Source organism: Psychrobacter sp. UBA3480, from assembly GCF_002377945.1.
GTDB lineage: Bacteria > Pseudomonadota > Gammaproteobacteria > Pseudomonadales > Moraxellaceae > Psychrobacter.
The window spans coordinates 1-57,671 of sequence record NZ_DFQV01000011.1 but is presented as its reverse complement, the minus strand read 5'-3'; the positions used below and the strand labels follow the sequence as shown (position 1 = coordinate 57,671).

Annotated in this window: 42 protein-coding genes (1 of these 42 running past the window's edge); 22 read left to right on the top strand and 20 right to left on the bottom strand. The window is 43.9% G+C overall.

Annotated elements, in window-relative coordinates; genetic code table 11:
• The 3 genes in view from B2863_RS04105 to B2863_RS04095 are tightly spaced (at most 50 nt apart) and all read right to left on the bottom strand, a layout consistent with a single transcriptional unit that may run on beyond the window.
• On the bottom strand, positions 1-572 hold the 5' portion of the coding sequence (locus B2863_RS04105) for a HesA/MoeB/ThiF family protein (RefSeq protein WP_414706882.1). It extends 232 nt beyond the left edge of the window; 572 of the gene's 804 nt are visible here — the first part of the coding sequence; its start codon is at positions 570-572; its stop codon lies off the left edge, out of view.
• Positions 573-619: 47 nt separating this feature from the next.
• A complete protein-coding gene (gene prmC, locus B2863_RS04100; protein WP_296207704.1) occupies positions 620-1,492 on the bottom strand; it encodes a peptide chain release factor N(5)-glutamine methyltransferase in 873 nt (290 codons plus the stop codon).
• Between the two features lie 50 nt (positions 1,493-1,542).
• Positions 1,543-3,459 carry an AmpG family muropeptide MFS transporter gene (locus tag B2863_RS04095; RefSeq protein ID WP_296134151.1) on the bottom strand — a complete coding sequence of 639 codons (1,917 nt, stop codon included), beginning with the start codon at positions 3,457-3,459 and terminating at the stop codon, positions 1,543-1,545.
• A 783-nt stretch (positions 3,460-4,242) separates the two neighbouring features.
• Here B2863_RS04095 and katG point away from each other — a divergent pair.
• The 5 genes from katG (at position 4,243) to B2863_RS04070 (ending at position 12,027) form a co-directional block, all read left to right on the top strand.
• Positions 4,243-6,426, top strand: a complete 2,184-nt coding sequence (katG, locus tag B2863_RS04090; RefSeq protein WP_296207812.1) for a catalase/peroxidase HPI — start codon at positions 4,243-4,245, stop codon at positions 6,424-6,426.
• Positions 6,427-6,803: 377 nt separating this feature from the next.
• On the top strand, positions 6,804-7,733 hold the full coding sequence (locus B2863_RS04085) for a LysR substrate-binding domain-containing protein (RefSeq protein ID WP_057759664.1): 930 nt from the start codon (positions 6,804-6,806) through the stop codon (positions 7,731-7,733).
• 197 nt (positions 7,734-7,930) lie between these two features.
• Positions 7,931-10,465 (top strand): membrane-bound PQQ-dependent dehydrogenase, glucose/quinate/shikimate family, encoded by a 2,535-nt coding sequence (locus tag B2863_RS04080; RefSeq protein ID WP_296207702.1) that lies wholly within the window; start codon positions 7,931-7,933, stop codon positions 10,463-10,465.
• 347 nt (positions 10,466-10,812) lie between these two features.
• Complete coding sequence (locus B2863_RS04075; RefSeq protein ID WP_296207701.1) at positions 10,813-11,814, top strand: LLM class flavin-dependent oxidoreductase; 1,002 nt, start codon at positions 10,813-10,815, stop codon at positions 11,812-11,814.
• Between the two features lie 48 nt (positions 11,815-11,862).
• Positions 11,863-12,027 (top strand): hypothetical protein, encoded by a 165-nt coding sequence (locus B2863_RS04070; protein ID WP_160021934.1) that lies wholly within the window; start codon positions 11,863-11,865, stop codon positions 12,025-12,027.
• A 110-nt stretch (positions 12,028-12,137) separates the two neighbouring features.
• Here the strand turns inward: B2863_RS04070 and B2863_RS04065 are convergent, their stop codons facing one another.
• The 5 genes from B2863_RS04065 to ispF all read right to left on the bottom strand — a co-directional run bounded on the left by B2863_RS04065 (position 12,138) and on the right by ispF (position 17,447).
• Positions 12,138-13,097, bottom strand: a complete 960-nt coding sequence (locus B2863_RS04065; protein WP_296207697.1) for an AEC family transporter — start codon at positions 13,095-13,097, stop codon at positions 12,138-12,140.
• Positions 13,098-13,336: 239 nt separating this feature from the next.
• Entirely contained in the window at positions 13,337-15,232 is a 1,896-nt protein-coding gene (mnmG, locus tag B2863_RS04060; RefSeq protein ID WP_296207695.1) for a tRNA uridine-5-carboxymethylaminomethyl(34) synthesis enzyme MnmG, read from the bottom strand.
• Positions 15,233-15,648: 416 nt separating this feature from the next.
• Positions 15,649-16,209, bottom strand: coding sequence for a hypothetical protein (locus tag B2863_RS04055; RefSeq protein WP_296207693.1), 561 nt, complete (start codon positions 16,207-16,209; stop codon positions 15,649-15,651).
• A 267-nt stretch (positions 16,210-16,476) separates the two neighbouring features.
• Positions 16,477-16,827 carry a Grx4 family monothiol glutaredoxin gene (grxD, locus tag B2863_RS04050; protein ID WP_057759647.1) on the bottom strand — a complete coding sequence of 117 codons (351 nt, stop codon included), beginning with the start codon at positions 16,825-16,827 and terminating at the stop codon, positions 16,477-16,479.
• Positions 16,828-16,943: 116 nt separating this feature from the next.
• Complete coding sequence (ispF, locus tag B2863_RS04045) at positions 16,944-17,447, bottom strand: 2-C-methyl-D-erythritol 2,4-cyclodiphosphate synthase (RefSeq protein WP_179797303.1); 504 nt, start codon at positions 17,445-17,447, stop codon at positions 16,944-16,946.
• 260 nt (positions 17,448-17,707) lie between these two features.
• On the opposite strand from ispF, the gene mnmA reads away from it, so the two are divergent.
• Both mnmA and purB read left to right on the top strand, forming a co-directional pair.
• Entirely contained in the window at positions 17,708-18,934 is a 1,227-nt protein-coding gene (mnmA, locus tag B2863_RS04040) for a tRNA 2-thiouridine(34) synthase MnmA (protein ID WP_201566632.1), read from the top strand.
• A 212-nt stretch (positions 18,935-19,146) separates the two neighbouring features.
• Positions 19,147-20,538, top strand: a complete 1,392-nt coding sequence (gene purB / locus B2863_RS04035; protein WP_296207684.1) for an adenylosuccinate lyase — start codon at positions 19,147-19,149, stop codon at positions 20,536-20,538.
• A 213-nt stretch (positions 20,539-20,751) separates the two neighbouring features.
• On the opposite strand, the gene B2863_RS04030 is transcribed toward purB, so the two are convergent.
• Positions 20,752-20,937: an NF038104 family lipoprotein gene (locus B2863_RS04030; protein WP_057759633.1), complete on the bottom strand. Its 186-nt coding sequence runs from the start codon at positions 20,935-20,937 to the stop codon at positions 20,752-20,754.
• A gap of 190 nt (positions 20,938-21,127) precedes the next feature.
• On the opposite strand from B2863_RS04030, the gene B2863_RS04025 reads away from it, so the two are divergent.
• On the top strand, positions 21,128-22,300 hold the full coding sequence (locus B2863_RS04025) for a cupin domain-containing protein (RefSeq protein ID WP_296207682.1): 1,173 nt from the start codon (positions 21,128-21,130) through the stop codon (positions 22,298-22,300).
• A 191-nt stretch (positions 22,301-22,491) separates the two neighbouring features.
• Here the strand turns inward: B2863_RS04025 and B2863_RS04020 are convergent, their stop codons facing one another.
• The 3 genes from B2863_RS04020 to B2863_RS04010 form a co-directional block, all read right to left on the bottom strand.
• Entirely contained in the window at positions 22,492-23,184 is a 693-nt protein-coding gene (locus tag B2863_RS04020) for a 1-pyrroline-5-carboxylate dehydrogenase (protein ID WP_101204808.1), read from the bottom strand.
• A gap of 11 nt (positions 23,185-23,195) precedes the next feature.
• Complete coding sequence (gene putA, locus B2863_RS04015; RefSeq protein WP_296207680.1) at positions 23,196-26,459, bottom strand: bifunctional proline dehydrogenase/L-glutamate gamma-semialdehyde dehydrogenase PutA; 3,264 nt, start codon at positions 26,457-26,459, stop codon at positions 23,196-23,198.
• 738 nt (positions 26,460-27,197) lie between these two features.
• Positions 27,198-28,493: an NCS2 family permease gene (locus B2863_RS04010; protein ID WP_101204806.1), complete on the bottom strand. Its 1,296-nt coding sequence runs from the start codon at positions 28,491-28,493 to the stop codon at positions 27,198-27,200.
• A 628-nt stretch (positions 28,494-29,121) separates the two neighbouring features.
• Here B2863_RS04010 and tolQ point away from each other — a divergent pair.
• From tolQ to B2863_RS03985, 5 genes are all read left to right on the top strand, one after another.
• Entirely contained in the window at positions 29,122-29,844 is a 723-nt protein-coding gene (gene tolQ / locus B2863_RS04005) for a protein TolQ (protein WP_296207678.1), read from the top strand.
• Positions 29,841-30,299 carry a protein TolR gene (gene tolR, locus B2863_RS04000; protein ID WP_101204804.1) on the top strand — a complete coding sequence of 153 codons (459 nt, stop codon included), beginning with the start codon at positions 29,841-29,843 and terminating at the stop codon, positions 30,297-30,299. Before tolQ ends, tolR begins: the two co-directional genes overlap by 4 nt.
• Positions 30,300-30,372: 73 nt before the next feature.
• Positions 30,373-31,395, top strand: coding sequence for a cell envelope integrity protein TolA (locus tag B2863_RS03995; RefSeq protein ID WP_296207675.1), 1,023 nt, complete (start codon positions 30,373-30,375; stop codon positions 31,393-31,395).
• A gap of 136 nt (positions 31,396-31,531) precedes the next feature.
• The gene (locus tag B2863_RS03990) at positions 31,532-32,824 is read left to right on the top strand and encodes a translocation protein TolB (RefSeq protein WP_296207673.1); all 1,293 of its coding nucleotides are present in this window, start codon (positions 31,532-31,534) and stop codon (positions 32,822-32,824) included.
• Between the two features lie 506 nt (positions 32,825-33,330).
• A complete protein-coding gene (locus B2863_RS03985) occupies positions 33,331-34,737 on the top strand; it encodes a nucleobase:cation symporter-2 family protein (RefSeq protein ID WP_296207672.1) in 1,407 nt (468 codons plus the stop codon).
• 162 nt (positions 34,738-34,899) lie between these two features.
• Here the strand turns inward: B2863_RS03985 and B2863_RS03980 are convergent, their stop codons facing one another.
• Positions 34,900-35,565, bottom strand: coding sequence for a TetR family transcriptional regulator C-terminal domain-containing protein (locus B2863_RS03980; RefSeq protein ID WP_057759606.1), 666 nt, complete (start codon positions 35,563-35,565; stop codon positions 34,900-34,902).
• Positions 35,566-36,088: 523 nt separating this feature from the next.
• On the opposite strand from B2863_RS03980, the gene uraD reads away from it, so the two are divergent.
• The 7 genes from uraD to B2863_RS03945 all read left to right on the top strand — a co-directional run bounded on the left by uraD (position 36,089) and on the right by B2863_RS03945 (position 42,672).
• On the top strand, positions 36,089-36,622 hold the full coding sequence (uraD, locus tag B2863_RS03975; protein WP_296207671.1) for a 2-oxo-4-hydroxy-4-carboxy-5-ureidoimidazoline decarboxylase: 534 nt from the start codon (positions 36,089-36,091) through the stop codon (positions 36,620-36,622).
• A gap of 65 nt (positions 36,623-36,687) precedes the next feature.
• Positions 36,688-37,056 (top strand): hydroxyisourate hydrolase, encoded by a 369-nt coding sequence (uraH, locus tag B2863_RS03970; protein ID WP_296207670.1) that lies wholly within the window; start codon positions 36,688-36,690, stop codon positions 37,054-37,056.
• 111 nt (positions 37,057-37,167) lie between these two features.
• Positions 37,168-38,535 carry a urate hydroxylase PuuD gene (locus tag B2863_RS03965; RefSeq protein ID WP_296207668.1) on the top strand — a complete coding sequence of 456 codons (1,368 nt, stop codon included), beginning with the start codon at positions 37,168-37,170 and terminating at the stop codon, positions 38,533-38,535.
• An 81-nt stretch (positions 38,536-38,616) separates the two neighbouring features.
• A complete protein-coding gene (puuE, locus tag B2863_RS03960) occupies positions 38,617-39,597 on the top strand; it encodes an allantoinase PuuE (RefSeq protein WP_296207666.1) in 981 nt (326 codons plus the stop codon).
• 120 nt (positions 39,598-39,717) lie between these two features.
• Positions 39,718-40,848 (top strand): allantoicase, encoded by a 1,131-nt coding sequence (gene alc / locus B2863_RS03955; protein ID WP_414706880.1) that lies wholly within the window; start codon positions 39,718-39,720, stop codon positions 40,846-40,848.
• On the top strand, positions 40,848-41,378 hold the full coding sequence (locus B2863_RS03950) for an ureidoglycolate lyase (RefSeq protein ID WP_296207664.1): 531 nt from the start codon (positions 40,848-40,850) through the stop codon (positions 41,376-41,378). The genes alc and B2863_RS03950 overlap by 1 nt, the downstream gene beginning before the upstream one ends.
• A gap of 499 nt (positions 41,379-41,877) precedes the next feature.
• The gene (locus B2863_RS03945) at positions 41,878-42,672 is read left to right on the top strand and encodes a DUF5020 family protein (protein WP_296207662.1); all 795 of its coding nucleotides are present in this window, start codon (positions 41,878-41,880) and stop codon (positions 42,670-42,672) included.
• 125 nt (positions 42,673-42,797) lie between these two features.
• Here the strand turns inward: B2863_RS03945 and guaD are convergent, their stop codons facing one another.
• The 5 genes from guaD to B2863_RS03920 all read right to left on the bottom strand — a co-directional run bounded on the left by guaD (position 42,798) and on the right by B2863_RS03920 (position 51,215).
• Entirely contained in the window at positions 42,798-44,204 is a 1,407-nt protein-coding gene (guaD, locus tag B2863_RS03940) for a guanine deaminase (RefSeq protein ID WP_296207660.1), read from the bottom strand.
• 104 nt (positions 44,205-44,308) lie between these two features.
• Complete coding sequence (locus tag B2863_RS03935) at positions 44,309-45,280, bottom strand: XdhC family protein (protein ID WP_296207658.1); 972 nt, start codon at positions 45,278-45,280, stop codon at positions 44,309-44,311.
• On the bottom strand, positions 45,273-47,846 hold the full coding sequence (xdhB, locus tag B2863_RS03930; RefSeq protein ID WP_296207657.1) for a xanthine dehydrogenase molybdopterin binding subunit: 2,574 nt from the start codon (positions 47,844-47,846) through the stop codon (positions 45,273-45,275). Before xdhB ends, B2863_RS03935 begins: the two co-directional genes overlap by 8 nt.
• A 95-nt stretch (positions 47,847-47,941) precedes the next feature.
• A complete protein-coding gene (locus B2863_RS03925) occupies positions 47,942-49,654 on the bottom strand; it encodes a xanthine dehydrogenase small subunit (protein WP_296207655.1) in 1,713 nt (570 codons plus the stop codon).
• A 943-nt stretch (positions 49,655-50,597) separates the two neighbouring features.
• Positions 50,598-51,215 carry a flavodoxin family protein gene (locus tag B2863_RS03920; RefSeq protein WP_102092149.1) on the bottom strand — a complete coding sequence of 206 codons (618 nt, stop codon included), beginning with the start codon at positions 51,213-51,215 and terminating at the stop codon, positions 50,598-50,600.
• A 720-nt stretch (positions 51,216-51,935) separates the two neighbouring features.
• Between B2863_RS03920 and B2863_RS03915 the strand changes: the two genes are divergently transcribed.
• On the top strand, positions 51,936-53,189 hold the full coding sequence (locus B2863_RS03915) for a YeeE/YedE family protein (protein ID WP_296207653.1): 1,254 nt from the start codon (positions 51,936-51,938) through the stop codon (positions 53,187-53,189).
• Between the two features lie 234 nt (positions 53,190-53,423).
• On the opposite strand, the gene B2863_RS03910 is transcribed toward B2863_RS03915, so the two are convergent.
• Together B2863_RS03910 and B2863_RS03905 are read right to left on the bottom strand one after the other, a co-directional pair.
• The gene (locus B2863_RS03910; protein ID WP_296207651.1) at positions 53,424-54,302 is read right to left on the bottom strand and encodes a polyphenol oxidase family protein; all 879 of its coding nucleotides are present in this window, start codon (positions 54,300-54,302) and stop codon (positions 53,424-53,426) included.
• A gap of 40 nt (positions 54,303-54,342) precedes the next feature.
• The gene (locus B2863_RS03905) at positions 54,343-55,578 is read right to left on the bottom strand and encodes an RluA family pseudouridine synthase (RefSeq protein ID WP_296207648.1); all 1,236 of its coding nucleotides are present in this window, start codon (positions 55,576-55,578) and stop codon (positions 54,343-54,345) included.
• Between the two features lie 758 nt (positions 55,579-56,336).
• On the opposite strand from B2863_RS03905, the gene B2863_RS03900 reads away from it, so the two are divergent.
• Positions 56,337-57,518, top strand: coding sequence for an outer membrane protein assembly factor BamD (locus B2863_RS03900; RefSeq protein ID WP_057759574.1), 1,182 nt, complete (start codon positions 56,337-56,339; stop codon positions 57,516-57,518).
• Positions 57,519-57,671 lie beyond the last annotated feature (153 nt).

The window sequence follows — 57,671 nt, the reverse complement described above, 5'->3', positions numbered from 1 at the left end:
TCAGTTGCTACTGAGCCAAATACGCAATGATAACAACCAGTATCGAGCTGAGGTTCGAACAGTGCTAACTGCCCTTGCATCGCAATTGCTGAGGCAGATAACAGGGGAATCTGGTAGCGTACACTGATACGATTGATGATGTCGCGCGTGGCAAAATTATCCGTACAGTCTAAGAATAAGTCCGGCTTGCCTGCTGCCATATCGAGCAATTCATAAGCGTTGTCTTCATCTAATCGTGTGACAGTGCCGCGAGCCTTTATCAAAGGGTTGATGCGCGCTAACATGTGCGCTGCTATCAATGCTTTAGACTGACCGATATCTTCTGGCAAAAACAGCGTTTGCCGTTGTAAGTTGCTCGCCTCAATCTCATCATCATCAATCAGATGGACATAACCCACTCCAGCACGTACCAATGTCTCAGACGCAGGACAACCAAGGCCGCCTGCCCCTATTATGACCACGCGTGCTGTCTTTAATCGCAGCTGAGCGTCCATATCCCAACCGTCTAATAATACTTGCCGGGCATAACGGAGTAGCTCATCATCTGATAGCTGTACCAGCTCTTCTACCATATTCATCTACAACCTATAATCAAAGAAATCTACTATCAAAAAACCATCTACTGGACTTGCCCTAGCGTGACGCGATCATTACCACCGTAGTCTTTTACGGTATGTACTGACTCAAAATTACTATCCAAAAACAACTTGCGAACAGCATCACCTTGATCATATCCATGCTCGATAGCCAGTAGCCCACCTGTACAGAGATATGTCATTGCTTGTTGGACGATATGCTCGATATCAGCCAGACCTTGATTAGGTGCACTGAGCGCACTAATCGGTTCAGCTGTTAGACCTACCAAATGCTCGTCTGTCTCGTCAATATAAGGAGGGTTGGAGACGATGATATCAAACTGATGCTCATCATTAGTAGGTAGCGCTTGATACCAACTGCTTTGGACAAACTCAACATTGGCAACATTATTACTCACCGCATTGTGCTGAGCAATCTTAAGAGCCTCTGACGATAAATCAACCGCCACGACTTGCCAATTAGTTTTCTTAAGTTCATGGGCAAGACTGATAGCGATACAACCTGACCCTGTGCCCAAATCTAACAATCGCTTATTACTGAGTTGCGTTGGCTGAGCGTTTATCCAGTTCAATACCTGCTCGACCAGTACTTCGGTATCAGGCCTAGGAATCAGAGTATGCTCGTTCACTCTAAGGTTAAGCGACCAAAACTCCTGCTGTCCAGTCAAGTACGCAAGCGGTATGCCTTGCTGCATTTTTACCACACCGTCATTGAAACGTGCTACCTCACTATCAGTGAGCTGATAATCTTCATCAGTCATCAACGCTATCGCAGGCTTATTAATGACATGCAACAACCAGTCAGTTAGCCAAAACGACGGCAGCTGATTATCAGTATCACCATTCGTTAGCTGTTGAATCTGCTGCTTGATTTGACGAATGGTCGATACGGTCATAAATAGCTCTTAAAAAACAGTGAATGGATAAAGGTACAATACTGCTTAGCCTACTCTGATGCGTGTGGTGGCTCTTTAGTATCGGTCAGGTTAGGATTGGTTTTGCTTAGTTTGTCACCTATCTCATTACCACCGCTGCCATCATTATTGTCATCGCCATAAATATCATCGTTATCACCAATGACAATATGTCTATCGACAAAGTAAATCAGTGCCAGAATTGGAATACCGATAGCAAAGGTAAAGATAAAGAAAAACGGATAACCCATATTATCGACGATAGCACCAGAATAACCACCCATCACTTTGGGTATCAGCGTCATCAATGAGGAAAAAATCGCATACTGTACAGCAGTAAAACGAATCGATGTCAGTGCGGATAAGAAAGCGATAAATACAGCACTCGCAAGGCCCGCAGCCAAGTTATCAAATATCACTGCCATATACATGATTGGCAGGCTACCTGGGTTGTATGTCAATACCACAAACAACAGGTTGGTCGCACACGCTAAAATCGCGCCAATCATCATGGCGTGCATAATACGGAAGCGCTGAGCCAAAATCCCGCCCAAAAAACCACCTGCAATTGCCATAATCACACCCACCAGTTTTACGGCATTGGCGATATCGGTTTTGCTAAAGCCCATGTCTTGATAAAAGACGTTGGAGATCACGCCTGCGACGATATCCGAGATACGGTATAGGCCAATCAAGGCTAATAGCAGCAGGGCTTTTTTACCATAACGTCGGAAAAAATCTAAAACAGGCTCGATCCATGTTGCCATGGCCACTTCTTTTTTCACCAGTCCTACTTGTACCAATGCATAACCTGCTGCCATCGCCGCGCCTAGACTTACTAATAAGTGCAAGGTTTCTACAAAGAAGCTAGAAAAAGCGCCTTCGAACTCTGGTAAGACTTGCCCCATCAATATATAAGCAGCGATAAAGGCAATCACTGAAAATACAAACAACGCTACCAGTCTGACGTAGTCTTCACGAGTTTCAGCGACCAACGGGGCTTTGTTAATGATTTTTGGTTGATTGATAATAAAGTACAGTAATAATAATGGCGCGCACGCGACCAATGCTAAAAAGTAAAACTTAATCGCTGGCATTACCATTAGTGGTATCAAGGCCACTGTGCTATCAAATACTGTATTGATCAAAATATTAATTAGGTAAATAACACCAAACAGTAGGCCTGGGATAAGTAGTAACGCAGAATAAATTAGGAATACTTTTAAGTTACCCTTTTGCTTTTTACCTTGCAGGGTCTCAGCGGTTGGCTCATAACTGGCAAACGTCGTTAATACCCCTAAAGTCATGACTCCTGCCATGATGTAGTAAGTATTACGCCATGCTTCATAACTATAAAACGTCTCATTTGAGCCGAAATAATCAGCCAAATATAACGCGCCTGCCCCTGCGACAATCATACCGATACGGTAGCCTGACACATAAATAGAGGACAGAATAGACTGCATAGACGGCGGTGCAAGCTCAATACGGTACGCATCAATCACGATATCTTGCGTCGCAGAAGAGAACCCAAGCAGCACGGCCGCGCCTGCCATATAAACCAAGACATCTTCGCTAACAGGATTTACCCTTGCCATTAAAAAGATTGCCAGCACGATAAGCAGCTGTGATACCACCATCCAACTACGACGACGCCCTAGCCACTTGGTCAAAAACGGTACAGGGAGCGCATCAATCAATGGCGCCCAAATAAATTTGAACGAATAACCCAATGCTGCCCAGCTGAACATAGTGACGACACTACGATCAATGCCTGCTTCTCTCAGCCATAGCGATAGACTTGAGAAAATCAGCAGAATAGGTATACCCGCTGAGAACCCCAAAAACAGCATAATAATGACACGAGGATCGAGATAAGCTTTTGTAGCCTCGCCCCATGACTTTTTGGCAATTGGTTGATTGGGCGGTACAGATTTGACAGCAGACATAATAACTCACCAACAATTCAGACAAAGAACACAACCGCGCACAATTTTTATCAATCTTTAGAATCAGTTATACACAAAAGGATCGATAAAAATTGCTCTACGTTGCACTAATATTATCGTTACAACAAAATCCAGTTATGGTACTTGAGAACCTTTATCTTGACTAGATGTTTTTGCATTAACTTAGCGATTGCAGGCCATATGCAATCGCTTACATTTCTTAATCGTAACGCAAAAAACCGCAGTGTTTTACCAAGGTTATCTTAGCTCTCTTTTTTATTGCTCATTTCTGTTTTGAAAGATGTCTGACAACGCCATGATTTATAGGTAATATAAAGGTAGTAGTAAAAATGACGCAGGCTTGATTGGTTAGGTGCACTCTATTGGTTTACTCTTAACTGGCGGTGATAAGCATAGGCGTTAATAACGATTGAGATAAACAAAACATCAAGTCTTTTATGATTGGTAATTTAAAACTTATAATTCTTATATATTAGTTTTATAAATCTACTCAGCTTAGTTATGCTTTGTACATAAACAACGACTACCGAGATTCACGGTTTGTTCTTTCGATTATCATAGCCTAGGAGTTATACCATGTCCGACTCAACCAATAACACCACTGACAAAAACACTGTCCCAGATGCTGCTCGTTGTCCTGTAGATCACGAAAGCAACAATAATAATGCGCCTACTAACACAACCTATGATCAGGGTGATGGTCAAGGTCCAACGATCCATAGCGAAAACGTTGATAACTCGCACGAGCCTCAGCGTCCTAGCATGGGCGGCTGTCCTGTTATGCATCAAGCGCATACCACCACTGCATCTGCTGCGACAGATTGGTGGCCAAATGCTCTAAACTTAGACATATTGCATCAGCAAGACAAAAAGACTGACCCTATGGGTGAAGACTTTGACTATGCTGAAGCTTTTAAACAGCTAGATCTAGAAGCGGTCAAAACTGATCTAAAAAACCTAATGACTGAGTCGCAAGAATGGTGGCCAGCGGATTGGGGGCACTATGGCGGTTTGATGATTCGTATGGCTTGGCATTCAGCTGGTACGTATCGCGGTGCTGATGGTCGCGGCGGCTCTAATACTGGTAACCAACGCTTTGCACCATTGAACAGCTGGCCTGATAACGTCAACCTTGATAAAGCCCGTCGTCTATTATGGCCAATCAAGAAAAAATACGGCAATAAATTGTCATGGGCTGATTTGATGATTTTGGCAGGTAACATGGCTTATGAATCTATGGGCTTTAAAACTCTAGGATTTGCTGGTGGCCGTGCTGATATCTGGCATCCAGAAAAAGACATCTACTGGGGTTCTGAGCGCGAATGGTTAGCCGCTACCAAAAACCGTTATGACAGCGACGAAGACCGTGCATCATTAGAAAACCCACTAGCAGCGGTACAAATGGGCTTGATTTATGTCAACCCTGAAGGTGTCGATGGTAACCCTGACCCACTAAAGACTGCTCAAGATATGCGTACTACCTTTGCTCGTATGTCAATGAACGATGAAGAGACGGTCGCTCTAACCGCTGGTGGACATACCGTTGGTAAATGTCATGGTAATGGTGATGCGACGATACTAGAAGACGAGCCAGAAGCTGCTGACATTAAAGAGCAAGGTCTAGGCTGGCGCAATCCTAAAGGTCGTGGTAATGCAGGCGATACTGTTTCAAGTGGTATCGAAGGCGCATGGACCACCAATCCGACCCAGTGGGACCATGGTTATTTTGAACTACTATTGAACCATGAATGGGCACTAACCAAAAGTCCAGCGGGCGCATGGCAGTGGGAACCAACTGATATCAAAGAAGAAGATCGTCCGTTAGATGCTCATGATCCAAGTGTCCGTCGTAACCCAATCATGACTGATGCAGATATGGCATTAAGCAAAGATCCTATCTATCGTGAGATTTCAGAGAAGTTCCATAACAACCCAGAATACTTTGATGAAGTGTTTGCTAGAGCGTGGTTCAAACTGACTCACCGCGATTTGGGACCTAAATCTCGTTACTTAGGTGCCGATGTACCAAGCGAAGACTTTGTATGGCAAGACCCTATTCCTACAGGTAATGCGAACTTGACTGCTGATGATATTGCAACGCTAAAATCGCAAATATTAGACAGTGACCTTAGTCGTCGTGAATTAATCATTACAGCATGGGACAGCGCTCGTACCTTCCGCGCTTCGGACTATCGCGGCGGTGCAAATGGTGCACGCATCCGTTTAGCCCCACAAAAAGACTGGGCAGGCAACGAGCCAGAACAATTACAGCGTGTGCTTGAGACATTGACCAGTATTCAGTCTGGCTTTGATAAAGACGTTAGCTTAGCAGACCTTATTGTATTGGCTGGTAACACCGCTATTGAACAAGCAGCAAACGATGCAGGTATAGATATTACTGTACCGTTTAATCCAGGTCGCGGTGATGCTGACGCTGAAATGACTGACGCCGAATCTTTCGCTGATTTAGAACCACTACATGATGGCTATCGTAACTGGATTCAGGGCGACTATGCGGTATCACCGGAAGAGATGCTGCTTGATCGTACGCAGTTGATGGGATTGACAGCACCTGAGATGGTCGTATTGCTTGGTGGTATGCGAGTGCTTGATACCAACCACGGTCAGAGCCAACATGGCGTCTTTACTGAACGCGCTGGCGTACTTACCAACGACTTCTTTGTCAATTTAACAGACATGAACTACACATGGCACCCTGTAAAAGCAGCAGACAATACTGCTAATAGCTACGAAGTACGTGAACGTGGTACAGGAAACGTCAAATGGCAAGCAAGCCGTGTAGACTTGGTATTTGGCTCTAACTCTATATTACGTGCTTATGCTGAGCTATACGCGCAGGATGACAACTTAGAGAAATTCGTTCGTGACTTCGTCCGCGCTTGGAACAAGGTTATGAATGCAGATCGCTTTGATATTGCAAAATAAACCAAGTTTGAAGTTGGTCAGTATCAACTAACTAATAGTAGTAAATATTAATAGTAATAAATAACTTTATAATCAACGAACAGCTATCTTTTAGAAGGTAGCTGTTTTTTTATACTTAATTTTTTATGCTCAATAATGACCGTTCTTTATGAGTTGTTGAGTCAAATGGTTTCACTGACTAAGCAGCATTTACTGAACGAATAATTTTTTAGCATTGCAAAATACAAATTCTATATTCATAATTATCATAAATTGATAGCTATTTATTGTATACAAGAATAATAGCTTTGTTTTACACTACTTTATTACTGTATGTTCAGACATTTTTACTTTCATATACAGACGAGGTTTGTATATTTATACAATAGGATTAAGTTATGGCAATCGACGTAGTGGTCAACCAACGGCATTTGCAGATTCAGCTCAAACAGCTAGAAACAGTATGGCATACGGTGATTAACGGTTATAACTTAAGCCAAGCGGCGACCGTGCTACATACCAGTCAATCAAGCTTATCAAAGCATATTGCTGCGCTAGAAAATCAGTTAAAGACGGAAGTATTTGTGCGCCAAGGCAAACGCCTGACGGGGCTGACTACTATGGGCACAGCGCTTATGCCGCATATCGAGTCTATCTTTGCTGAAATCCGTACCATTGAAAACCTCAGTCTAGATTTCAATAATCCAAACATCGGTACGCTGACGATAGCCACCACTCACACACAAGCGCGTTATGTACTGCCGCAAGTGGTTAAAGAGTTCAAAGATCGTTTTCCTAAAGTGAATTTGATTTTGCAACAGGCAGATCCTGAGACCATCGCTCAGATGGTCATCCGTGGTCAAGCCGATATCGGTATCGCCACTGAGTCCTTATTACATAATAATTATCTTAGATGCTATCGTTACTATGACTGGACGCATCGCGTTATCGTACCGAGTGATCACGAACTGGCTAGTCAAGAGTCTATTGACCTGCCCACGCTTGCCAGCTATCCGATTGTGACTTATCACGGTGGATTTACAGGACGCGGCGCGATTGACAAGACGTTCGACGAAGCAGGACTAGAGCCAGATATCGTATTAGCGGCGCTCGATGCCGATGTGATCAGCACCTATGTCGGTCTGGGCCTAGGTATTGGTATCATCGCAGAAATGGCATTTGAGCCAAGCCATTATCAAAACCTGACTGCCATACCCGTCGATCATTTTGGTCGCTTTACCAGTTGGATGGCGGTACGCGATGATGCAGAAATCCGTCAATATGGTCGCGCTTTCATGGAGCTATGCCAAAAGCAATTTGCAAATTAATGAGCATTTGTTAAATAAAGTATCTCAGACTTGCTCACCCTTACTAGACTGAGCTGTGGATGATAAAATAGATTCTAGAACGTTATTCAATGTTTCTTTTATATATTATTCACACTTGTATTGATATTTGGTCGAATGAAGTTGACTAAATATCAATACATATTAACTTGCTCTTCTGTAAACAGGTGATACCGCTCATGGAAAAATTCGTAGCGATCATTATGGCAATTTTTGCCGCCCCCCTACTCATTGGCGGCGCTTATTTATTGTCCTTAGGCGGTAGTCCTTACTACCTCATTGCTGGCGTTATTATACTAACGACAGCTTTTTTATTGTTCAAAAAACACTGGAGTGCTTACGGGTTATATGCGCTATTTATCGTAGCAACCATGGCTTGGGCACTTTGGGAATCTGGGTTCTATTGGTGGGCGCTAGCACCTCGAGTTGGCTTCCCGCTCATCTTCGGTTTGCTCATGCTATTGCCATGGGTATCCAACAAAATGCGTGGGCCTAAAACTCAAGTAGCTTCAAATAGCACACCAACCACAAGCAATGTTAAGAAAAGCCCTCTGTATTATTGGGGTCTGCTCGTAAGCGTAATCGTAGGTGCACTACTCTCTTTTGGTAGTCTAGCCAATAATGCCACTGACAAACTCGGTGAGCTTGATTTGAATGCTGCAAATGATGACGAGCAAAACGTCAGCTCAGATGAGACCTCAGCTAACCTTGGTGACCCATTATCAAACGGTCAGCAAACGCCAGATGGCGAGTGGAGCGCGTATGGTCGTACTGATTATGGTCAGCGCTACTCGCCTCTAGATAAAATCAATACCGATAATGTCAAAGATTTAGAACTGGCATGGCAAATCCAAACAGGTGATGTCAAAGGGCCTAACGATGTCGGTGAGACCACTTATCAGGCAACGCCATTAAAAATCGGTAACGGTTTATACCTATGTACCCCTCACAACTGGGTACTAGCGCTAGATGCCGACTCTGGTGAGACGCTGTGGAAGTTTGATCCTCAAGTAGAGGAAAACTTACAACGTCAGCACCAAACCTGTCGCGGTGTGTCTTATTATGCTGGTCAAGCAACCAGTCCTGACCCTATCTCTACCGCTGCTAATAATTCAGCAGAGAATAGCAACAGTACAGCTAGCCCCGTGCAAGTACAGAAAATTGCTGGCAATACCTTTGAAAACGCATCTAAGCAATGCGATGCCAAGATATTTATCCCAACTTCTGATGCGAAACTATATGCACTCGATCCAAATACTGGGCAACGCTGCCAAGATTTTGGTGATGATGGTGCACTAGACTTGATGCATAACATGCCGTTCAATCAAGCAGGTTACTATTATTCTACGTCACCACCAGTTATCGCGGGTGATACCATTATCGTCGCTGGTGCTGTCAATGATAACTATGATGTTAACTCGCCATCTGGTGTGATCCGTGCGTATGATGTCAATACTGGTGAGCTTCTTTGGAACTGGGACTCAGGCGATCCTGATAATACAGCGCCTTTCGATGTCAATGATCCAACCCAAACTTATAAGACCAGTTCGCCAAATTCATGGTCAGTCGCTACTGCCGACGAAGAGCTTGGATTGGCATATTTCCCTATGGGTAACCGTACGCCGGATCAGCTAGGCAGTTATCGAAATGCCGCTGAAGAAAAATATGCAACGTCTGTTGTCGCTCTAGATATCGAAACTGGTGAAGCGCGCTGGGTTCAGCAGTTTGTCCATCATGACCTTTGGGACATGGACACGCCTGCTCAGCCAACCTTACTTGATCTAGATACTGCCGACGGCGTACAGCCTGCGCTGGTTGTACCAACCAAACAAGGCGATGTATACGTCTTGAACCGCGCAACGGGCGAGCCTATTGTACCGATTAAGGAGCGTCCTGCACCGCAAGGCTATCTCATAGCGGGAGAGCACGCAGCGCCAACTCAGCCTTATTCTGGCTTGAGCTTTGAGCCTGAACCACTGACTGAAAAAGACATGTGGGGTGCCAGTCTCGTTGATCAAATGATGTGCCGTATTGAGTTCAATAAGCTCAACTATGATGGTCGCTATACCCCACCATCAACCAATGGTAGCTTGGTCTATCCTGGTAACTTTGGTACCTTTAACTGGGGCGGTATTGCAGTCGATCCTGAGAATGGCGTGATGTTCGGTATGCCAACATATTTGGCGTTTACCTCAAAACTCATTCCTAGAGATACGTTGGGCGATGCAGAAACCAATAAAGGCGAGCAAGGCGTCAATGCCAATGAAGGTGCAGATTATGCAGTAGAATTGGGTCCCTTCTTGTCACCATTAGGCGTACCTTGTCAGCAGCCACCATGGGGCACAATCGCTGGTGCTGATCTAGCCACAGGTGATATCGCTTATCAACGCAAAAATGGTACGGTACAAGACTTGTCTCCTATTCCTATCAAACTGGAATTGGGCGTACCTGGTATCGGTGGACCTATCATCACTAAAGGCGGCGTCGCGTTCTTGTCAGCGGCGACAGAAAACAACTTCCGAGCTTATGACTTGAAAAATGGCGACGTACTATGGAATGTCCGTATTCCAGCAGGTGGTCAAGCCACGCCAATGACTTACTTAAACTCTAAAGGTGAGCAAATGGTCGTATTGGTCGCAGGTGGTCATGGTTCAGTTGGAACAACCATTGGTGATTATGTCTTAGCTTATAAGCTTGGTGACCAAGATAAATAATGTTGCACTTGGTGCTTAAGATAATGATAAATTAAATAACCATTATCTTATAATCGACTAATTAGACAAGCAGGTAACCTAGGTTGCCTGCTTTTTTTAATGCCATCTTTTTTTAATGCCATAGTGTAATGCTGCTAAATCCTTTTATGACCTCACTTATGGTTTATTTATCGCTTATTTTGACCAACGACAACCTTTATAAATACAGATTAATAATTGTTAAGCGAGCTTAAAAACAGAGTTAGCTGGCTTTGTTATGATTCATTAACAGTGACTAGCGGCACTTGAAACTACCACTGTCTATAAGCATATCAGTAGAAAATAATTTACACACTACTGGAACATTTATGAGTAACAAAATCCCTTTATCTTTTTTAGATCTTGCGCCTGTCCCTCAAGGCAAAACCATCGCTGAAGGCATCGCCCAAACGGTCGAAACCGCACAGCAAGCAGAAAAATCAGGCTTAAATCGCTACTGGATGGCAGAGCATCACAATATGCCCGGTATTGCCAGTGCAGCCACTTCAGTACTACTATCGCATATCGGTAGTCAAACTAGTCGTATCCGTATTGGTGCTGGCGGCGTTATGCTACCTAACCATGCCCCTCTCGTGATTGCTGAGCAGTTTGGTACTTTGCAGGCACTATATGGCGACCGTGTAGACTTAGGTCTAGGCCGTGCACCTGGTACTGATGGTGCGACGTTTCAGGCACTTCGTCGACAAATGAAAGATGCAGAACGCTTTCCACAAGATGTGCAAGAGCTGATGTATTTCCTAGGTAATGATACAGATGGCAGTCCTGTACAGGCATTCCCTGGTGCAAAATCAGGCATACCGATTTGGATATTAGGCTCTTCTCTATTTGGTGCGACCTTGGCTGCACATTTTGGGCTGCCTTATGTGTTTGCCTCTCACTTCGCTCCGCAAATGCTTGGACAAGCAACTGAGGCTTACCGTGAACAGTTCAAACCATCTGTCTATCTAGATAAGCCTTATGTGATGCTGGCAGCTAACTTATTGCTGGCTGATGATGATGCGACCGCGCAGTATCACTTTACCTCAGCACAGCAAAGCTTTGTACGTCTGCGCCGTGGCGAAACAGGTCAAATGCCTAAGCCTACTCACGATATGGACAGTATCTGGAGTCAAGCAGAGAAAATGATGGTAGATAATGCATTGTCAGTATCATTCATTGGCTCTGTCGACACGGTCAAACCAAGACTCGCTGCGTTTTTGGCAACCTATCAGCCAGATGAGCTTATCGTGACGGCCAATATCTATGATCAAGCCGCCCGTATCCGTTCACTTGAACTTACACCGGAGCTAAACTTATTTACTTTACAATGAAATGAGACACTTGCATAATTATTGATGAACCTTAACTGGATTTTTGACATGGAAGCAACTCCCATTATCGGTGCATCGCTCATGATTGGCTCGTCAATATTTATGTATATCATCGCCTTTCTTGCAGTTATGGCTATTGGTGGTTATTTGACCTACCGTACTAGCCCAAAGCGCAAGCAGCGCCGTGAAGACAAGCGTAATAGTGAACGCTAGATTAATACCAAAAGCCCTCTTTTCTTATTTGAAAAGAGGGCTTTTTTAAGGCTATCAAAGTTAGATAAAGCGAAAGTACTTACTTATTTAAAAATAGTACAAAATCTGCATTACATTAACCCAAGTGCACGTAACGACGCTGCCCCAATCGCCATACCAAACATGCCGACAACGGTAGTAAAGGCAAGTATATTGGCAGCGAGTACATCATTGCCACCCATTGCTTTTGCCATGACATAGCTGGCTGCAGCTGTTGGTGATGCGACCATCAAAAACAACACCCCCATATGCACGCCTGATAGCCCAAATCCGAGCCCAACAGCGATAGCAATTAATGGTGCAATGACAATTCGCCCAATGCTTGCTTGCATGGATAAGCCCGAAGGATGCAACATAGACTTTAGGTTAATACTAGCACCCGCACAGATCAGTGCTAACGGCAGAGCCACCGCTGCTAATAAGTCGCCAGTCGTATGAATCACACCAGTGAGTGGCGGTAATGGTAGTGCCTTATAGACGAACGCCCCAACCAGTGCCAAAATCAAAGGATTGGTCAGTAACTTTTTCACAATCATCGTACCGCGACTAACCCATGTGTCATCCACGCTTTTGGATACGCGGCTCAAGGTAATGACTGCCAAGATATTAAACAGTATCGTTACCACGCCCATATAGACAGCACCGATACTTAATCCTTGTGCGCCGTAAGCGTTGGCTACGGTTGCAAGGCCAATGATGGCCATGTTGCTACGGAATACGCCTTGTACAAACACGCCTTGGTCTTCAGGACGCTTGACGAAGCGTTTGGCGTAAAACTCTGCGCCAATAAATAATATAAACGTCACCAAGATACCAACAAGGATAAGCGTAATTTGCTTACCATAATCGACGTCGCTATCAACCACACTAAAAAACAATAAACACGGCAAGCAATAATTAAAGACAAAACTTGATGCCTGATCGATAAAAGTTTGGCTTGCTTCACCGCGTCGTTGCATAAAAAAACCCAACCACATTAAGAAAAGGTTGGGTAAGACAATGGTAATAGCAAAAACAATAGCATCAATCATAAGTAGACTCAGTTCGGTGACAAGCCCATGAATATATGGACATCATCGAGAAAAATTAACAAGTAGTAAGAAAATTTACTGACCTAGTATAGAGACAAAGTAGCAAGTAGGACAAGGTTACATATGATTTTCTTTCAAAATCGATCGTTTTTTTGGCAAACAAAAGCCCGTAACGAAATATCGTTACGGGCTTTTTATACGATAAGTGCTTTATAATAAAAGGCTTTATTGCATAGCTATTATGAGTCCAATGCAGCTTTTACTTTTTTATGCTTTTTAACTGTCATCGCCAATAACTGAATGGCAGCAGGGGTTACACCGCTTACGCGTCCCGCTTGAGCTAGCGTCGCAGGACGAACTTGCGTAAGTTTCTGTACTATCTCGTTTGATAGACCTGACACGATACTATAATCAAAATCTAACGGTAGCGCCGTATTTTCTAGTCGCTTCATTTGGTCGATATCTTCTTGTTGACGATCGATATAGCCGGCATATTTGACAGAAATCTCTATCTGCTCGCCCACTTGTGCATCAACGGTTGAGTCCGTGATAGCCGCGATATCAGCAAAATGTATTTGCGGACGCTTTAGCAAATCAAAGGCAGTCGACTCTTTAGACAGCACTTCACCTGTTTGCTCAGTCACTTGCTTACCTAAAGCATTAGCAGGCGTGGCCCACATATCTTTTAGGCGTGAGGTTTCTGTCGCGATGGCTTCCATTTTTTCTTGATAGGCCTGCCAGCGTACATCGTCTACTAGACCTAGCTTACGACCAGTCTCAGTCAAACGTTGATCGGCATTGTCTTCACGTAAGAGCAAGCGATATTCTGCACGGCTCGTAAACATACGATAAGGCTCGGTAGTACCGTGGGTAATCAAGTCATCGACAAGCACACCGAGATACGCTTCATCGCGGCGCGGTGTCCATGTGTCAAACTCGCTATTGTTGGTAGTGACCAATGCCGCATTGGTACCGGCAAGCAAACCTTGTACGCCCGCTTCTTCATAGCCTGTCGTACCGTTGATCTGACCCGCAAAGTACAGACGATCAATCGACTTGGTTTCAAGCGTTGGCTTTAGGTTTTGTGGATCAAAGTAATCATACTCAATCGCATAACCTGGACGAGTAATATGGGCGTTTTCTAAGCCTTTCATACTATGAATAAAGTCTAACTGCACATCAAATGGCAAACTGGTTGAGATACCATTTGGATATAGCTCATGCGTAGTCAGACCTTCTGGCTCGATAAAGATCTGATGGCTGTCTTTATCCGCAAAACGATGAATCTTATCTTCGATAGATGGGCAATAACGCGGGCCTACGCCTTCGATTTTGCCAGAGAACATTGGCGAACGGTCAAGGTTTTCACGAATGATGTCATGAGTACGCGCATTGGTATGCGTGATATAGCAATTGACCTGCTCAGGATGCATAGAAACATCACCCATATAGCTCATTACTGGCAATGGCGTATCACCTGGCTGCACCGTCATTACACTGAAATCAACACTACGCGCATCGATACGAGCTGGCGTACCCGTTTTTAGACGACCAACTGGCAGCTTAAGCTCACGCAAACGATCTGCCAACTTGATAGAAGGCTGATCCCCTGCACGGCCACCATTTGAGTTCTCCATACCAATATGAATGACGCCGCCTAAGAAAGTACCTGAGGTCAGTACCACTGTTTCGGTCTTAAAGATAATACCTGTAGAAGTAACTACTGCCGTCGCACGACCGTTTTCGACCAAGATATCATCAGCGGCTTGCTGGAATATATCTAGGTTTGGCTGGTTTTCTAGCGTATGGCGGATAGCCGCTTTGTACAAGATACGGTCTGCTTGCGCACGCGTGGCACGAACAGCAGCCCCTTTACGACTGTTTAGTACGCGGAACTGAATACCAGCCTTGTCCGTTGCCAGCGCCATTGCACCGCCCAACGCATCAATCTCACGCACCAGATGCGATTTACCGATACCACCAATCGCAGGGTTACAACTCATCTGCCCGAGCGTCTCAATATTATGCGTCAACAATAAGGTCTGTGCGCCCATACGTGCAGCCGCCAGAGCAGCTTCTGTACCAGCATGACCACCGCCGATCACTATCACGTCGTAATGTTTTGGGTATTGCATGTGTGCCTCACTTGACTCATAACGCTGCTAATTGCCATATCCTATGTTCAAATAAGAAAACAGGCAGCAAATAAACGTCAGTCGAATTTATAAGAAGATAACGACTCAGATAAGTCGTTCATAATTGGTTAGGGCGTGTTCTTATTTTGAAAATGGTGATAAAAATGAGGTAAATTGCAGTCAAACAAGGAAAGTAGCGCAGATAATATCAGGATATTAACCAGCTATTTGACATAGTTTGGCAATATTTAACCATTTTTAGCCCATTCAGATGCTTTTGTTCAGATTAAGGACACGCCCTGAATAACCCATAATTATAACAATTTTTTGTTACTTAAAAAACGTTAGAACAAAAACTATTAAAATTAAGCGAAAAGTTCTCTACTCTAGTTACTGTCTTGCTAGTTGTCGCCTTACTAGTTACTGTTTTGATTATTATTTTGGTTATTATTGCCAGGGCTAAGCGGTACGATCTGATCTGATTGCCCACTAGACAGCATATGATGACTACCATACCCTTCTGGATTGATCTGTAGATAGGCGTTCATTTGACCAATTGCCTCACCATCATCACTGGCTAAAATCTGCTCTTTGATGAGATCAACTGGCGGTAACGGTAAGTTTTTAAGCAATGCCAAGCGTTGATGGTTATCACCCTTGTTGACTACCAACTCGATAAGCTGACGAGCATCGATAGGCAAATCTGGTGTGTTCTGTGCTAAAAGTGCCAAATGATAAGCACCTGCAGGATCTTGGTCTACAACGATGCGCTGCTCGATAGCCACATACGTCGCTTCAGTTGCACCGCCTGCCACACTAAGCTGATGAATACATTTAAGTGCTGAGTATGACTCATTATTAGCAATCTCAATAATGCGTGTCGATTCGTTTTTTAGACGTTCACGGCGTTTTTCAATCGCCGCCTGCTCAGCCGCTTCTTTTTGCTCATTTAACTGTTCGCTGGTTTGGTTATTCATAAAGCTCTCTTACTCATCTGATAATTATTATTTATATCGCTGGTATCTTGGACACTATATGGGGGTAAATCCTATAAAAACAACGAAACCTAATGACATAGGCGCGCGGAAATACTAATGGGGACAATAATAAATACGGTACTAACGATATTAATAGCGACAATAAAAAAACCCAAATAGCCATCAAATGACTATCTGGGTTTGCTGTACTTGTGTCTTGCAAAGGCTAATTAGACATCAAAGACATCCAATTCACACTTTCAAGTCTTAAGCAGCAGGGCTGTTTGCTTCAACCAATGGCTTTAGCTCGCCTGATTGATACATCTGTAAGATGATGTCTGATCCACCCATTAACTCGCCATCAATCCATAATTGCGGGAACGTTGGCCAGTTCGCAATTTTTGGCAACGTTGCACGGATTTCTGGGTTTTCTAAAATATTTACAAACGCAAATGGACGACCAATCTGAGTCAACACTTCGATAGAGCGCGCTGAAAAGCCACACTGTGGAAATTGCGGTGTGCCTTTCATGTAGATAATAACTTTATTGTCACGGATTTGATCACGGATCAATTGTTCAACGTCGTTTGCAGCAGTGTTTGGGGTTTGCTCACTCATAAAAGCTCCTATTGATAAAGCGGTTCATTAAAATGATTATTTATATAAAATAATTGTGTAAAGACGTGGCTGATACATGGGGCGACTGCCGCTGTATTACAAGCACGAATTGCGATCTATGTAGGTTCGATAGCATTAGGGACTAATAATACCACGGCATTGGCCATGATGCCCTCTTGACGACCCGTAAATCCCAATTTTTCAGTTGTGGTGGCTTTCACACTGATATTGCTAATATCCGTTTGCAGGTCACTAGCGATATTGGCGCGCATGGCTAGATTATGCGGCGCTAACTTTGGACGTTCACACATTACGGTAATATCAGCATTGCCTAGGCTGTAACCAGCCTCTTGCACTTTACTATAAACATAACGCAGCAGTACTCGTGAATCCAATCCAGCATGTGCCGCATCGGTATCGGGGAAATGCTGCCCGATATCACCAAGCGCCAATGCACCAAGTAGCGCGTCAGCCAATGCATGCAAGACCACATCCCCATCAGAGTGTGCGAGCAAACTGTGAGTATGCTCAATAGGCACGCCCGCTAGGATGACATATTGTTGCTGCTGACCATTATTATGAAAAGCATGAACATCGATACCTTGACCAATTTTTATCATTATTATTCCAAGATGAGTTAAAGGTGATTAAAATAATTCAAAACCACTATCTGAATTTTCAAAGCGGTTTTACTAGTAGCCAGACACCATCGGTCGCCACCAGTTTCAATTAACTGGTATAATATGACGTTTATTTTATCATAATACCAGATCCAAAAGACAAGCTGACGTTGTTGTGCTGAGACTACGTATTGTAGTGATTGCATAACACTTGGCGTCGGCATGTACTTTGGATAACGTATAAATAGTTGAGCCGTTTTATGTCAGCCATACAAAATACCTCAAGCACAACCGTTTCTGAGTCTTTTAATGCTCATCGCCCTTTAACACTTGCTGATGTTGAAAATCCTAGCACCAAGCATGTGATCGTCGGTATGTCAGGCGGGGTCGATTCTTCTGTATCAGCCGTATTACTTCAACAGGCAGGCTTCAAGGTCGAAGGCTTGTTTATGAAGAACTGGGAAGAAGATGATGGCACTGAATACTGTACAGCAATGGATGATTTAGCAGACGCGCAAGCCGTATGTGACAAAATCGGTATGAAGCTGCACACGGCCAACTTTGCTATGGAATACTGGGATCGCGTATTCGAGCACTTTTTGGCAGAATATAAAGCAGGACGCACCCCAAACCCTGATATCTTGTGCAATAAAGAAATCAAGTTTAAGGCGTTTTTGGACTATGCATTGACCCTTGGTGCAGATTATATCGCTACAGGTCACTATACGCGTCGCAGTGTGAACTATACCAATGCTGAAGGTGACGAGGTTGCACAGCTCTTACGCGGTCTTGATAACAATAAAGACCAAAGCTATTTCTTGCATGCGGTTGGCGGTGACAAAATCGCCAAAACACTATTCCCAGTTGGTGAGCTTGAAAAGCCAGTGGTACGTCAGATTGCTGAAGAGCATGACCTAGCGACGGCTAAAAAGAAAGACTCTACGGGTATTTGCTTTATTGGTGAGCGCCGTTTTAAAGACTTCTTACAGCAATATCTGCCTGCTCAAAAAGGCGAGATACTTACTGATGATAATAAAGTCATCGGTACTCATGATGGCCTCATGTATTACACATTGGGTCAACGTGGCGGCATCGGTATTGGCGGTGTTAAAGACCGTCCTGAAGAACCATGGTTTGTATTGGCAAAAGACTTAGAGAAAAATCGTTTAATCGTCGGTCAAGGGCATGAACATCCCATGCTAATGAGCAACGAGCTAAAAGCCTATAAGCTCGATTGGATCGACGGTCTACCGCCTGCGGATGTATTTAGCGACGAAGGCCTAGCCTGTATGGAAAAGTCTCGCTATCGCCAGCCAGATCAAGCGTGTCGCGTATTTGCGACCAATGCTGATGGCAGCGAAGTGCGCGTGGTATTTGATGAGCCACAGCGCGCTGTCACCCCTGGTCAGTCAGCGGTATTTTATATCGATGAAGTATGTCTAGGCGGCGGCGTGATTGAATCTATCGATGCACCTTGCGGATTCTAATTGATTCCTAAGACCCAACCTAAAGCACAGATGTTGACGCAGTGCATAGATTGATTTTAACGGACGTCAACATCGCTTTATTTGCATAGACCGCTTTTTTAATATCATATTTCTGCTATATTACGCGCAACGATTTCGACGTCGTTTATTATATGGTAATTTTTTATCTAGACTCTTGCAGTTTTTTATTTCATAACTACTGAGGCATAACCATGACCCCACTTACCGCTCTCTCTCCAATTGATGGTCGTTACGCATCAAAGGCTGACAGCTTACGTCCTTATTTATCTGAATTTGGTCTAATCAAAGCCCGCGTTACGGTAGAGATTCGCTGGTTGCAGTCTTTAGCTGACAACAGCGCAATTGGTGAATTAGCAGCATTTGATGACCAGACCAACGCTTTTTTGAATGCAATCGTTGATGACTTTAGCGAAGCAGATGCTCAAGCTATTAAAGACATTGAAGCGACGACCAATCATGATGTAAAAGCGGTTGAGTACTTTATCAAAGACAAGTTCCGTGGTCAGGATGCCTTGATTGACTCACTTGAGTTCATTCACTTTGCCTGTACCAGTGAAGACATCAATAACCTATCGTATGCATTGATGCTCAAAGACAGCCGCGAGCTAGTCGTTGCCAAAATGCAGCAAGTGACTGATAGCATCGTTGACTTATCTATTGCTCACGCTGAGCAGCCAATGTTATCACGTACACATGGTCAGACAGCCAGTCCAACGACACTTGGTAAAGAGATGGCAAACGTAGCCTATCGCCTAGCCCGTCAAATCAAGCAAATCAATCAAGTAGAGCTATTAGGTAAAATCAACGGCGCCGTTGGTAATTATAATGCGCATTTTTCAGCGTATCCTGATGTCGACTGGCAGAGCCATGCTGAAGCGTTTATCAATCAGCGTTTAGAGCTAACGTTTAACCCTTATACGACTCAAATCGAGCCACACGACTATATCGCTGAATTGTTTGATGCCGTTAAGCGCTTCAATACAATCTTGATCGATTTCAACCGTGATATTTGGCAATATATTAGCTTAGGCTATTTTAAGCAGCGCCTAAAAGACGGTGAAGTTGGTTCTTCTACTATGCCACATAAAGTTAATCCAATTGACTTTGAAAACTCTGAAGGTAACTTAGGCGTTGCCAATGCGATGCTGGCCCATTTGGGTGAGAAGCTACCAATTTCACGTATGCAGCGTGACCTATCGGACTCAACGGTATTGCGTAATATCGGTGTTGGTCTAGCACAGAGCATGATTGCGTTTGATGCTTGTCTAAAAGGTGTGGGCAAACTTGAGCTAAATGCACAGCGTTTAAATGATGACTTGAATCAAGCGCAAGAAGTATTGGCAGAGCCGATTCAAACGGTCATGCGTCGCTACCGTGTTGAAAACCCATACGAGAAACTAAAAGCCTTGACTCGTGGTAATGCCATGACTCGTGAAGCCATGCTAACCTTCGTAGAAAGCGATGAGCTATCGGCAGTTAGTGATGCGGACAAAGAACGTCTACGTGCATTGACGCCTGCTACTTATATCGGTAATGCCGCTGAGCAAGCACGCGCTATTAAAGAATGGATTGCCAAGCTTTAATAACTGATAAGAGCATACTGGTAATGAAATCAAACTAGAAAGGTAGGAGCGCCTAGTATTATTTACTCGCTCCTACCTTTCTAGCACTTTTATCTTATTCAGTTGTTATCTTAATAGCTAGTATCTGAATAAAAAGTAACCTTACTTTGAACGCTATGATTGGTTTTGATTCGATTGCTTTTGATTCAAAACCCATAGTCGATAAGTAAGGTTTTATTTTTTATCATCATCGTCATCACTGTCGCCTGGTATGATGGCTTTACCCACAGCAACGGTTCCTTTGACCACGCCTTTGGTAGTTTTATAAGCGATTTTTGCGGGTACTGTGACGATTTTATGGACACAGGCTTGTAGCAAAAACACGCTAGCGATGATGACAACAAAATGCAGCTTTTTCATAACGTTCCTACGATTGAGTGGATGCTCTGCTGACAGCTATTGTTTTGATAATCGTTATTGCTTATATGTACTATATAAACGTCACCAAAATAATAGATATCAAATAGATGACAATCTTAAACTATTAAAACCTTCCTATAAAGCATCCCTTATTATTAATCTTGTACACCGTCAAAATATGGATTTATCAATGACTTCTATTCCTCTTTGTTTACCCGACTCTATTACGCCTGAGCAATTCTTATCTGAATACTGGCAAAAGAAGCCACTGCTTATCAAGCAAGGGTTGCCGCAGCTGATTAACATGTTTGAGCCAGATGACATGATTGGTCTTGCACTTGAAGAAGATGCTAGCGCAAGACTGCTGACTCAAGCAGCTAGTAAAAAAGAAGGTCAGGCACAGTGGCAACTTAAAAAAAGTCCACTGAATGAAGCGGATTTTGAAAACCTACCAGAGCAATGGACCGTATTGGTGCAGAATCTTGAGCAATGGTCGCCAGAACTTGGTCAGTTGTGGCAAGCATTTGACTTCATTCCGCAATGGCAGCGCGATGACATCATGGTATCTTACGCACCAGCAGGTGGTTCGGTTGGTAAGCATTATGACGACTACGATGTATTTTTGGCACAAGGCTATGGCTCTAGACGTTGGCAGTTGGGCAAGTTTTGTGATGACCAGACAGAGTTTGTTGCTGATGAGCCGCTTCGTTTATTTGACGACATGGGCGAACTGATCTTTGATGAGATACTAGAAGCGGGTGATGTCCTTTATGTACCGCCGAAATTATCACATTTCGGTGTGGCACAAAATGACTGTTTGACTTTCTCGTTTGGTTGCCGCCGTCCAAACCTGATGCAAATCATTGATAGCGTGGCCGATATTGCGACTAACGACAGTAAGCTATTTATCCCGATGCTACTACCGCAAGCGCTACAAGCGTCAGGTGAATTGCAAGCAGATAGTATTGCGGCTATCAAGGCACAATTGCTAGAAATGCTACAATCCGATCGCGGTGATGATATGATTCGCCAAGCAGTCTCTGAAGTGGTTAGTAAGCGCCAATATGATGCGCTGATGCCAGAAGAAACGTTAGATACCGATGAGCTTATGCAAGCGCTATCAGAAGGGGCCACATTGCAGGCGGACTATAGCAACCGCCTACTCTATAGCCAGACCACTGATGGCACCGTGCTGTACGCCAATGGTCAACGTATCGATGGGCTCGATGAAACTGCGATAGCAGTACTATTACGCTTAGCCAATGGTGAAGCATTACAACATAGCGATGTCACCGATGTTGATGCAGATGACTTGAGCGAATGGCTAGAGAATGGCTGGGTATGGGTTGATATTTCTGAATAACATCCTGTCATCAGGCTTCAGTTAAACAGCATAAATAAAAAAACCGCTATCTGATAATTATTCAGATAGCGGTTTTTTCTTATACATTTTTTGCAATTACTAGTTTGGCATTTATAGCGCTACCAAACACCGCTTAGTCTTTATGGAAGTCAATATAAAAGCTAAGCGGATTCGTAATTAATGCAGTTCTTCTACTCTGTACCAAGCTCAAGCAAGCTCGCGTTACCACCGATTGCTGTGGTGTTGATAGTCTTGACTCGCTCAGTGACAAAGCGATGCAGGTAGTCAGGCGTTAGCATTTCTGACAAGCCTTCCATATCAGTGACACTGATAACCTGTGTCAAAATACCGTCAGTATTGGCAAGCTCTTGACTAATAGCTTGCACCTCGCTGCGGCTACCAGAGACAGCCACTTGTGCTAGACGATCGATGTATAAAAGCGTGACCGTTTGCGAATCGTTAGCCACACTTAATACATCTTCGCTGATACCTGTGTCGTGCAGTATCTTAGCAGCTTCATTACACATCTCATCTTGGCTTGGGCAATGCAATATAACTTCATTACCTGTTAGGAGTGCCGCGATAAGCTGACCTAATACTGCCATGGCTCTAGCAGTTTCGCCGCCGATGACCATCGTCTTACCACGACCAGTCACATACAAGTCATTGGACTCGCCTGTTGCCCCTGTCATACGATGCATCTCATCCAAGCTAGGCGCAGCGCTCAACAAATGGTTGAATAAACGCTTTGCTTTATTGGCATCACCAGTGAGCAATGCCAGTTTTGGAATGGCTGCTTGTAGATACGTTGCGCGATTGACTGCGCCGAGTAATCGCCAAGATTCACAAACCTGGGCATGATTTTTTTTGAATTCAGTCGCCATGTTGCTACTCCTTATGCGAGTTCTGTTTGAGTGGTAGTTTGGGTTTCGGTCGCTGTCATATGAGCAGCTGACTGTTCAGCGTTGACTGCTTCTGAGCTAAGTTGCATGAGACGCGCGACATAGTGCGGGCCACCAGCTTTAGGACCAGTACCTGATAGACCACAACCACCAAATGGCTGTACGTTTACGACCGCGCCGATTTGGTTACGGTTGATGTAAGTGTTACCGACAAAGGCACGGCGCTCAATGTGCTCAACAGTATTTTCGATACGGCTATGGATACCTAACGTCAAACCAAAGCCTGTGTTGTTAATGGCATCAATCAGCTTATTCAAATCACGCGCTTGATAACGCAGTACGTGTAGAATTGGACCAAAGTGCTCACCACCGATCACATCAATGCTCTTCACTTCGATTGCGGTTGGCAATACAAAGGTAGACTTTTCTTGACTGACGACTGAGCTTGAGCTCATCGGCGTCTGTGCCAAAATGGTAGCAGTCGGCTCAGCACTCATACGTTCGATGTGCGCCTCTAAACCATGCTTAGCATCAGCATCAATCACTGGACCTACATCTGTGGCAGCATATAGAGGATTACCTACAGACAGCTCAGCCATATTACCTTGCAATAGCTCGATTAAATCATCCGCCATCTCTTCTTGTACACACAATATGCGACAAGCTGAACAACGCTGACCTGCTGAACCAAATGCTGATAGTACCGCATCTCTAACGACTTGCTCTGGCAGTGCCGTTGAGTCAACGATCATCGCATTTTGACCGCCAGTCTCAGCGATAAAGACAGGCAATTCACCGCTAGCTTGTGCATGATCATTTAAGCTTTGGTTGATACGTTGGGCTGTTTGAGTCGAACCGGTAAATATCACACCTGCGATATTATCAGCAGCCGTCAAAGCACCACCTACGTCGCCTGCACCAATGACCAATTGCAATGCTTCTGCAGGTATACCCGCTTGATACATCAACTGGGCACCAAAATGAGCTACCAAACTGGTTTGTTCAGCAGGTTTTGCTACTACGGTGTTACCTGCAGCAAGTGCAGCTACAATCTGTCCCGTATAGATAGCCAATGGGAAGTTCCATGGACTGATACAAACGAAAGTGCCACGTGCTTTATACACTTGACGAGACTGCTTACCAGCCAAGTCTGTGAACTCATGTACGACATCATCTAGACGCTCTGCTTCGTCAGCATAGAAACGACAGAAATCAACGGCTTCTTTGATTTCATCGATGCCATCTTGCATGGTTTTACCCGCTTCAACTTGGCATAGTGCCATTAGTTCAGCGTAGTTTTCTTCGTATAGCTCAGCGATCTTACGTAATATCTCAGCACGCTTAGCAGCTGGTACATTTTTCCATACATCTTGACCAGCAACAGCAACGTCAATCGCTTGGCGAGCCACTTCAGCGTTAGCATAAGTTACTTTACCAGCACTAACTTCATGATTCCAAGGCGCAAGTACAGTCTGCGTATCAAGCTGATTCGTTTGACCATCTACTTCATAGGTATCAACAGCTTTACCATTAATGATAGAGGTTGCTGACCATGTTTTGTGTAGATGGCTATCAATAGCTAATTTGAACGGCAGCCATTGTGACTCTACAAAGATATTAGGGCCAAAACTTGCACGGCGTTCACCGTAAATCTCTAACGGTAACGGAATGTCTGGATTGTGCAATGTTGCATTACCAAGCAGCTTGTCGTATGGATGCACTGTTAACTTTTCGATTGGGTAAGACTTGTCTAGCAACTGATGAACAAACGAGCTGTTGGCACCGTTCTCTAATAAGCGGCGTACCAAGTACGGTAGCAAGTCTTTATGCGCACCCACTGGCGCATAGATACGTACAGGAATCTCATAAGCTTGCAAAATATGATCATAAAGCGCATCGCCCATGCCGTGCAGACGTTGGAATTCAAAGTCTCTATGTGCACTCATGGTCATGATTGATGACAATGTATGTGCATTATGCGTCGCAAACTGTGGCCAGATTAGGCCGCGCAGATGGTCTGACAATAAGAAGCGCGCACAAGCAAGGTATGCAGTATCCGTACCTTCTTTACGTGTCCAAACTGGATAGCCTGATAGACCTTTTTGCTGAGCAAGCTTGATCTCAGTATCCCAATAAGCGCCTTTTACCAGACGTACTGGAATACGGTCACCGACCTCAGACGACAAACGAGCCAGCCACGCTAATACAGCGATAGCGCGTTTAGAGTACCCTTGTACAACGATACCTAAACCATCCCAGCCCGCCGTTAAATTATCGCGGTACAAAGACTCAAAAAGTTTTAAAGAAATCTCAAGGCGATCTGCTTCTTCAGCATCAATACTGATATCGACATTGACTTCACGTGCTGCTTCAATCAGTAGCAAACAACGCTGACGCAATAAGCCCATTACTTGCGCTTCTTGTGTCGCTTCATAGCGAGGATGCAGTGCTGATAATTTGATAGACACTGACGGTTTTGGCATGCCTTCTTTGACTTTTACGTTGGCCGTGGCTCTGATCGCATGTAGATAGTCGTTGAAGTATTTTTCTGCGTCTTTGTGCGTGATGGCCGCTTCACCTAACATATCAAATGAATAGGTATAGCCTCTATTGCGATATGGCTGGCTGTTTTTATTGGCGTCCTCAATGGTCTCGCCCAATACAAACTGATGACCCATGATACGCATGGCTTTTTGCATCGCACTACGAATGACAGGCTCGCCCATCTTTTTGGTCATACGATCCAAAAACCCTGATGCAGTGGTGCTGCTATCGATACTGACAACACGGCCCGTCATCATCATACCCCAAGTAGAGGCATTGACCATAAAACCATTGTCATTTTTGATGTGCTTTTTCCAGTCAGCCACGCTCATTTTGTCATGAATCAACGCATCAGCTGTATAGTTGTCTGGCACACGAATCAAGGCTTCTGCCAAGCTCATTAGCAAGATACCTTCTTGGGTATCAAGGCTATACTCAAGCAATAATGAGTCGACCATTTTGACGGCTTTGCCATCATTACGTACGTGCTCGACCAGTTTGCGCGTTTGCTCAGCAGCAGCATCGCGTTCTTCTATACTGGGTTTGGCAAGTGGCAATAACTCAGACAACCAACGTTCTTCATCGGCGCTATATAACGGCGAAATACGCTTATTTAGCGCTTCTGCTGACTGGGCGAGATACTCAGGCGACAGCATATCAACAGGATTAAACAAGATCGGCTCTTGCGGGGTAAACTGGTCTACTGGGTTCATAATAACTCCATAACTATCGTTTAAAAACCATAATAAATGGTGCTTTAGGAAGTCTGATCGTCCTGTATAACTGCTCATAACCGCTATCAAAAAATAGGGGTTATTGACGGATATTCACAGCAATAATCAAAAGACCAAACGGCGCCATCACAAAACTAAAAATCCAGCATAGGCTGGAGACGGTTAAGTAGGTCGTTCGACTGTTAAACGGGCTACGTTAACAATACAAAGGCAACAACGAAAAGCTAAGCGGCATTAGTGCCTTCTTCTTGTTAGTAGTGAAAGGAGTGTGATGACCAAATATCGCCTTATTGAACCGAAAAATCGCTCTAATAATCACAAATCTGTCATCTTTGGTGATGCTAATTCACTGTAAGAAAAACCTCTACGGCGTTGATTGAGGTGATGCGCTTAACTCGGCTATAATATCACGAAAGTTTTTTTCAAACTAACGAAATTTATTATTTTCATAAATTAATATATATCTAAATAACAATAACTTACAAGCACTTTATTGGCCATGACGCTTTGGTTACGTTTTTTTGTTTACTATTGCCCATAGTTTGGCATCACCCTGCTTAATACTGGTATCAGAAATACTAAACATTAACTCCCGAAATACAGAACTCAAATTAAAAAGATAGTCTTATAATGCTCACAAAAAAAACCCTCCTTATCATCAGCTGATAAGGAGGGTTTTTTGTTTAAGACGCTATTAATGTCTTACTACACTTTGCATTATAGGAAGATAATCTTGAACAACAATATAGCAGTCAAAATCCAGACAGCGATACTGATATCTGCAAACTTGCCTGCAATTGCTTTTACAGCTGTAAAGGTAATAAAACCAAGTGCGATACCGTCAGCGATAGAGTATGTAAGCGGTGTGAATAGCAATACCACGACTACTGGTGCCGCTTCTGTTAAGTCGCTCCAGTTAATGTCCTTTAGAGTACCCATCATAAGTACGGCTACATAAAAGATAGCGCCAGCCGTTGCATAAGCTGGAATCATACCCGCTAGTGGCGAGAAGAAAATACTGAACAGGAATAGCACACCTACCGTAACAGCCATTAAGCCTGTACGGCCACCTGAGGCGATACCAGAGATACTTTCAATATAACTGGTCGTCGATGAAGTACCTAGTAAAGAACCTGCTACTGTCGCTGTTGAATCAGCGAGTAGTGCTTTGCCCATGTTCGGGATATTGCCATCTTTGTCCGTTAGCTTTGCTTGGCTAGTGGTGGCAATCAAAGTACCAGCAGTATCAAACAAATCCACAAATAAGAAAGCAAAGATCACACTGATCATGCCCACATCAAATGCACCAGCAATGTCTAACTGCATCAGCGTCGGTGCAATAGAAGGCGGTGAAGAGATAATACCTGTGAACTGTGTATAGCCCATTAATAAGCTAATCAGTGCCACCAATAAAATACCAATGGTTACCGCACCTGGGACTCTCTTATAAGACAGGCCAATGATAACAACAAAACCTAGTGAAGCCATGACAGGACCAAACGATGTCATGTCACCAAGGCCAACTAAGGTTGCATCATGATTGACGATGATGCCTGCGCTTTGCAATGCGATAAACGCCAAGAACGCACCAATACCAGCGACTACGCCATTTTTGAGAGACGTTGGAATGGCATTAATGATTGCTTCACGAATCTTGAATAGACTCAATAGTACGAAGATACAACCAGACAAGAACACCGCACCTAACGCTGTCTGCCATGCGTAGCCCATACCAAGCACCACACCATAGGTAAAGAAGGCATTAAGACCCATACCTGGCGCGAGCGCAACTGGTAGTCGGGCGTAGATACCCATAATGAAACAACCTACTGCTGCTGCTATACAGGTCGCTACAAATACGGCCCCTTTATCCATACCCGCATCGGCTAAGACGTTAGGGTTGACAAAGATAATATAAGCCATCGTCAAGAACGTGGTTATACCAGCGATGATTTCTGTTTTGATCGTGGTATTTTCACCATTAATCCCAAAATAGCGTTCAATTGCATTCATAAGTGTCGCCCTCGACTGGCTAATAAAAAGTCATCATTACCTAAAATTGAACATGACCTCAGCGAAAAAATAACGATGCCACAATAAGAATAATGTAGTAACAAAGCGTAACATATTAGACCAGTTATCTTACAAACTCAATCGTTGATAATGTCTATCTCGTACAAAATGCGATTTTGGGAGACTTCAAGACTATTGGTCAGAAAAGCCATATGAAAAGCCACATACAGCCATGTTGCCCTACGCTATTCGAAAAACTACTTTCTATTCGTCATTAAGATAATATTCGGTTTGAGTCAATAATTTTAGATGATAAGTATTTGCTCGGTCATTATTCATGTTATCCAACTAACTATCGAATGAATCAGTAGCAGCCCAACTAAATAGTCGTTTAACACATTAATAATGACCTTTCTCTCATTTAGAAGTAAACTAGGGGGTTATTATACCGATACCTAAATCGCGATACTTACTGTTGCAGCATTTTTCTAAGCACAGTTACAAATTTTTAGTGAAGAAACGTGCTGCGTATTAAATAATAAAAAGTAAATAGTATTTGTTTAGAGGTTGTCTGGTTCGGATATCACTATTCCAGCCAGCTGTTATCAATTATTCGTGAGTCCATTACATGCCTGAATCATTAAATATTGTCGATCTTATTACCCAAGCCAGTCTATTGGTGCAGATTGTGATGGCACTATTGTTATTAGCCTCTTTACTCAGCTGGGTTATTATCTTTCGCATGAGTGCGCGACTTGGTACAGCCAAAAACTTTGATCAACAATTTGAGACTTGGTTTTGGTCAGGCGAAGACTTAGCCAAGCTATATCAAGGCATTCAAGGCTCTCCTGATCGTCAGGGGCTAGAGCAAATTTTTTATGTGGGCTTTTCAGAATACCTAAGAATGCATAAAAAGCGTCAACCTAAAGACGACATTATCGATGGTGTTGAACGCAAGCTACGCGTCGGCCTAGGTCGTCAGCAGCAATTGCTCGAGTCAGGACTGACGACGCTAGCCAGCATTGGCTCCGTTGCTCCGTATATCGGACTGTTCGGTACAGTATGGGGCATCATGAATGCATTCTTGGGACTGTCTCAAACTGAGCAAGCTACCCTCGCCTCTGTCGCTCCCGGTATTGCCGAAGCACTGATCGCCACAGCCATGGGTTTGTTTGCCGCTATCCCTGCGGTATTGGCATACAACCACTTCACAGCAAAATCGAGCCGAATATATGACTCGCGTGCCTTATTTTGTGATGAGATGACGGGCATGCTACAACGTGAGACCAGCGTACAAGCGCCTATTATCAAAGAAACCCAAGTTAATGCAGGTCAGGTGACAGGGCTATGAAACCAAACCCCTACGGCCGTGAAAAAAAAGCCCTTAATGCAGAAATGAACGTCGTTCCTTACATTGACGTCATGCTGGTGTTACTGGTGATATTTATGGTGACAGCGCCGATGCTGATTACAGGTGTCGATGTTGATCTGCCAAAAGAACAAACCAATACCATGAGTCAAAGCCAACTACCTGTGATTGTTTCTTTAACTGACAAGGGTGATATTTTTATCAGCTATGAAAGCAATGTCGATGTGCCAGTAAGTGAGCCTGAGCTGATTAATACTTTATCTAACCTGCAGTCTCAGAGCGATAATAGTAATGCTGAACCAGTACAGGTGATGATTAATGCCGATCAAAACAATCAGTATGGTGCCATCATGACGCTGATGGCAACCTTGCAACAAGCAGGTATCGAAAAAGTTGGATTACTGACCGGTGCACCTCTACCCACGCCTTCTTTATAGTGATAAGCGCCCTTTAGTAAATGTCTTATATCATAATAGCCAATTCTAGTAATCAATCTGACAAATCACGTTCATGAGTGTCCCTACCATGCATAATGCTCCTGCCGTCTATGTACCTACCGAACCAGAAAGCAACGGCCTAACACTGCCTACGTTGCTAAGCTTACTGGCGCATGGCCTTGTCATTGGCATACTGGTCTATAACTATCAAACCACTGAAGTTGAGACTGCTGGTAGTATTGAGACGGTCATGGTATCTCCCGAGCAACTTGCTGAAATGCAAGGACAAATACTGGCTAACCGTGCAGCAGCCAGCGCAATGCAGATGGATAGTAGCACTAGCGACTCGTCCAGTAGTGCTCAGCCAGAAGTGTCTGGTAGTAGCGTCAGTGCGCAAAATCCAAGTCAGCCAAGCTCTCAGCGCGTGCCTGTATTTACACGATCTGAGGAGCCAGCTGGTCAACCCATACTGATGAGCGAAGACCATCAACAACGTCTGCTTGAACAAAATCAAGAGTATGAGCGCAAAATGGCTGAGTGGGCAGCCCAACTAGACGAATCCGCTATGGAAGAGCTTGACCAAGTCGATCAAAGCAAACGTGATCAGCTTATAGAAGAGCAAAAAAGGCTGGGAGAGTTTCGTCAAAAGCAAAACAACCCACCAAAGATAAAACGTCCCACTGCTAGCGATCGCAATATTGAGATTGATACTGCTGGCTCTGGCAATGCAGGGAAAACCTTTAGCCTGTCAGATGGGCAGTCTACTATATCTGGTGATACGTCAACCTCTAGTACGTCCAAGGGCAGTAGCCGCTCTGCATCCAGTGGCAGTCGCGGTGCCAGCAACAGCGAAATCATCAATTTAATCAAGCGCAACTATACGCCGCCTACTGCTGCACGAGGCTCTACTCAACGTGCCACCCTGACCATCACTGTCAATGCAAATGGCGATGTGATCAATGTGACTGCCTCTGGACCTGATAGCACGGTCAACGAAGCGGCAAGACAAGCGGTACTCAATACTGGCAGTCTCCCGATTGATGCTGATGACCCCAAATACCCGACTTTTACCATACAGTTTAAAGGCAGCAATTAATCAGTTGCTAGGTTCTTATAATATTGGTAACGTGACGTTAAGCGGCTTGTCTCGCATAGGTTGCTGCCTCATCTAGATGCTTGTCTCATTAAATAAAAAATGAATATCATACTAATTTTAGGAGCTCCATTTACCCATGCGTACCCACAAAAAACTACTAGTATCGTTACTCGCCAGCACTTCAGCATTGCTGGTATCGCAAAGCGTGCTCGCTGCACCTGTTGTACTAGAACTGGACTATGAGATTCCTGTCCAACAAAACCAAGTTGCGTTTGTATCGTTTGCGGGTGACTCGGTTTTGTCACCGATTATATTAAATGACTTGAGTAAAACCGAGTTAAAAGTAACCAATCAAGATCTACCGCAGCAGCCGCACAGTAGTAAAGAGCTGACAGGTACATTACCTGTTTGGCAAAGCATGGGCATACCGTATCTGGTTGTCGGCAGTACGCGTACCAATCGTGGTAAAATAATCACCGATTATGAAGTCATCGATGTCAAATCTGGTCGTGTGATAGAAGGCAAGCAAAGCCTAAGCGCTGACAACAATAGAGAAAGCATGCGTTATGCCGGTCATGTCATCGCAGATAAAGTGTACGAGCTGATTACTGGTATTCCAGGGGATTTCTCAGGACGCATTGCTTATATTGAAGAAACAGGGACTGGCAAGCAAAAGATCTCTCGTCTCAAAGTGATGGATGCTGATGGCGAAAATGCTAGAACCATTACTGAAGTAGCAGGCTCTATCTTCTCACCAGCATGGTCACCTGATGGCAACCGTATTGCCTACTCAGTACAACGTGAAAAATCATATCCCGTCATCTACGTGCAAAACGTCAGTGGCGGCGGCGCAACTGCCCTGACGCCTTTTTCAGGTAGCAACCTAAGCCCTTCATTCTCTCCTGATGGCAGCAAGATATTATTCTCTAGTAGTTTTGAAGGCAGCGCTGATATCTATGAGATGAGCGCCAGCGGCGGTACACCTAGAAGGCTCACCAATTTACCAAGTAGTGAAGTACAACCAAGCTATGCACCAGACGGCAAATCTTTCGTGTTTGTCAGTGATAAAACTGGCTTTAATAAGCCGCAAATCTATCGCTACGAGTTTGCCACAGGCCAAACGACTAAAGTGTCAAACGGGGGTTATGCAACCAGCCCGCAGTTTAGCAGTGACGGTACACAAATTGCCTTTTTGAGTGGGCGCTCAGCAGCTATTATGAATAGCAATGGTGCGATCACTACCAATCTTGGCAATACAGGTATCGACGAAGCACCAAGCTTCTCACCAAACGGCAAACGCGTGGTCTACGCATCGACCCAAGGCGGCAAAGGCGTACTGACCATCAAATCTCTCAACGGTGGCGAAGCGTTTGGTAAGTCAGGACAAGGCGTTATCCGATCACCCGTATGGTCATCAAGCCCAAAATAACTGGTCTCCACCAAAGTAGCAATTTTGGTTATAGTGGAATAGATATCAATTATTGAGCAAAGTTGAAAAAAGCTCCAATCATAGTCGTTATGGTTGGGGCTTTTTTTGATTAAAAAACAGCAATAGATATAACGATAAATCTTAGTACTTATATATTCTCAATGGTCAGCCCCCCTCCTTCTTTGATCTACTTTCCAATGTTACCTAACCCTCCCTCCTTCGTAACAAACCTGTAAACGCAATAGTACCCAAAAAAACATTGCAATGACTTGTATTTTACCTATACCCTAAATATACCTGACTAATTGGTCAGGTTGTTCAAATATTAGCCAACATATATTAGTTATTTTTATTACTTATCTTACAGACGGATGCGTACCCCTATTGTTCACATCGATAAAAAACAAGTCAAAGATTGGGTTAAAACTTTGATCTCGTGATCTACCACATTGTCTGATATCTACAGTTAAATGGGTACTAAGCAGTTATTTTAGGAGGAAACCACCATGAGTGAAAACGTTCCAGCGAATACCGATTTACTGTATAGACTGCATGACCGTCCCACCCCCATTAAAGCTTTTTTAGGTGCTATACAGCACGTACTTGCAGCGTTTGTAGGTATCATCACACCCTCTCTTATCATAGGTGGCACATTAGGTTTAGGAGAGCATATCCCCTACCTTCTCAGTATGTCATTGATAGTATCTGGCGTCGCAACCTTTATTCAGACTCGTAAAGTAGGCCCTATTGGCTCTGGCCTCATGGCATTACAAGGCACCAGTTTTGGATTTTTGGCAGCGGTACTGACAGCAGGGTTTGTAGTAAAAAACCGCGGCGGTGGTCCAGAAGAGATATTATCCGTTATTTTTGGCGTTTCCTTTCTCGGTGCATTTGTTGAGATATTTTTGAGTCAGTTTATTACCAAACTCAAATCTTTTATGAGCCCTATTGTTACAGGCTGCGTGATTGTCACGATTGGTTTATCATTAACCAAGGTAGGTCTGACCGACTTAGCGGGCGGGTTTGGTGCTGAAGATTTTGGCAGTATTCCAAACTTACTTTTGGGCGGTGGTGTGCTGGCAAGTGTCGTACTGATTAGTATCATCAACAATAAAGTCATTCGCTCAAGCGCCATCTTTGTCGGTTTGATGCTCGGCCTTATCGCGGCCATATTTATGGGACGTATCGATTTCTCACTGGTTTCTGAAGCGGCTTTCTTTACAGTGCCAATCCCTTTTAAATATGGCTTTGGTTTTGATTGGCAGGCTTTTATTCCTATTGCCTTTATGTACATCATTACCAGTATCGAGACCTCAGGCGATCTGACAGCTACCTCGATGATATCAGGTGAACCGATCAAAGGCCCTCTCTATGAGAAACGCATCAAAGGCGGCGTACTAGGAGATGGTGTTAACTCTCTGATTGCGGCGGTATTCAATACCTTCCCTGTGACAACCTTTAGCCAAAACAATGGTGTGATCCAAATGACAGGTATTGCCAGTCGCTATGTGGGTTTCTATGTGGGCGGCATTCTATGCCTGATGGGACTATTCCCTGTCCTTGGTGCTATTTTTACGCAGTTACCGAAGCCTGTCGTTGGCGGCGTCACGCTACTGATGTTTGCGACTGTGGCGACTGCTGGCATTCGTATTTTATCTACCGTGCAATTTACGCATCGTAATGTCTTAATCATTGCCACCTCACTGGGTCTGGCAACGGGTATCGCCTTTGTCCCTGATGTACTGTCACAAACGCCGCAGTTCTTTCAGAATATCTTCGGCTCAGCGGTAACGATGGCAGGGATTGTGGCTATCACGCTTGATATGATTTTACCCAAAAACTATGGCATCGAGTTTGATACCAAAGCACAGCATGCTGACGACGGTTTAGAACCAACGCAAGAAGTAGCGTAAGGGTAAGAAAAAGCTAGGGTTAAATATATCGAAGTGTTTCGCCGTAAACGAGGTGCATAAACAGGCAAATAGCAACAGTCTATGCACCTCGCTTATTAAGTATCTCACTTATTAAATAAGCATCCTGTCAAATAAGCACTTTTTCAAATAGCTATCTTGTTATCATTCAAGGCCACAGCCCTTTAAAATAAAAGGCACCAGAAAGTCTGCCGCACGCGCTTCATCTGCTGCGTCATACGCCGTCTTATCCATTAATCCAACGATTTCAATCTCAAATTCAGCATAACGTTGGGTAGTCGCCCAAATCAAAATCAGTAGTTGTAGAGGGTCAGTAATCCCAATTTTGCCTTGCTTGTGCCACTCTTTCATTACCTGTGCTTTATCGTGTACCCACTCCTTCATCGTAGTGGACATAAATTCATGCAAATGCGGTGCACCGCCGATGACTTCAATCGCAAACAGTTTATGACGACTTGGATTAACAAAGGCTTGATGTAGCTTGGTACGGACGAATTTTTCGATGACTGTTTTTGGGTCGCTATCTACTGTCATGGTTACCAAACCTTCGTTCCATTCTTGAATGATCGAACGCAGCACTGCCATGTAGAGATTCTTTTTATTTTTAAAGTAATAGTGAACATTGGCTTTAGGTAAGCCTGCTCTATCAGCTATACCCTGCATCGTAGCGCCGCGATAGCTTTGGAGCACAAACTCTTCTTCAGCTGCCGCTAAGATAAGCGCTTGATTCTGTGCGCGAATGGCTTGTTGGCTACGGTGCGAGGGCGTATCAGTCACTGAGGTTTCTTCCTTTTGATTGTTTTGAGTCATAGCAGTGGTATCTCACTCTAAGAGACAGGTTCGACAAGATAGTCGCTATATTTCACTATGTATTCTTATATAAACACATAGATTTGATCAGCATAACCTGTTAAATAAAAATATTTCGCATAAAACAGTTGACCAATTAGTCAGGTTTTAGCAAAATGGGAACTGTAAATCAATCACGCCGTCATTAATTACCTCTTGCCAGACGTTTTGGACGGCTAAAATATCAGTGTTTCCTTAGCAAATCTGTTTAATATTGTCAGTTCACTATAACTTGAAATTATGCAAAGCGTATATAAACGCCAAAGCTCTGACTACGAACACATAGATTATCGACTTTTGATTTTATGCAAATTAATCGCTGCTAGCTTAATCAAATTATTCATGAAGCTGAAGCAACCGCTACTTATCAAAATTACTGCTTATACCTATAAGTTTATGCAAATAATCATAAGGTATAAACCTCTATCAAACATTTATCGCCCGATACAGATAATGGGCTGCCTTATTAGAAAAGGATGTCATCGTGAGCTTAACCTTAGCGCAATTCAACGATTTATCACAAGAAGTCGCCATCGCCCAATTATTGACTTGCTGCACCAGTAAAAGCTGGGCCTATAAACTTGCAGACGCCCGCCCTTTTGCAGACGTTGATGGACTGCTAGCAAGTAGCGACGCTATCTGGAACAAAGTACAAAATGATGAGGCTAACTTATTAGAAGCGTTTGATGGGCACCCGCAAATCGGTAACGTGGCATCTCTAAAAGAAAAATACCGCAACACACAAAGTAGCGCCGCACACGAACAATCAGGTGCTAACGATGCAGCCGATGAGGTGCTCGAAGCACTTGCCAAAGGCAATCGAGACTATCTTGATAAATTTGGTTTTATTTTTATTGTCTTTGCGACCGGCAAAAGAGCGCAGCAAATGCTAGATCTGTTATTAGCGCGCTTGTCTAACGATCGTGCTACTGAACTGGCAAATGCAGCCGCTGAACAAAATAAAATTACGCGTCTACGTTTAACTAAATTACTAGGTAATGCTTCGACAAGCAAATAGTAGTCGCAGAGTTAGACTAGCATTTTCACCCTATTTATATTTCTCACAAATTTAAAGGAAGCATTATGTCTGCCACGCTATCATCACATATCTTAGACACTCACCTTGGCAAACCTGCCGCTGATGTCGCCGTTACCTTACACCGCGTACAAGACAATGGTGTCGCCACATTATTGGCACATGGCACAACCAATAGTGATGGCCGTGTCATACCAGATGCTTGGCAATTTGATACAGCCATCGATAGCACAGAGCATCAGCTAAATACCGGACGCTATACCATAACGTTCGATACTCAGTCTTATTTTGATGCTCAGCAGCTGACAGCATTTTATCCGCAAGTGGTTATCGACTTTGTGGTAAACGATGCCAGTCATTATCACGTACCGCTCCTGCTTAGTGCGCACGGTTATAGTACCTATCGCGGATCGTAACTTTGGTGCTATTTAGCTCTCTGCGTTGTTATTAGTGTTCAAGAAATACTATCAAAAGAAATTATCAAGACATTTTATTAAGACACTGTCATATTAAAGGACATTTATTACATGGGCGCCTATCTTCTCGAATGGTTGAGTTTATTTTTCCGCTGGTTTCATGTTATCGCTGGAGTAGCATGGATTGGTGCATCGTTTTATTTTGTGTGGCTAGATCTAAGCCTACGCAAACCGCCACAGTGGAAAACTGACAAAGGCATTTCGGGTGATCTTTGGGCCGTCCATGGCGGCGGGTTTTATGAAATTGCCAAATACAAACTCGAACCAGAGGAGATGCCAAAGACGCTACATTGGTTTAAGTGGGAAGCGTATACCACTTGGCTGACGGGTGCAGCGATGATGTCTATCGTCTATTATGCCAATGCAACTGCCTACCTGATCGATCCAAGCAAAGTGCCTTTTACCAGTATTGGTGCCATTGCGACAAGCTTGCTATTTTTATTTGGTAGTTACTTTATTTATGAAGTCATTGTGCGCAGTCATTTGGGTAAAAATGCCTTTATCTTTAGCACCTTGATTTTTATCTTGCTGGTCATCGCAAGCTGGGGCTCTTATCAACTGTTTAGTGATCGCGCCTCATTTATACATATCGGTGCTATCTTGGGCACGGTGATGGTAGGTAACGTATTCTTCGGTATTATGCCAGCTCAGCGCGCACTCGTTGACTGTGTGCGGCGCGGCGAAAAGCCTGGTAAAGAAGTGGCTGAATTAGCATTACAAGCCAAAAATCGCTCACTAATGAATAACTACTTTACCCTACCGCTCATCTTTACCATGATCAGCAACCATTACCCAATGATGTATGCTCATGAGAAAGGTTGGTTGGTATTGGTCTTCGTCGGTATCATTACCGCGACTGCGCGTCATTACTTTAACCAAAAGCACTTAGGTCATAAAAAACCACGCTACTTGGTCATTCCAGCCGTATTAACCGTATTGTTGATTATTTGGATGCGACCTGAGCCGATTGAGCCATTGCCTGCAATGCCTGCTACTGCCTCCGTAGCACCTACAACGACTGATAGCACGCCGCCAGCTACAAGCGCGACTACTGACTCAAGCACTGATACTGTTGCTAACGCTAATAGCAATTCTGATAGTAGTGCTATTAGCAGTGCTAATAAAAGTATTAGCACTGATGCAGCTACTGCTGAAGCCGTACCTGTGAGCGCATCAGCAGATGACGCTATGATGGATGTCGTGCATACGCGCTGTAGTACTTGTCATGCGGTACAACCGACGCAACAAGGCTTCGCCGCGCCGCCAGCAGGAATCATTTTGCAAACACCAGAAGACTTAAAAATTCATAAAGCGAAAATCGTCACTGCGGTACAGACTGGCTATATGCCGCTTGGTAATATTACTCAGTTGACGGATGCCGAGCGCCAACAGCTCGTAGCCTATGCATCATCACTTTAATTTGTGATAAAAAATAACTGTCCTTTACGAGCAATATTCAAACAAATATCTAAGGCTCTAAGCGATATAGGAACATAAATAATGAGCAAAAAAATCACCAGTGATTTTGATCAAAATACATACCCACGCGACCTAAAAGGCTACGCTGGCAATCCACCGAAAGCGAACTGGCCAGGTGGCGCAAAAATCGCCGTACAGTTTGTATTAAACATCGAAGAAGGTGCAGAAAATAGCGTCATCCATGGCGATGGCCAATCAGAGCGTTTTTTGTCTGATATCTTAGGCACACCAGAATTTAACAACCGTCACCAGTCTATTGAGTCTGCATTCGAATACGGTAGCCGTGTCGGTGTATGGCGTGTATTAGATGTCTTTAAAGATTATGGTATTCCTATCACCACGTTTACCTGTGCCGCCGCTGCTGAAAAGACCCCGCATATCATCGAGCGTGTATTAGAAGACGGTCATGAGATTGCCAGTCATGGTCTACGCTGGATCACTTATCAGGATATGTACCGTGAGACCGAGCGTGAACACATTCGCTGTGCCACCCAAATATTTCAACGTATGCTAGGCGGCCAACCTCTTGGTTGGTATACAGGACGTGATAGTCCAAATACTCGTGAACTGGTCGCTGAACAAGGTGGCTATACCTATGACTCTGACTCGTACGGTGATGAGTTACCCTACTGGCTCAATGTAAAGGTCCAAGATGGCAATCTGATCACGCGCAAGCCGCATTTGGTCATACCTTATAGTCTAGAGACCAATGACATGCGTTTTTCTTCTAGCCCGGGGTTCACCCATGCTGAACCATTTTACCAATATCTAAAAGATAGCTTTGATACCTTATACGAAGAAGGCGCACACACCCCTAAAATGCTGACCATTGGCTTGCATTGTCGCATTATCGGACGTGCAGGACGCATCAAAGCGTTAAAGCAGTTTTTGCAATATATCACCGCTAAGCCTGACGTATGGATATGCCGCCGTGATGATATCGCCAAGCACTGGTACGAAAACCATCCTGCCACGCCGGACAACACGGCTAACTGGATGTAAGCTTAGTCTATCGTCCTAGTATCCGTTCTGCTTAGCTGAGCGAGTGCGAATTAGCATAGATTAATATATAAAATAATACATACGTTATTAATAAACACCATTATTAAAAAAGGAATCATTGTGAGTCAAAACACTTCAGAAGTTGGACAAATTATTTCCGCAAACAATCTACCTGATACCCTGCCAGCGTTTACCAAGAAATCAAACGTCGCTGACAGTCGCTTGGGTGCAAAATCACTATTCGCTACCGATGACTTCTTTGCGGATAAAAGCCGTATTCTAAATCCTGATGCACCTATATTTGTCGTGGGTAAGTTCGATGACAACGGTAAGTGGATGGACGGCTGGGAAACTCGTCGCAAGCGCCACTTGGGTTACGATTATTTAGTTATCCAGCTTGCGCGCCCAACCAAAATTTCTGGTCTCGATATTGATACCAGTCACTTCACGGGTAACTTCCCCTCTTCAGCTAGCGTCGATGCTTTATACGCGCCCGAGCTACTGCAGCAAGATGAAGCTGAACTTACTAGTCTAAGCAAAGAAGATTGGGACAATAAAAATTGGCAGGCACTAGTGGGTATGACCCCGCTTCAAGGTCACAATCATGAGCTTGTCGAGATTGATCATGAGCAAACGGTCACCCATATTCGTTTAAACATTTATCCAGATGGCGGCGTTGCCCGACTACGTGTCTATGGTGATATTCAACTTGATGCGAGCCTAAATACACAAGATGAGACACTTGACTTAGCGGGCGCATTAAATGGTGGTCGTGCCATTGCCAGTAACGATGCGCACTTTGGTGCGGCTAGTAATTTACTACTACCAACTAAAGCGCCTAACATGGGTGATGGTTGGGAGACTCGTCGTCGCCGTGAGCCAGGCAATGACTGGTGCATCATCGCACTAGGTCAAGCAGGTATCGTTGATTCCATCGAGATAGATACTGCCCACTTTAAAGGCAATTACCCTGATAAAGTCTCGATCCAAGCCGTCTACTCTCCAAATACACCAGAGCAAACTTTAGTGACTCAGAGTATGTTTTGGGAAACCCTACTTGAACCACAAAAAACCAATGCGGATGACATTCATCACTTTGGTAAAGACAAGCTTCAACTTGATAAACCCATCACTCATATTCGGGTCAATATCTTCCCAGATGGTGGTATCAGCCGTGTACGCGTGTATGGCAAAATTGCTAAGGCTAATATTGACACTGGTACTGATGTTGATAGTAAAGAGGCTAAATAATGAGTGTAACTTTAACAGCTAAGCCTTTAACCAAGGCAAACTTTGCCCCTTACGGCTCGGTTATCGAGCGCTATAGTGATAATGAGCAAACGGCTGACAATACTTATGAGATCAATAATGGCTATGCGGTTCGTCATCATGCACTTGCCGAAAGTAAATTAGACGGTGGTGCAGTTGGCATGAGTATCTTTCGAGCCAAAAAACGTGAGAACCCGATTGCACTCTCAGTCATGGAATACCATCCGCTTGGAACACAGGCGTTTGTATCTATGGAAGGCCAAGACTATATCGTCGTGGTCGCTAAAGCTGGTGTGCCGCCGCAGTCGCCTGATGACCTAACAGTGTTTTATGCGAAATCTCACCAAGGTGTACAGTACGATGCTAATGTCTGGCATCACCCACTACTCGCGCTTGGGCGTGACAGTGATTTCTTAGTTATTGATCGTATCAATGGCGAGGGTAATAACTGTCATGAGATTGATATCACGGATTGGCATGTGTTTATTGAGTTAGAAAACGAATGCAGTTAATTGAATAAAAAATAGTCGCATCCAACAAGTACAAACTTAACGCCAGCTAATTTCTATTAGCTGGCTTTTTTATGTTCATTGAGTTATTAAATCATATGCCTATCAATTGATTAAGACCCGTCAGACGACCCAACTTGGGGCACATGGATATCCATTTTGGTGCTTTTATGGCGCATCTGATTCTTCGAAAAACATTGTTTGTCATATATATCCAAATGTACGGAAATTGGCTCTCTCATTTGAGAATAGTTAAGAACTATTTTGCTTATTTCTACCCTTATTAATGGCTAATAAGACTAAAAGTTAGACGACTCTGTAGATGACAGCCTTCTAGGGCATTTGTGGCACGGTTATTGAATGCTCTTTAGTAGTAAGCATCTAAGCGCTATCAACCAACCGCTGTCTAACGAGCATTGGATTAATAGTTTGTTTACTAGCAAATAATAACGATGCAGTTTTGGGGCAATCAACAATCAATTGTACATAAAGGGGTCATATTTTGCGTTTTGATTTATTAACGAGCTTATCCTGTCATACCAAATCATCTAGCCAAAAGCTAGCTTTACTCAAACCTTTGTCGATGGCAGCTGTTGCTATCGCTGCTTTAGGTAGCATGTCTAGCATCCATGCTAAAACCTTCTTTACTGATACGAGTGTCTCCGTACTTTACGGTAATGATTATGAACTCGTAGAAGATGGAGAGCTGACGACCGTCACATTAGAGCATGCTTCTGCGCATGACTGGGGCGGCGTGTTCTTCTTTGTCGATCGAAACCAAGGTGCCGATGACATTGAAAACAATAGATTTAGAGAAACTTATGGCGAGCTGTCTCCTACATTCAAAATAGCAACTTTTAATGACAGTTTTATCAAGCAGGTTAATTTAGCCGCTACTTATGAATTTGGTTCGAACAGCACTGGCTTTGACCAAGATAATTATCTGGTTGGTATTGGTGCAGATCTCAATGTACCTATTCCAGGAATGAAGTTTGCGTCGGCTACTCTATATCATGCTTTCAATGACAATACTGACGATGATCAGCAAATTACCTTAACCTATGGTTGGGAGCGCAATAATTTCGTCGTAGATGGCTTTATTGATTATTCATTCAATAATGATGACATTGAAGATAATATTCATATCAATCCGCAAATTAAATACAACTTACAAGAAGTGCTCGGTATTGATAACCGTTTAGAAGTCGGTATGGAGTATAGCTATTGGAAAAATAAATACGGTGTTGATGGCGTAAATCAAAACTCTCCTAGTGCATTGGTAAAATTCCATTTTTAATGTCTAATAGAAACTTTCTTGGCAGTAATAAACCCTTGTTCCAACTATATAGGAACAAGAGTTTATTTTTTATATCTGAAAGCAGTTTCACTTGTTCCTGATTTAGGTACAGCGTTTGTTTACGCCTATAAAGTTGATTTACGATAGCGACTTACGCCGGCGATGACTGTCTGATCAATTACTCTATCATCGCCTAGCATCATTAGTACAAACAATTGTTCTTCCAGTGTCTTGGTCTGCGCCATACGTCGCTCAAGCAATTCCGTTGCACCCATATCGATAACCACAAAATCCGCTTCTTTATTTGGCATAAAGTTACCGATTTTATTGTCCAATAATAGCGACTGGGCATTACCCAACGTAATTTGGTACAGCCCTTGATGAGCGGATAGTTGATTGCTTTGTAGTTGTTGGATTTTATACGCTTCTGACAGAGTCGTCAGCATCGACAGACTTGTCCCTGCTCCAACGTCAGTGGCGATACTGACACCAGTATAACTTAACGTCTTGGGTAAATCGAACAATCCACTACCCAGAAACAGGTTGGACGTCGGACAGTGTGATATTTGTGTGCCAGTATCGCGTAAGCGCTCATACTCAGATATTTCAAGGTGAATACCATGTGCCAAGGTGGTGCGTCGACCCAGTAATCCCATATCGTCGTAGACATCTAGATAGCCTTTATGAGTGGGATACAGTTGTTTCACAAAGGCAATTTCATCACGGTTTTCTGCTAGATGCGTCTGCAGATAAACACTCTCGTAACTGGCATACAGCTCACCTGCCATTTGTAGTTGCTTGGGTGTCGAAGTAATAGCAAAGCGCGGGGTAATCGCTACATGCTGACGACCACGCTCATGCCAATTATCAATGATGTTTTGGGTGTCTCGAATACCTTGCTCAGCAGGTACACACAAATTATCAGGCGCATTTTGGTCCATCAAGACATTACCCGTGATCATACGAGTATTGAGCTTGTGACTTTCCGTAAAAAATGCGTTCACTGATTCAGGGTGGCTGGTAGAAAACACCATGGCGCTCGTCGTACCATTTGCCAGCAGCTGGTTTAAGAAGAACTGTGCCGTATCATGCGCTACTTTTGGATCGCCAAAATTGGCCTCAGTGACGAAAGTATAATTATTAAGCCAATCAAGTAATTGCTCACCGTAAGCAGCAATCATATCTACTTGCGGATAATGCACATGAGTATCGATAAAGCCTGGCATGATAAGTTTGTCGCGATAATCATGTACTTTGACTACTAACTGGCCTACTTGCTCAGAGATATTATTATATTTCGCTAATATTGTCTCGTTATGCCCATACTCTACAATGCACCCTGTCACATCATCTACGACAAGCGCACCATCAGCGATATATTCAGGATAAACCTGTACACCTTCAATCACTGGTAGCAACGTAATGTCTCGTTCCACAGCTAATGTCTGTGAATGATCAGAGGTTGTACGCTCAATACGATCGCTTTCGGTCAAGTAGTGCAGCAGTTGAGCTTGATAGATATGTAGGGTCATTCGTAGATCTCACAATGGCTGGGTAGTCCTGAGCGTTTTGATAAATAGTACTGAGCGCTTTAATAATTTGATAAAAAGTATAAAAGTTATATGGAGTGAGCCGTTCAAGGAGTAGCCTGATGATACTGTTGTAGGAGCTGTGCCACGATAGAGACCGCCACCGCCATCGGCTCTTTCCCACCAACTTGCAATCCGATTGGCATGACCAACTGATTGACCAGTTGCTCACTGTAGCCACGCTGCATCAAGCGATCTCTAAAACGCTTGGCTTTGGTTGCCGAGGCAATGCAGCCTATGTAAGGTGCTGAAATATCTGAACATTGATCCTCAGACGAGCTAGTATCATAAATAGTATCTAATGCCGCCCGCACTAACTCAAAATCAACACTATGGTCATGAGTCATAACCAGAATAAAACGCTGGCCACCCTGCTCGATAAATGGGCGCACAAAATCTACAGGCTCATCATCGATATGCGGACGGATATGCGCTGGTAGGTTATAAAGTTTGGATGGATTAGTAGTAGATTCATCAACTAAGTAACGCTTAAACATCTCTGGGCGACTGTCCACCCAATCTACCTGACAAGGTAGCTCAGCGAGGATGGTCATTAGCGCTGATGCCACATGCCCTGCACCAAACACTAGTACTGACATCGGCGGCGTTACATTGAAGCATTCGAACATAACGGTGACGCTACCGCCGCAACACTGTGCCAATTTCGCACCTAGCGGGTAGTGCTTAGTATAGACAGCATCACGGCGTACCCCTTTAGAAGGTACTGATGCGCTTTCACCGTCAGTTTCAGCGACTTTTGGTTTTACTTCTTTTGATACCGTTGCTGCTATTTCACCATTTAATAGCTGCCGTGCAGTATTGATAACGTCATGTTCTAGACCGCCGCCGCCTAGCGTATCTACGATACTGTCCTGCGCGACGATCATCTTTGCCTGTAGCGCTCGAGGAGCAGATCCATTTACGGCCACGACCGTCGCCAACACGTGAGCGATGCCGCGCTGCTGATATCGCGCTAGACCTTCATACCAAACGACTGGCGGTGCTAGCGACTCATTCACTGTGTGCAGGACCTCTTGCCCCTGCTACATTTGGATGCTCTATCGCATTAGGCTGGTCATCAGTTTGTTTCCCTTTAACTTCTTTTGGCTCGATGTCTTTAGCGTGACGTACGTCTTGTGGCATTGCTTTTTCGTTGTAAAGGTCACTGTTCTCTGCTGCGCCTTTTACTAAACTATCAACCGTATCTGTATCGGCTTCAGTTGTTAAATCCCACGATGTGCCTTGCATACGCATCACTGCTTTTAATACCGCTTCTGGCGTCGCAGGCATGGTCAGTTCTGGATTCTTCTTATACTCCCCGAGACTAGCCACTGCATTATTAAGGGCACACCAAACACTGGCTGCCAACATAAACGGCGGCTCGCCAACGGCTTTAGAGTTATAAATCGTTTGTTCTTCGTTTTTGCGATCGTACAATTTGACATTCCACTGCTTAGGTAAGTCATGCGCGGTTGGAATTTTATAATTAGCAGGACTATCAGATGCCAGCTTTCCTTTATCATTCCAGATTAGCTCTTCCGCTGTGAGCCAACCCATACCTTGCACAAAGCCACCTTCAATCTGACCAATATCAATGGCAGGGTTGATCGATTGTCCCGCGTCATGCAGCACATCACAGCGTAGTACCTTGTACTCGCCCGTCAAGGTATCAATCTCAACCTCAGCACAGGCAGCACCCAAGGCAAAGTAGAAGAACGGACGACCCCATGCCTTAGAGCGATCATAAAATATCTTAGGCGTTTTATAATAGCCAGTAGACGACAGACTAATACGGTTCTGATACGACAGTTGAATCATCTCAGCAAAAGTCAGTGTTTCTTTATCACCGATATAGACATGATTTTTTTCAAAGCGTATGTCTTCTTGCGCTACGTCGAAATGCTCAGCGGCAAATTCAAGTATGCGCGCTTTGATACTTAGACAAGCATTTTGCGCTGCCTTGCCATTAATGTCTGTACCTGATGACGCGGCAGTTGGTGAGGTATTAGGTACTTTGTCGGTACGCGTCGCTGATACTTTAACTGTATCCAGATCAACGTCAAATTCATTGGCAACAATTTGAGCGATTTTAATATATAGCCCTTGCCCCATCTCCGTACCGCCGTGATTGAGGTGGATACTACCATCAGTATAAATGTGTACCAATGCGCCTGCCTGATTGAGCGTCTGCACCGTAAATGAAATACCGAATTTTACTGGCGTTAGAGCAAGACCCAAACGTTTGTCACTGCCTTCAGCGGCAGCTTTTTGATTGGCTTCTAGGATTTGCTGACGGCGGTTGTCATAATCGCAATCGTCTGCCAACTTGGTCATGATGGTCGCCAAATCGAAATGCTCAATGGTCTGACCGTAATGCGTACTTTGACCATCTTGATATAAGTTTGCCAAACGCACTTGTAATGGATCTTGACCCAAGGTATAAGCAATATGGTCCATCATATACTCAGCAGTCATCAGACCTTGCGGACCACCAAACCCTCGATAGGCAGTATTGGATACGGTATGCGTTTTGCAGCGATGCCCTGCCACATGAGCAGCTGGATAATAATAGGCATTATCACAGTGGAACATCGCTCTATCAACGATGGCATCAGACAAATCTGGCGCATAGCCACACAAGCCAGCCAATTGCATATCGACGCCCAATATACGACCAGACTCGTCTAAGCCGACTTCGTAACGATTGGCAAACTCATGGCGCTTACCCGTCACCACCATGTCATCTTGACGATCTAGACGCATACTGACAGGGACATTATGGCGTTTGGCGATGATACCGCATAAACATGCCCAAGCAGCGGCTTGCGTTTCTTTCCCGCCAAACCCGCCACCCATACGGCGCACGACTGTGTTTACCGCATGAAATGGCAGATCTGTCACTTCGGCGACGAGCTGCTGTACTTCGCTTGGATGCTGTGAAGACGTATAAACTTCTAGCCCGCCATCGTCACAAGGCACCACATAAGACACTTGGCCTTCGAGATAAAAGTGCTCTTGCCCACGCATATGAATATGACCTTCAATGCGAATCGGCGAGTTCTCAAGCGCAGTCGCCGCGTCACCACGCTTCATAAAGTGACTCGGACGTACAAAGAACTCTTGCTCTAGTGCTTTATCTATACTAAGTACCGCTGGCAATGGCTCATATTCTACCACTGCCTTGGTCGCAGCTTTTTTGGCAGCACGATGACTGGTAGCCACCACCACGAATAGCGTCTGACCCACATACTCTGTGATGTCATCCACCATCAGTGGCTCACCGTCGAACACCGCACCGATATCCGTCTGCGCCGGTAAATCTTTAAAGCTTAAGATATCTATAACCCCATCCGCATTTCTAACAGCGCTCAAATCCATACTCAATACACGTGCATGAGCGTGGCTGCTTTTACCTACTGCCAGATGTAGCGTGCCCTGCGGTTTTGCAATATCATCCACATAAGTCGCCGTTCCCATGACATGGCTAATCGCACTATCATGCTTCGCCGAGGTGCCAATTTTGTTTTTTGGCGGACGCACGCGGCGGATACTATAACTGTCAAATAAGGACGAATGATGGCTCATGGCGGATCTCTTCTATTAGGACGCTTTTATTAATGCTCTTTTGTTCTTGGCAAATATAACGATAAGGCGGTATTAGCAAACAACAACTCTGCTAGTTAAGCGGTCTCGGTCTGTCTACCTGCTACCAATTGCTTACCGCACTTCACCAGTAGACGCTGTACCACATGTGAGCGATATTCACGGCTGGCTCTGACATCGGTCATAGGCGTAACGTCTGCAGACAAGACTTGTGCTGCTTGCTCAAAACTTGCAATTTCAGCCGCTTGCCCAATGAGCGCTTGCTGACAGGTTGTGGCTAATAACGGTATGGCAGCCATGCCACCAAGTCCAAGCTTTGCATTCTCTATCGTCATGCCATCTGCTGATACATCGATTCGCGCAGCCAATAGACACGCTGAAATATCATCCTCATAACGTTTGCTAATTTTATGAATAAATAAGTGCTGATTGTCATGCATCAGAGGAATATGGATAGCGACTACGTAACTGCCTGCTTGCAGTTTGGTCTTTTTATAATCTAAGAAAAATTCTGATAAAGGTATGATCTCATCCGTATAAACCGAATCACTATTACCTAAATCATTGCCTGACTCTTCACGATTGGGCGCGCAATGACGCAGATGAATTGACGCATCTAACGCCAATAAAATCGGTGGTAAATCCCCAATCGGCGACGCGTTAGCTATATTGCCGCCGATGGTACCCATATTACGGATTTGCGGAGAAGCAATACGCTCAAATACTTGCGCGAAACTTGAAAAATACTGCTCAAGCACAGGCAACATCTGCTGATAGCTCATGCCAGCACCTAGTACTAGAGATTGGCTAGAAGCTTGCTCGTTATCTGAACCTTCGCTTGGGTCAGACTTTGCGTCAAATAATGACCATGACTTTAATGCCTCGATAGCTGAAAGCTGGATAATGACCTCGTGATCAACCAAATGCTGGGTTACACTCAATCCCAAGTCCGTACCACCTGCCCAAATCGTTGCCTGTGGATAGGCCGCTAATACTTGATTAAGCTCATCTAGTGACTTGGGCATATATAATCGTCGCCCAGCATCACTGATTGCAGGGGCAATACCATGTGGCTCTTGATTTTTTTGTTCGGCTGGCACATTTTCAAGGACTACTGCTGATTCCTTTGTACTTCTCATCGCATTTGTCGCGAGACTGATAGTCAGGTCTTTCACTGCTGACTGCTCCGCCTCTCTCTGCTGACCAATATCGCTCATAAGTAGACCAGCCTCGATAATTGGCCTGTAGCCTGTGCAGCGACATAGGTTGCCAGATATTGATGCAACCACTTCATCATAGCTTAATTGCTTGGCATCGTTCTGACTTGCTGTCTCTTGACTTGTCTGCATACGATTGTTTTCGTAAACGCAAGCCAGTGACATCACAAACCCAGGCGTACAAAAACCGCACTGTGATCCGTGACATTCAACCATGGCTTGCTGCGCTGGATGCAGCAGAGCACGTTCTGGATGATGTTCTGGATTATCTGCCAAATAAGAAGCCGTCATCAGATGATGACCATCCATGAGCGACACTAGCGTAATGCAAGAGTTAATCGTATAGAACGGTAGCGTAGCATTTTTTTCGTCGCCATTTTCATCATTAAGCGCTGGCTGGCTAGCATTAGGCAGGCGCTGAACCATCACGGTACAGGCACCGCAATCACCACTACCACAGCCTTCCTTCGTATCCGTTTGGCCTTCATGCAATCGTAGATACTCAAGCACCGTCGTATTAGGGTTAAGCTGGGTTAGCTCGTGGCGTTTCCCATTTAAGTAAAAACTAATCATAGCAAGACTCGGCTAAAATAAAATAATGAAGATAAGCATAAGGCTTAAGGAATTTGACAGCTTAAATGCTGAAAGTAAGCACTTGGTTTGCATCATGCTGCAACCGTTTAAGTACGGTTATTCTGTTTTATAACTTTTAAAGTATTCGCTGTTTTGTTTGCTAATACATTCTTAAGAGATAGAAAAAATCAGCACAACGCACTTTTTTATATCAAGTAAGCTGGTTGTAAATATCAGCATTCATCGAACAATTTTGTTAGAAAACTCGTACTGTAGGATACTTGACTATTTGGTCAGCTTTCAACATATTATCACTATTCTTATTTATAACACAACCCGTTAAAATGCCTATAGATACTATCGAATAGTTGGTAAATATTTGGCGAATAACTTCAATCTAAGGAAATACTTACACGTTTTGTAGACTTTATTGATTGCTCAGCTACTTAATACCAGACGTTATTTTTATAAATAGCTTTAATTTTATACATGACAAATCAAACGAAGTATTAGATAAGCCATACTCTAAATAGCGAGATAGTCTGCGTAAAAACAATATCGAATACATATATCGCCTTTAAACTGCTATGAACAGCTGATTTTTATATATAATGTCTGCAAATAAGCCTGACTCTTCACTGTTGTGACTTCTAATGATAAGTAATCGTGACATATCGTTGGGCTAAAATCGTTTTTGAGATATTACTATGAAGTCATTTGCCTTTACCTATTTGCTAATAGCAACGATGCTGTTAGGAGGTTGTCAATCGTTTCAATTCGTTGACAGTCCTATCCCTGTGAAGCCTGCCCCTACTAAGCTTGTTGCTCAATAAAAAGCCTAGCGCTTAATAGCAATTATCGCTCAATAAAAATTGGCACAAAAAAAGCAGACATCGATAATGTCTGCTTTTTTATTTGATTACTCTGTCGGTTCTAGCTGTTTTTATAGCTTAGCATCAGCTGGTTGATGCTTAATAATCGTTTTGGCCAGATGATCACCAAACCAAATAGCAGTATCAATATCGCCCGAACCTGGTGTCTCTTCAGGTGGGCCATCAAGCGACTGAGTCATTAGGCCCAAAAAGCTAGACAGACGGTTTAAGTCGTGAGCTTCATGACCTGTCGGCATCAATGGCAGACCAATCCAGTTCATACCATGTTGCATCGCATATAGAGAAATCTGCTGTAGCACTGCAAGTTTATCACCGCTCAGGCCGCCCGAATTGGCAAACGCTGCTGCCCACTTTCCCTCCCATTTGCGATGATACCAACGCTTAGATGTCTCATCCATAAAGGTCTTAAATTCAGCTGTCACGCTACCCATATACACTGCACTACCAAAAACCAGCAAGTCTGCCTGATCTAAATAATCCCAATCAACATCATAAACATCGACAGCCTTGGCTTGCGCTTCTGGCAATTGCTGATGCGCACCTTGTACTATCGCCTCAGCGACACGCTTGGTATGCCCATAATTACTATGGAAAATAACGGCGATTGAGACATTAGGCGCGTTATCAGTAGATGTAGAGGTGTTAGACGATTTAGCAGGTGTATTCATACGTACTCTAATAATAAATAATTGGTTGAATAATGAAGCTTATAAAATATTGGATACTTAGCCACAGTCGATAGCTAGTGGCCTTATTTTCACTGATAAGTACTTATCGATAGCTCAAACTTTCGAACTATCAGGCGATATAACAGAATCAAGCAATGCTTCTTTGAGTCAATTTAACTGGCAGAAATATCAATGGTGATGGAGCAATCGCATAGTCTTTAATTACACTGTCTTTAATTACATAGTCTCTATACGGCAGCATATACATACCGGTATATATGCGATGAACTTCATTGAATTCAAGCCCATTGTATCAGACGTATTTTTGTTTTTAAGTTATTTATTAAAGTCTGACTAATCAGGGCACATATACTTTTAATATATTTTATATAAATGGGTAAGTCGCATTAACTGACAATATGACACGAACAAATTTCTGATACCTGATAAACCTATAATTATCAGTACTATAGACAACTATTAATATAAGGTCATATACACAGCAGTCCATTTATTCCATATCATCATATACTAATTCTACTTTTTCTAATCTCTCCGTATTTACATTAATGACAATAGGATTATGATGTAACGCTTCTTACTGCTTAAACAAATTAACAGAAATACAGTTTCCAATTCTGCAAACCTGCGTAACTATACTCATATAAATTCTTATAAAAATGATATCTGATAACATCATCGGATAAGGAAGCTATTACCTTGACTACTCTCGTTCAACCTGTAAACGACACAAAAGATCCTATCGTCAGAGATGATCTGGCCTTAAATGCACCGCAAAAATCCTTGATTATGGGTGGTGGCATCGTAGGATTGATAGTGCTCGCGTATCTATTAGCCACTCAACATATCTCTCAATCATTGCTACTTGGGATAGGTCTTTTGTTAGGCTATACCCTTTTTCATGCCCGCTTTGGCTTTACCTCTGCTTTTAGACGTATGATGGCAGTGGGCAACGGTCAGGCGATGCGCTCTCATATGCTAATGTTGGCAGTTGCTGTTACGCTATTTGCGCCAATCCTTGCTTATGGCACGACGCTATTTGGCGGGCCTGTCGCAGGTTATGTCGCGCCATTAGGGGTCAGTCTAGTCGTAGGCGCATTTGTATTTGGTATCGGCATGCAACTTGGCGGCGGCTGTGCCTCTGGTACGCTCTATGCGGTAGGCGGTGGACGCTCTGTTATGTTCATCACCTTTATTTTCTTCATAGTGGGTGCCACGATTGGGGCTTATCACTTGCCATTCTGGACAGAAGAGATGCCCGCTTATGCGCCTTTCTCTTTGGCAACCTCTACAGGTCTTGGCTATACAGGGGCATGGCTGGTATCGCTTGCTATATTCGGCATTATCGCATGGGTGACGTTAGTCGTTGAGAAAAAAAGAAACGCACCGAAGATGGCTCCCGTGCCTTCTGAGTCTGGTTGGAAACGAGTCTTTCGTGGCTCTTGGCCGCTATTTGCTGCCGCAATCGTCTTGGCTTTACTTAACGGTCTGACATTACTTACACGTGGTCAACCGTGGGGCATTACATCAGCATTTACATTATGGGGTTCTAAAATTGCAAGCGGTTTTGGTATGGATGTGGCTAGCTGGGGCTATTGGCAAGGTGCTAATGCAGCAGCGCTTGAGGCCTCTATCTTTGCTGACTCAACCACTGTATTGAATATCGGCATCATCATTGGCGCATTTATCGCCTCTGCTGCGGGTGGCTTGTTTAAGTTTACTAAGATTACTGCTGGTAACTTTGCAGCATCGGTCATTGGCGGCTTGATGATGGGATATGGCGCCCGTCTCGCGTTCGGTTGTAATATCGGCGCTTACTTCGGTGGTATCGCCTCTTTTAGCTTACATGGTTATATCTGGGGCATACTAGCAATGGCAGGTACGTTCTTGGCACTGTATTTACGTCCTTTATTTGGCTTATCAGTACCAAAATCTAGCGACTCCGTTTGTTAATACAGATTTTATATTAATACAGACCTTATGTTAATACGAATGTAGCACTCAAATAAAAAACAGCAGAATAATCTGCTGTTTTTTTATTGTTTATCACTTCCTTGCCACTACTCATTATTATATAGTCAAAGAAATCTAAAACAGCTACAAGGCAGCCGACCGTAGATTGTACATATAGTACATCTAGGGAGGGTAACACCGTAGCGGTTTAGTAGTTCGCTGACTATAAAGCTGCTAACGACGAACGATGACCAGTGCCATCCGACCCGTTGCAGGCTGGTGCATATGAGTCTGGCGGCGATACGAGTAATAGTGAGTATCTGCGTAGCTACAGTCAACAGGCAAATCATTCACAACTGTAGCACCAGCAGCTTCTAACTGCATGGCAGCAAGCTTCGGTAAATCCAGCTTTATTTTGTCATTATGAGACGATATAGAAAATAGCGACACAAAGTTATCGATATGCGTCTCTGGCAACGTCTGATTGGCTATACACCCAGCCAATAGCTTATCGCGAACGTCTGTATTTACTTCATAGTTTTCCTGACTGATACACACTCCTATCCAAGCTTGTATAGGGCCTGACTCAGTAAAACGGTTAACAGTCTCTGGTATCACACCGCAGGCCAATCCTTGCCAGCCTGCATGAATCGCTGCGATTTTGCCACTGGTGGGCTGATATAAGACAATCGGTACACAGTCCGCCGTCATGATTGCCAGACCGCGACCACTTTGTTGACTGACCATCGCATCAGCAGACATTGGCGCCATATTCAACGTAGTAGCATCGACATCATGTATGTGTTTGCCATGAACCTGACTGGCCCAATGCAAGCGATTAATAGCCGCATGCTGCTCGTTTTGTGCAGACTTATCTGTCAGCTGCTCATTGATAGCAGCCAATAGATTCATGCGGTTATCTAATACTTGCAGTGCATTATCATTGACATGCAAACCTAGATTCAGATCGCCGTAATTTGACTGGCCTTCATAACCTGTACGCTGGTTTTTAGCAGCAGAGTCATCAATATTATCAAATGCAAAAGCAGCCGTCTGAAAAACGGCCACATTATCAATTTGCGCAATCATTGTCATCGGGAACGTGTTCGTCATGGCTGCTCGCTCTCACCTCTCATCTAGTAAACGTTAGCGTTTACTCTTCATAATAACCGTCGCTTAGTACGGCCATCAGTTTTTGCATGTCTTCAGGTAGTGGCGTCGTCACTTCAATATCCTCACCTGTCGTCGGATGCACGAATCCTAACGTATAGGCATGCAGTGCTTGGCGTGGGAAATTATTAATAGCTTGACGCTGGGCTTCTGTCAATCCAGAGCGTAGCTGACGACGGCCACCATAGACACGGTCACCGACTAGTGGATAAGTAATGTGACTTAGATGCACACGAATTTGATGCGTACGTCCAGTCTCAAGTCCGACATCTAGTAGACAGTAATTTTCGTTCAATGGCGTGACATTTAGCAGATGCGTTACCGCTTCGCGACCAGCGGTCATCACCGTCATCTTAGTACGCTGATTGCGATGTCGGCCAATCGGTGCATCGATACGACGATGACGAGATAGGCTTGCTTGGTCCCCTGCTACCACACACTTATAGTGACGATAAACAGACTTGTCTTTTAGCTGCTCCATTAGTGCCATCTGAGCAGGTTTGGTTTTGCCAATCAATAGCAATCCAGAGGTGTCTTTATCAATACGGTGCACAAGACCTGCACGCGGTAAATGATGCTGCTGAGGATAATGATATAGCAGTGCATTGACCAAAGTGCCGTTTTGATTACCTGCGCCCGGATGAACCACCATACCGACAGGTTTGTTGATTACCAATACGTCATCATCTTCATAGACAACATCGATATCTATATTTTCTGGTTGGTCTTCGCCATGCTGCTGTAACGTCGTTGATAGATGCAATACGTCATCTGCTTTGACACGGACTTTTGGTTTTTGGACACTGCCGTTATAGAGTAGACTGCCGTCAGTAATCCAGTTCTGTAATTGTACACGCGAAAAGTCTGAAAACGCTTGGGAGGCAACCTTGTCAATACGCAGACCAGCTTGATCTTCTGTGACCACATGCGTCATATCTACAATCACTGGTACAGCTTGACCCGCTACTGGGGCTTCATCGTCGTCGCCATCCATATCGCTGTCATCAATATCATTATCATCAATGTCACTATCGTTCAGATCATTACCATCATCGATGAGCAACTCTTCATTATCAAGCGCATCATCATGCACTTGCTCACTCATCATTGATTGATTATCAGGTAGCTCATTATTGTTCAAAACATCATTTGGCATTGGTGACTCTTGTGCTGATGAATCAGTATCTAGCGATTGATTCGGTGATAAATTGGTAGTCATGGCATCATTATTCATAGCGGATTGATACATTGATACGTGGCAAAGCCCCTGACAGTGTTTTGTGAGGTGACTTCGAAGATAGTATTATAAATAGCAGTATAAAAAATTGTCGTTTTTTGATTATTGTTTTTTGCCTATAAATAGCAGATAACAACCTTCAAGGTACAAAAAAGCGGAGACAATACCGCTCTAGTGTATCATGTCGCACGCATAAGCCCTATAGAAGCTGCATGCTATCTGATAATTTTTGAGCATACCTTCGGGCTGTAAGATGCCTCGCTTAACTCTCTAGAACATGACATTGCTGTAATTTACTGTATATTTACTCATGCTAGCGACATTCGATATCGCTCGTGACAGCCGCTCATGTTAAACTGCCTATACAATATAGATGGCGAAAAAATAGACGTAGCAAATGTTATTCTATAAAGTATAGCCATATTTTGCTGTATGCTATGGCACTGTATGCGAATGCCGTATTTAGATACAGTTTGAAAATGGCATTGGGGTTTGTTGACCGTGTTTGCCATTTAAACCGTTTGACTATGGCTAAATACATGTGGTCTATCACAGGCTTACTATACAAGCATTATGTATCAGACCCAATCTATCAGTACAATACGTCATAACAAAAACTGCATTCGATAAAAAATTTTTGCTGGTGGATCGCTGACTATTTAGCGTCGTTTTTTATCACTAACCTTTTATATAGCATGATAGCGCCGCTGCTATTATGCGCCTTGTGTCGGAGAAGAAGTATGCAAGCTGTTGGCAATACGTTTATCAAACTGTCCTCAATAACCCTACTGGCGCTTAGCGTCAATCTAGTGGGTTGCCAGACTTTTAAAAATCTAACTGGCGCCAAAGATGGTGAGGCAGTAGAAACAGCTGAAAAATCAGAGCAAGGGTATTATAACGAGGCCGTCAATCAGATTGACAAAGGTCACTATATCCAAGGTATCGAAGAGCTGACCAATCTGCGTACATTCTACCCAACCGGACAGTATGCTGAACAAGCCTTGCTTGACATGATGTATGCACAATACGAAGGCGATAAGTATGAGATGGCAGCAGCAAGTGCTGAGCAGTTTATCCGTCTGTATCCGTCTAACCCACAAGTCAGCTACGCCTACTATGTGCGCGGCGTTGCTAATATGGAAGGTTCATCTGAAAGCCTAAAGCTCTTTAAACTGAACCAAGCTGAGCGTGATACTGCGTATTTGCGTATTGCCTTTGCTAACTTTCAAGAGCTTATCAATAAATATCCAAACAGTCCGTATGCACCAGATGCCGCTCAGCGTATGACGTTCATCTACAATCAGTTTGCTGAGAGCGAAATGAGCGCAGCCAATTGGTATATCGAGCGTGAAGCTTATGTAGCAGCGGTCAACCGTGCCAAATGGGTATTCCAGTATTACCCACTTAGTGAGTCAACGCCAGATGCTCTTGCGGTATTAGCATATAGCCATGAAAAACTGGGTCTAACCGATTTGGCCAATGAGTACAAAACGCTATTGCAGATCAACTACCCAGAGATGCTAACCAGCAACGGTAGTGTGAAATTAAGCACCAAACGTGACCGTACTTGGCTCAATAAGATTACCTTTGGCAAGCTTGGTCGTTCGAACACAACTGACAAATCAGTCGCATCTGGCGAGTATAATGGCGCAACCAAGACACAAATGATTCGTAATGCAGCCCAGTTGAGACTAGCAGGGACAAATACTACGCCTGCCAATACTCCAGTCGCCAATAATGCTGCTGCACGTAATGGTATTAGCGTAGGCCTAGGTCTACCTGAAGCGTCAGCTGAGCGCGTGACCAGCCAATCAAGTACTGGCTCGACTGCAAGAGAAGCCAACGTCGATCCCCTAAATACCAATCCAACACGCCGCACTACGCTAAATGACGACAGTGTGAGTGATATGGATAATAATTGATTACGTGAAGTCTCTTCTTAGCCTAACTAACACAGTCTGTATTCATTGATAATAAGGTCAACATTATGTTGGCCTTATTTTTCTAGCAGTACCTTATTACCTCTGCCCCAACATAATCGACCTATGGTAAACTGTTTTTTGTATGAGCATTCC

Coding starts and splice junctions, on each gene's coding strand:
- B2863_RS03950 (WP_296207664.1), top strand. CDS start 40,848: ATGAGTGTAACTTTAACAGCTAAGCCTTTAACCAAGGCAAACTTTGCC.
- katG (WP_296207812.1), top strand. CDS start 4,243: ATGGGCGGCTGTCCTGTTATGCATCAAGCGCATACCACCACTGCATCT.
- mnmA (WP_201566632.1), top strand. CDS start 17,708: ATGTCAGCCATACAAAATACCTCAAGCACAACCGTTTCTGAGTCTTTT.
- B2863_RS03925 (WP_296207655.1), bottom strand. CDS start 49,654: ATGATTAGTTTTTACTTAAATGGGAAACGCCACGAGCTAACCCAGCTT.
- tolR (WP_101204804.1), top strand. CDS start 29,841: ATGAAACCAAACCCCTACGGCCGTGAAAAAAAAGCCCTTAATGCAGAA.
- B2863_RS04095 (WP_296134151.1), bottom strand. CDS start 3,459: ATGTCTGCTGTCAAATCTGTACCGCCCAATCAACCAATTGCCAAAAAG.
- B2863_RS04020 (WP_101204808.1), bottom strand. CDS start 23,184: ATGGCGACTGAATTCAAAAAAAATCATGCCCAGGTTTGTGAATCTTGG.
- prmC (WP_296207704.1), bottom strand. CDS start 1,492: ATGACCGTATCGACCATTCGTCAAATCAAGCAGCAGATTCAACAGCTA.
- B2863_RS03900 (WP_057759574.1), top strand. CDS start 56,337: ATGCAAGCTGTTGGCAATACGTTTATCAAACTGTCCTCAATAACCCTA.
- B2863_RS03920 (WP_102092149.1), bottom strand. CDS start 51,215: ATGAATACACCTGCTAAATCGTCTAACACCTCTACATCTACTGATAAC.
- putA (WP_296207680.1), bottom strand. CDS start 26,459: ATGAACCCAGTAGACCAGTTTACCCCGCAAGAGCCGATCTTGTTTAAT.
- B2863_RS03910 (WP_296207651.1), bottom strand. CDS start 54,302: ATGACGAACACGTTCCCGATGACAATGATTGCGCAAATTGATAATGTG.
- B2863_RS04055 (WP_296207693.1), bottom strand. CDS start 16,209: ATGAATAACCAAACCAGCGAACAGTTAAATGAGCAAAAAGAAGCGGCT.
- ispF (WP_179797303.1), bottom strand. CDS start 17,447: ATGATAAAAATTGGTCAAGGTATCGATGTTCATGCTTTTCATAATAAT.
- B2863_RS04030 (WP_057759633.1), bottom strand. CDS start 20,937: ATGAAAAAGCTGCATTTTGTTGTCATCATCGCTAGCGTGTTTTTGCTA.
- B2863_RS03965 (WP_296207668.1), top strand. CDS start 37,168: ATGGGCGCCTATCTTCTCGAATGGTTGAGTTTATTTTTCCGCTGGTTT.
- B2863_RS03995 (WP_296207675.1), top strand. CDS start 30,373: ATGAGTGTCCCTACCATGCATAATGCTCCTGCCGTCTATGTACCTACC.
- B2863_RS04065 (WP_296207697.1), bottom strand. CDS start 13,097: ATGATTGATGCTATTGTTTTTGCTATTACCATTGTCTTACCCAACCTT.
- tolQ (WP_296207678.1), top strand. CDS start 29,122: ATGCCTGAATCATTAAATATTGTCGATCTTATTACCCAAGCCAGTCTA.
- B2863_RS03985 (WP_296207672.1), top strand. CDS start 33,331: ATGAGTGAAAACGTTCCAGCGAATACCGATTTACTGTATAGACTGCAT.
- uraH (WP_296207670.1), top strand. CDS start 36,688: ATGTCTGCCACGCTATCATCACATATCTTAGACACTCACCTTGGCAAA.
- B2863_RS04070 (WP_160021934.1), top strand. CDS start 11,863: ATGGAAGCAACTCCCATTATCGGTGCATCGCTCATGATTGGCTCGTCA.
- B2863_RS04075 (WP_296207701.1), top strand. CDS start 10,813: ATGAGTAACAAAATCCCTTTATCTTTTTTAGATCTTGCGCCTGTCCCT.
- mnmG (WP_296207695.1), bottom strand. CDS start 15,232: ATGCAATACCCAAAACATTACGACGTGATAGTGATCGGCGGTGGTCAT.
- B2863_RS04085 (WP_057759664.1), top strand. CDS start 6,804: ATGGCAATCGACGTAGTGGTCAACCAACGGCATTTGCAGATTCAGCTC.
- B2863_RS03980 (WP_057759606.1), bottom strand. CDS start 35,565: ATGACTCAAAACAATCAAAAGGAAGAAACCTCAGTGACTGATACGCCC.
- B2863_RS03905 (WP_296207648.1), bottom strand. CDS start 55,578: ATGACTACCAATTTATCACCGAATCAATCGCTAGATACTGATTCATCA.
- B2863_RS04025 (WP_296207682.1), top strand. CDS start 21,128: ATGACTTCTATTCCTCTTTGTTTACCCGACTCTATTACGCCTGAGCAA.
- guaD (WP_296207660.1), bottom strand. CDS start 44,204: ATGACCCTACATATCTATCAAGCTCAACTGCTGCACTACTTGACCGAA.
- B2863_RS03990 (WP_296207673.1), top strand. CDS start 31,532: ATGCGTACCCACAAAAAACTACTAGTATCGTTACTCGCCAGCACTTCA.
- B2863_RS04080 (WP_296207702.1), top strand. CDS start 7,931: ATGGAAAAATTCGTAGCGATCATTATGGCAATTTTTGCCGCCCCCCTA.
- purB (WP_296207684.1), top strand. CDS start 19,147: ATGACCCCACTTACCGCTCTCTCTCCAATTGATGGTCGTTACGCATCA.
- B2863_RS04010 (WP_101204806.1), bottom strand. CDS start 28,493: ATGAATGCAATTGAACGCTATTTTGGGATTAATGGTGAAAATACCACG.
- puuE (WP_296207666.1), top strand. CDS start 38,617: ATGAGCAAAAAAATCACCAGTGATTTTGATCAAAATACATACCCACGC.
- grxD (WP_057759647.1), bottom strand. CDS start 16,827: ATGAGTGAGCAAACCCCAAACACTGCTGCAAACGACGTTGAACAATTG.
- xdhB (WP_296207657.1), bottom strand. CDS start 47,846: ATGAGCCATCATTCGTCCTTATTTGACAGTTATAGTATCCGCCGCGTG.